The sequence below is a fragment of the Parasediminibacterium schistidii genome (genome assembly GCF_046546515.1).
GTDB lineage: Bacteria > Bacteroidota > Bacteroidia > Chitinophagales > Chitinophagaceae > Parasediminibacterium.
In genome coordinates, this window is record NZ_JBKHKJ010000001.1 from 115,343 (window position 1) to 173,013 (window position 57,671).

The window sequence follows — 57,671 nt, forward strand, 5'->3', positions numbered from 1 at the left end:
GAAAATGCTTTTTCCGGCACTGTAAAGGTCAATTCAATAGCACGGCAGGTGTTATACAATTGTGGTAAAAGTTTACATCATTCACACTTAGCATATAAGTGCCAGCACATGCCTATTCTGGTTGGTGTTTGAAAGCAGTAGGCGTAATGCCTGTTATTTTTTTAAACTGGTTAGATAAATGTGCCACGCTGCTATAATTTAGCTGGTAGGATATATCGGTAAGGCTGCAATCGTCATGCGAGAGCAATTCTTTTACCCTTTCTATTTTTTGGATAACAATATAATGCGCAATAGTAATGCCTACGGCCTCTAAAAAAACAGTTGACATGTGCGTATAATCGCAGCCTAATTTTTGGCTAAAGTAATGCGAAAAATGCTTGGCAGGTGGTTCTTCATCCTCGTCATGCAGCATTTCACTAACAAGGGTCTTTATTTTTTCTATGAGTGTTGCATTTTTATCGTCCATTAGTTCCAGCCCAAAACCAGCTAAAGCTACTTTTACAGCGTTTCGTTGTTCCAAAGTAGAGTATTCTACCAGCTGTATTTCGCCTAAGCCCACATTGCTGTAATGAAGTTCCAACTTGTCCAAAGCAGCCTGTACAATAATAATACAACGCTGGCATACCATGTGTTTTATGTAGAGCTTCATTTGTTTTTTTGTATTAGCCACAAAAAGGCAGCCAATAATTAAATCATCCCACTAAGACGGAAAAACAGGTTTATTGATAGCTTTAGTAAATAAAGATGGGGCAATCCTGCCCCTTTTAAGCATCCTTTAACCTACCGTTTCATCAACAACAATTTTATTGTCCACCGTTAATATGCCGGGCGTGTTCCATGCTTCACGGTTAGCCTCTATTTTTTTATGCTCGCCTTGCACCGTTCCTGTAAGTATTGCATGGTTGCCAATAACTGCTACATGAATAGCATCGTTCCATGTAGCGGGATTGCGTTTTATTGAATGTTCAATAGCAGCTTGTAAAATGGGGTCGCTGTGTTCAAGGTTGTTTAGCATCTTCCTAGATATTTGAAACATGACAATTTTCACAAACTCCTAAATTTACCAAACCAAGTTTGCACATTCAGTTTTACAATACAATAAAAAGCGGGAGGCTGCCTCCCGCTTTTTATTCCTATCGCCTTATTCCATCAACGCATATTCATAATCAATAATCAATTCATTGTTTACCGACCATACGCCCGGTGCGTTCCATGCTATACGGCCAGCCTCGTCTTTTTGGTACAGCGAATTTACAGTGCCTGTCAATATTGCCTTATGGCCCGAAACACTAACCTCAATATCTTTACTAAATAAAGACCAGTTGCGTTTCAAAGCAGCTTCTATATCATTTTTCTCAATATCGTCCTGGATGTCGTATTTAATGGTGGTGTTATTAGAAACACCCTTTACGCCCAATAGGCTTTTTACTGCATTAAGTGCGGCTTCCTTCTGTGAGTAATACTGAAGCTCGCCTTCCAGTGTTACCCAGCCATCTTCTACTTTTATTTTTAGCTTGTCTTCTGGTACTTGCCAGTTCCATTTAAAGGCATTCAGCACCTCACGGGCTATTTCCCTGTCATCTGGCTTGCCCACTGTGCTGGTTAGCTTTACTTCAATTTCTTCTACCACGGCCCTTACGCCAGCAACGCTTTTAGCGGCATTTTCAGCCTCTATTTTTTTAAAATAGTTGTCAACCTGCCCAGTGAGGGTAACAATGCCTTCATCCACCGTAACGCCTACCTCTGCCGTGTCCAGCAATGGTTCCCATTTGATGGCTTCTTCTACGTCTCTTTGTATTTCCACGTCGTTTTTCATTGTAATTATTTTAGCACCGCAAGTAATTTATTGCGATAGCATAAAGGTCAATCCAATAAGATGGCAGGTGTTATACAATTGATAGAAAAGGTTACATCATTCACACAATGCTTATATTTGTTTAATCTGGCTCATGGTTATTGGTTGCCCATTAATCAATTCCCACCTGTCTTCTGATACTGCAAGGTCTTGGTAAGTATAATATTGCGGAGCCATCTTATTTTCTACCATAAAATGAACGGTTTATTACTGACATAAAAATAAGTTTATTTTAAACTAGCATCAGCGTGTAGTTCAGCAATTATTCAAATGGGATTTGAGTGTAAAATGCAATATTATTAACCAATATGCCATCCTGCAAGGGCGTCCCTAATTTTTAATTCCTAATTCCTAATTAATCAAGTCTGCCAACGTTTTTACCACTATTTTATTACCCAAATCATCAACAGGTTTCTCGGAGGTGATGGTAATGATTTTCTTTTCATTGGGCAATAAATCAAAATAGTTGTCGCTAAAATGCACTTGCCTACCTGGTATGTCCAATGCAGTGTATTTGGTAAACACGCTGCTGCTTACAGCAAAGCTATTGCTGCTAATAGGTTGTATTTGCACATACGATTTGGATAATTTTAGCGAATACGGCTTGCAAAACGTAAAATGATTTTCTGCTATTACTTTCTTGTTGCTGGTGAAAACCGCTTTGGCATATAAGCCGTTTGTTTCGGTGCGTTTGCTTATCCAGTCGCCTATTTCCACGATGGTAGTGGTTTGCTTGGCTGCTGTTAACGGCACATCAATATGTTCTATCTCCTTGCCTGAAAAATCATGCACAGAAAAGCGGATACTTCCTGGTATGCTTTTCAGCATATCGTTGGTAATATTAATTGTCCAGTTCTTCGCATCGGTCGAGTCTAGTGTTATCAGCACATCTGCATAGGCATCTTTTATGCCGTACATGGCTGCTTTCCAGTTGTTGTAACAATCAACGGTTGACCAGCTTGCCACGGGCCAGCAGTCGTTCAGTTGCCAGTAAAGCGTGCCCATGTTCGTAGGCATTTTGCTGCGGTGTATTTGTATGGCCGTATTGAAAACATAGTGCTGCATACATTGCGTAGCATATACATAATCAGCAAAATTCTTAACTGGCGGCATGTATTGGTTTAGGTACGATTGCAGCAAAGGGTAGCCCTTCGGGTGTTTTTGGTGCGTGCGCATCGTAGCAGAAGTAATATCATAATCTTCTGGCAAAGCATATTTCTGCACCGTTGCCATTTCAGGCATACTCTGCATACCGTATTCGCTGATGAACCGCCCGGTTTTCTCATGGAATATCTCTACTTCTTTTTCATAGCCCCATAGCCCCCAATAGTGCGAGTCGCCATTGGTAATGCTTTCCTTGTTTGTCCAGCCAAAAACTGGCGAGGATGAATGGTAAGCCCTGCTATTGTCATATTGGGCAATGGTTGTAGGTATGGTTTCTAGGAATAACTTTTTATACGCATTGTTTATCCTAGCCTCGTCTTGTGGGTGCTGTGCAAACTTTTGTTTCCAGCCCCAGTTTTTCCAACCTTCGTCTATTTCATTGTTGCCGCACCAAAGTGCCAAGGAAGGGTGGTTGCGTAGGCGGGTAATGTTGTCTGCCAGTTCTGCCTGTACATTTTTCAGGAAAGCGTCATCGTCGGGGTATATGGCGCAGGCAAACATCAAATCCTGCCAAATAAGTATGCCTTCCTCGTCGCACAGGTTATACAAGTCATCGCTTTCGTAAATGCCGCCGCCCCAAACCCGCAACATGTTCATGTTGGCTTCCTTGGCATTGGCAACCTGTTGCCTATATGTATCTTTGGTAATGCGTGGCAAAAAAGCATCACAGGGGATAAAATCCGCCCCTTTCATGTAAACGGGTATGCCATTTAGCTTAAAATAGAATGCTTCCCCTACTACGTCTTTTTCCCTAATTAATTGTATGGTTCGCAGGCCAAGTTTTTTATCGATGGAAACAGTTTCATTGGTTGATGAACTAATGGCAGAAGATGTATTGTACAAATAAGGTTTGCCCAGCTGGTATGTCCACCATTTTTTTGGGTTGATAATGCCAAAGTCAACAGTTACCTCATTGATACCCGTTTTTAAAACGGCTGTTTTAGCAACGCTAAAAGCAGGGATTGCCGCATTTTCTTTCAGGCGGATGGTAGCTGTGTTCGGGGCATTTGCTTCTATTTGGTAAACTGCTTTTACCAAAGCCTGCTTGTCAGTAAGTGAGGTGATGGTAAAATGCACATCGTTTACCCTGAAATTGTTCCAGGCGTTCAAGCTGATATTCTTCCAAACGCCGCAGGTGGTAAATTTCGGCCCCCAGTCCCACCCAAAACTATATTGTGCCTTGCGCACATACATACGGGGATAATCGATTGTAGGCCATACAAAAGGCGCATCTTTTTTGGCCATTTCTTCCACCCTGTTTTGGGCAGAATGAAACAGGATATAGAGTTTATTTTCTGCCTTTAGCCATTGCTTCACATCTACTTTCCATGTGCGGAACATATTGTTGGCTTCCAGTATCTTGGTATCGTTCAAATATACATCGGCATAAGTATCTAATCCTTCAAATACCAGTTCTACATGGTTGCTTTGCAAGGTGCTTGCCGATGCGGCAAAGCTGCTTTGATACTCCCAATCTTCCCTGTCCACCCATTGCACTTTGCTTTCATTGTCGCGGTAGTAGGGGTCTGGTATCTTGCCTAGCTGCATCAGGTCGGTATGCACTGTGCCAGGTACGGTGGCCGCCATCCAGCCGCCTGTGTCGCCCAGTTTGCGGAACTGCCAGTTGCTATTAATGATTTGTGATTGACTAAAAGCCATTGAACTAATAAATACAAGAAAAAGGAACCTAAGTTTATACATAAAGCCGACAGTATGATGAATGGAAATATAACGAAAAATAATGTTTAGTCGAAGGTAATTGTTTTGGGGTTACTATTAAGGTGCCATTCCTGAAAGGGGTGCATAAAAGATTTTCGCAGTTTTTAGTTAAACCTCACCCCAATCCAGACCTCACCCCCAACCCCACCCCAGCCCCTCTCCCGCCGGAGAGGGGCTGGGGTGGGGTCTCTTTAAAACAAATAGTATAACTTAAGTAAGTCTGCATACTTGTACCAAATTATATAGCAATAAAAGCCTTCAATATTGCCATGAGGTCAAAACACCTAATTCTATTTGGGTTAATTAAAGTATTGGAAATGGATACTACTAAGATGGATAAAAAGGAATGGAAAAGGCGTTAATAAGCTGGGTTACACTTTAAAGAGCGTTCTTAGCATAATCATAATCTTGATTTTATTTTGGAATGCCAATTAGTTGGCATGATAGTTTGTGAGGATATAAACCAAAGAATAACGATATAAATATATTTTTTTAAATTTATGTACCGTTAACCAATCAAGTTGTCTCACCTTAGCAAAAGCAGTAATAAACTTGCTAATTATCTCCAATTAAATATGTGGTGGCAGTATCTATTAGTTTTTGCAGGTGCTTTTTTGTTTGATGTTGTACCCATCCCTTTTCCTCCGGCTTTTTCTATAATGGTTCCATTACAGATAATGTTTGGCTTAAACACCTGGTGGGTAATCGTAATAGGGGTTGCAGGATCAATCATGGGAAGATATACGCTTACGCTCTACATCCCTTTGTTGGCTGATAAAATATTTAAAGCAAAAAAGAACAAAGAGGTTCAATTTCTCGGGGAAAAAATGAAAGAAAAAGGATGGAAAAGTCAATTGATAATAGTAACTTATTCCTTACTGCCCTTACCCACTACCCCATTATTTTTAGCAGGAGGAATGGCCAGGATAAAAGCAATTCAAATTATTCCTGCTTTTTTTATCGGTAAATTTATAAGCGATGCTATCGCAGTACATCTTGGCAAGTTCGCCTCCGAAAATTTTGAGGGCATGGTACAAGCAGCTTTATCATGGAAATCAATTGCCAGTTTGGTTCTCGGTATATTATTAATTAGTGCATTGCTTTTTATTGACTGGTTTTCCCTTCTTGAAAAGAAAAAGTTTAAATTGAATTTTAAAATTTGGAAGTGAAATAAGATATTAGCTTACTAAGCTTTTAATCGTCTATACTTTATATCTACATAGTCACTTAAGGGCTATTTGCTGCAACTAATTGTTTGTAGCCCATCTTCCACCATACTTATCCAGCACCTGTCCCGCTATCCGCTGCAAGTCCTCGTTTCGCTACGCTGCACTCCGGGCTTTCCGCTACTATCGGGGCTAGGTTCTCAGCTATAGAATCTTTATTGAGCAAATGGGAAAAATCAATTCAATCAATCAAATCACAAAAATCTAAGGTTCAGACAAACTTCCCTGCCCCACACCCCCCGCCACTTCAACCCCAGGAGAAGTCTCCCCGCATAAAGCCGTTAAGTAAAGCCCCCTTTTATCGGAGCGTTTCCCAATTCCCCTCTCGAGGGGTGGCCGTAGGCCGGGGTGGTTACTCGCCCCAATACCCTCACTCATACCTCCCCTTCACTCCCACCCAAGGAGAAGTCTCACCGTATATCTTACCTTACCATATAAATGCAATTTCTTAAGCCAAAATAAAATAAACAGTTTTAATTTGCAAGGCTAAAAAGTTGTACAATTGTATTTCCGTATTATAAAAAAAGAGGCGCATATTTTTTAGCTGCTTGAAAAAGAATGTTTTAAGAAAAATATACGCCTCTTTTTGAAAAGAAAAAAGTGCGTATATTAACTAGTTTCGTTGGCTGTAATATTATTTAACACACTATGATTGACAAAGATTTATTATTAAAAAGACTATCAGTTATCAAGTTGCTTTATAAAATTGGACTTGAACAATCTAAACAAACAGAGTCTATTTCCTTTTTTTCAATACTTTCATTTCACGACAGTATCGAAATGTTTTTAAAACTTGCAACTGAACATAAAAATATCAAGTCAGACAAGTTTTCTTTTATTGAATATTGGGACAATATGCCACATCTTACTTTAAAGGAAAGTATGCGAAACCTAAACGCAAGACGAGTAAACTTAAAGCACAAAGGACTTATTCCAGCAAAAATTGAGGTAGAAGCTTCAAGGGTAAATGCAACAGACTTTTTTGAACAAAATACAAAAGCAACTTTCGATATTGAGTTTTCAGAGATTTCATTATTTGAGCTTATTAAATTTTCTGAAACAAAGCGTTTATTAATTTTATCTCAAGACTTTTTAGATAAAAACGAAATTGAGAACTGTGTAGAAAATGTAACAATGGGCTTTTACGAATTACTTGTTGAATATAAAGAAAACAAAAAAGATTGGGGTAACAGGACACACTTCAACTTTACAGAAAAAATTCGTTTTAACAGTTACAACTCAATGAATCAAAGAAATGACGGCTCTGAAAAACGACTTGAAGATGTTTTTGAGAAAGTCAATACCAACTTTGAACAGATTGAAAAGGCATTAGAAGTTATTTCTTTGGGGTTTGACTATCGCAAATATTCAAAATTCAAAATGTTGACACCTATTACATATAGAATGTCAAGTGGAAATTATCATATGGAAATAATGAGAAAAAAAAATTGGAGCAATGAGAACTGCCAATTCTTAATAGACTTTGTTCTTGATTGTGCTTTAAAATTGCAAGAATTTGACTTTGACAACGAAAATTTAGAGCCGACAGAACCATTTATTTTGGAAGTTGAGTAACAAACAAATACTATTGCCAAAATTCCGTTTGGCATTATTGGGGCTTGACGAATATTGCCCCACCATTTGTTCTTTATTGTACTTTAGCTCGGGCTCGAAGTTATATATTTGGCTATGGAAAAAACATCGACAATATTGCAATCATTGTGCTTCTTCTATGGGCTGACGGAATAATAATTCCTCAAAAAACGCTAAGCCTTTTTCGTTAGCAACTATTATACATGACAACATTCGAGCTTACAAATAATCAAAGGGAATATTTTGGTCTTGACCCAATTCAAAGCAATTGGGAAAAAGTTTTATTGAAGGGTGACAAGTATAGACCCGAAAGCATCCTTTATTTTGAAGGGGAGAAAATTAAAAGACATATAGTTTCTAACGATAAAGAATATTCCGAAACGCATTATGACGAGTTGACAAAGGATAGAACTATCCTTCTTCCCAAAACTGACAAAGGGAAAGAAAAGAAATTAACAGCTTCTGTTTTAGAGCAAAGGTCGCCAATGGGAATTTATTTAAGCATAAGTAAACAAGATTTGACAATTGGAAACTACAATACTCAAACAACCTTTTACTCTAGTCGTTGGGGAAAACACTTAAAATTAGAACAAGAAACGATTCCACAAATTATCAATAAATTTATTGATAGTTCACCTGAAAATCATTTTACAGAAATAAGCGAATACAAAAACGCGAAAAGGAAAAATATAAAGTTTAAGTCAGGTGATTACTTCTGTTTTAAGCTTGACAGAATAAACTTTGGCTTTGGGAAATTGCTTCTCGATGTAGGCAAGATTATAAAAAAACAGTTAATCACAAACTATCACGGGTTAGGTTTTTTTATGGGGCAACCATTAATAGTTCAATTATTTGCATATAAATCTACAACAAAGAATGTTGACATTTCTATTCTTGACTGCAGACCAAAACTACCATCGGACGTAATGTTTGATAATTTGCTTTTGTATGGTGAATATGAAATCATAGGACACAGAAAAATAGAAGAAGAAGAATTTGATTTTCCTATCTCATATGGTAAAAGCATTGACCAACGACGAATTGTTTTTCTTCAATGGGGATTAATACACAAAGAACTTCCTAAAGAAAAATTTTACAAATATGTAGTTGGTGATAAAGGAGAATTTGACAATAACCCATACGGTTATTATTCATTAGGGTTTAGACCCCATTACGACACTATTGAAATTGCAAAAGCGATTGACAATAACGGGGTTTATGATTTTTCAAATTCGTGGCATTATAAAGCAAAATGGGACTTGAGAAATCCAAGAAATCAACACATTAAAGAAGAAATATTTAAAGAGTTTGGTCTCGACCCAACAAAAAGTTATGTTGACAACTGTAAAATCACAGGGACACAACTAACGACAGATTTGATAAAACAAATAGACGGGAAATAACAGTTGCTAACCTTAGTGTTTAGGAAAGGGCTTACAGACGGAAGTAATTCAGCAATAGTACTTTCCCCACTAGCGCAGGCCTCCCGGCCTGTGTTTGCTTGTTACTTGATTTTAACAATTAGATATTATAAAGAGCGTGATAAGGTGGGAATGCACATTATAAATAGACAATGGCATTTCACAAATAAGTAACGGTTACGAACAGGACAGAGTCCTGCCCGAGTTAGGAACAAGGAAATACATCCCTCCCCTTCATCTTTTCACCCACTTTGCCCCTCCTTTCCCTTAATAGCTTTAATGTCTTCCAGCTAAATCATTCATTTTTTTTGCTTATCACATATCCTTTTAGCCCAAACTACAACATTCAGAAAGTTTCATTTTGTCCGAGGTTGGCTCCCCTCTCCCGCCGGAGAGGGGTTGGGGGTGAGGTCTCTTTTTGCCTAACAACTAAAATCCTATATGGGGGAAATATGCCCCCATGAGCGTCCAAAAATGCCCCCATATAGGATTGTACTTTTTTTATTCCCGAATATGCTAGCCAATTTTACACAGTTAAGCCCATCCTCCAGCTAGCAACCCGCGGTGATAGGCAATTATGTGTAAATTAATTCCAGCAGAAATGAAAAAAGAACGTCTATTGGCAGCATCGCTTTACATCAATTCCACTCTTACGCAAGAAGAAGTAGCAGGTATCATAAACGTGCCTGTAAAAACCATCGCCCGTTGGGCATTGGCCGACAAATGGAAGTTGCAGCGTATAGCTAGGCAAGTTACCGCCGATAAAATTATTGCCAACTATTATACAATCATAGCCGATATACAAGCACAAGCTTTAGATGAAAACCGGCAGCTCACGCCAATGGAGGTAAACAACCTGCACAAGATGGCGGCTAGCATTGATAAACTCAATAGTAAACTTAGCATCGGCAATTATTACAAAATACTCAACGAGTTCGCAAGCGAGCTAATGCAATACGACATAGAAGCCGCAAAAATCTTGGGTAAACACATGATGGAATTTCTGAATAGAAAAGGGAAGCAACTAGAGCCTTAGTTCGTTCAGTCAACCCCACCGCACACAGGCTTCCAAGCCCCGAAGGGGTGTCATATAATAGCGATGGGTGTAGCCCATCGAACACTAATAAAAAACCACTCACAAATCACTCATAAATCACTCACTTTTCACTCACAAATCACTCACGTTTCACTCAAAAAACACTCACTTTTCACTCACGAATCACTCACTATATTTCAAGCTAAATCATTGATTATCATGCTACTAGCAAATAAAAAAGACGCAATTTCATTTTCAGCCACCATCGATGCCATTCACAACAGCACCAAAAACCATGTTTTAGAAACCACCGCTGCAAAAGCAAGGCGCATTAAAACACTCCTTGCCAACTACGAGACTTTCTGCCACTACTATTTCCCCGAGTACTGCTATGCCCCTTTTGCCGCTTTCCACAAGCAAATACAGCAAAACATAGCCGAGCGGCCCAACCATATTTTTCTGGAGCAATGGAGCAGGGGCTTTGCCAAATCTACCCATCTCGGCTTGTTCCTACCCCTGTACCTGAAATGCAAGGGCAAGCTGAACGGGATGATAGTAGGCAGCCTGAACGAAGATATGGCTGGCACAAAGCTGGACGACTTGCAGGCAAACCTACAGGCCAACCAACGCCTGATAAACGATTTTGGCGAGCAGTACCGCTATGGCTCTTGGGAAGATGGCGAGTTTGTAACCAAAGACGGCGTGCCTTTTTATGCCTTCGGCAAAATGCAAACACCACGGGGCTTTCGGTTTAAATGGAAACGCCCCAACTATGGCTTGGTAGACGACCTGAACGATGCACGCCAGCTAAAAAACCAAGCCATTGCCCAAGAAGACAAACGCTGGGTGATGGAGGAACTGAAACCCGCTTTGTGGACAAGGGAATGGTGGCTGGTGATAGCCCAAAACAAATTTCACGACCAAGCCGTAACCACCCTGCTGGAACTGGACGAGGAAATACAAACCACCACCCACCGTGTAAACATACTAGACGAAAACGGCGAAAGCAACTGGCCCGAGAATCCCGATTTTGCTAAGGCGGCAATAGCCAACATCAAGGCTAGCGAGGGGGCAGGCTTTATAAGGGAGCGGATGAACACGCCTTTTGAGGAAGGCACCACCTTTAAAGCCGAATGGCTAAACCACTGGGTGCAGCCCCTGCCTGCCGACAAATATGATGGGGTGTTGATACACTACCTAGATCCTTCGTATAAATCGACAGACAAAAGCGACTACAAGTTTTGGATATTGCTGGGCAAAAAGGAAATAAACTACGACATACTGGATGCCTGGGGCGAAAAAACAACTAGTAAAAACATGTGGGAACATGCCTATCAGATAAACGAGGAATACGACACGGCCAATATAAAACATTGCATAGAAGCCAGCTTTATACAAGACGAGCTGCACGGCCGGGAACTAGACAGGGTGGCGGCTGAAAAGGGCTATATGCTAAGGGTAAACTACGACAAACGCTCGAAAGGCGACAAGTTTCAACGGATAGAAACCTTGCAGCCACTGTTCCAGCGGGGGCTAATACGGTTCAACATCGAAAAGAAAGACACCACAGGCATGAAGCTGCTGCGTGCACAGTTGCTAGCCATAGAAAAAGGCAGCCGCTTAAACGACGACGGCCCCGACGCCCTGGAAGGCGCAATATGGATGGCCGACAAAAACAACAGCCGTGCCACCCACGGCACCCGCAGCGGACAGTACCACAAACCCACCATAAGGGCAATGTAACACCATAGAAGCCCCCCTTTAGGAGACCTAGAGTATATACACAAATCTCATTGAAGCAAATGTTGCCCTGTAACATGTAAACCTCACCCCCCAACCCCCTCTCCAAAGGCGAGGGGGAGCCACCGCTTGACAAAATGCAACAGATTTTATGATAAATTTCCATTGCAACTATCTATTTGGTTTAAACTAAAAGGGCTAAAAAGATGTGTATATACTCTAGCTTAGGGGACGGGGGTTCACAACAATCTTCGCTTCCATGCCCCTTTAGGGGATGGTGGTTAACTCATAACTTATAATTCATAACTAAAATGCAACTAAACATCCTTGGTTTTCCCATCCAACTCGGCAAAAAGAAAGCAAATGCACCCTCGAAAGGGGGTTCAAGTCGGTCAAAGGTGAACGGTGAACGGTCTGCCATCAAAGGTCAACGGTCAGCCAAACGTGCTTCCCAAATCATCGTCAAACAATACCGCCGCGAAGTGTCCTTCCAGCTAGATGACATACGCACCGCATTGGTACTGGTAGACAACCCGCTGAACCCAGACCGCAAAAAGCTTTTGGAAATATACCGCTACATCATGCGGGACGGCCACCTGAGCTCGCAAATAAAAGTAGCCAAGCTAAAAGTACTCGGCGAGCCATGGATGCTGTACAAGAACGGCATGCCAGACGAAGCCACCAGCATGTTGTTCCGCAAGCGGTGGTTCAAAAAAAATAATTGAATATGCCCTAGAGGCAGAGTTCTGGGGCTTTTCACTGGTAGAAACAGACTGCATCAACACGGATAATACCAATATTGGGGAAGTGTCGTTGATAGAACGCTTTTATGTGTCACCCGAAAAACAATGGATACTGATAGATGGCACCATCAATGGTTCGTACCTGCCATACGGCGACATAAAAAACGAACTGAACCTGCTGGAATTTGGCGATACCGACAACTTGGGCTGCCTGTTGGAATGTGCCTATAACGTATTATGGAAATACTATAGCCGCAGCGACTGGAGCCGTTTTTCGGAAAAGTTTGGTATGCCTATCCTTAGCATTGAGGCCGACACCAACGATGCCACCGAGCTAGACAAGCTGGAGCAGCAAGCCGCCAACTTTGGGGCAGACGGCTATATTGTAACCCAAAAAGGCGACCAGTCTAGGATACTGGAACGCTCCGGGCTAAACGCACACTATATATACAAAGACAATATTGGCCTTTGCAATGACGAGCTTAGCAAAATTATTAATGGGCAATCTGCCACAAGCGACCCAAAAAGCTATGTGGGCGCAGCACAAGTGCAGGAACGTACCATGGACGATTTTACAACCGCCCGCCTGCAGGCTATAGTGGATGAAGTAACCGAGAACGTAATGCCCTACCTTATCCACAAAGGCTTTCCGCTAGAAGGCTACACTTTCGACTACCCATCGCTCCGCCGTGCAAAGGATGCGATTATTAAAGGGTTGGTTGTGGAAAGTGTTGTTGGGTAGTGGGGGCTGGCATATTTTATAATACAAAAACATCCCTGTCGCATATAGGCAGGGGATGTTTTTCCAACTTCTTTTTTCGTTTTTCAATTGTACCCTTTTTAGCCTTTGTGCCTTTGTGGCAAAAAAAACTATGGCTTCTCCAAATGCCTTTTCACCGTTTTCACGTCTGGCACATTCACTTTCCTACTGCTTTTAATAATTCTGCCCACCGTGGTGGTGGTTAGGAACATCTCGTCAGCTACTTCTTGCATCACGGCTACAATAGTCCACTTTGGGTTTTTCTTTTTGTGGTAGCGGAACCTGTCCACTACTTTTTCATTGCGTTTTTCTATTAAATTGGGGTTGTGCGGCATAAAATAATTAGGAATTAAGAATTAGGAATTAAAGCGGACAGCTAGGGTTGCCTTTTACTACAAGGAAGAAAAATTAAGGTTAATCGACTCAAATTCGCCATGCCCATTTTTTACCCATACCCTGAAATAGGTTTTGGAGGTGGGGCGGTGTATGCTTTTGTCTATTAGCTGCATGGCTTCGTCCCAGCGGTTGTCGGTTATTTTACTGGTGTATTTTTTTAGGCCCAGCACAGAGTTTGGGTTTAGCTGCCCATCCTTTTTCTGGAATGCCTCCAGCACTATGTCTTTCACAAATGCCATCTGCGGTTTTATGGCTTCGCCAATGAACGATTCTAGCTGCTGCCTGGCTTTTTCTATCAACAAGCTGTCAAAATCAATCCGCTCGTTTATCTGTACTTCTACTTTTATGGTGGCGTTGAAGTTGTAAAAAGTAAAGCCCCCTTTGCCGGGCTTGGCATCTTTCATTACTGCATCGTAAATGCACTGGCACTCCTGCCGTATCTTGGCTTTAAAATCTTCCAGTTTTTTGTTGATGGCTATTGCTTCCTTGGCCAACCCGAAGGATGTTTTCTCTTTCACCCTTTCTATGTCTGTAAGGCGTACATAGGGCACAAATGTGCCATTTTCATCCCTCCAAAAGCGGTCGTTTTTTGTTTGCTGTGCAATCCTTGCTTCCATGTTATTATTGTTTTAGTGATAAATAATGTTTAGTATTTCTTAGTACTTCTTTGAGCTTTCGTGCCGTTGTGGCGATATTACACCTAGTTGTCTACCAGTTTTTTATGCACGGTTCTTGCAATCCTGCTCAGCCCATGCCCTAGGAAACTGTTTGCATCGCTTACATAAAAGGTGTAGTACACCCTTAGTGCCATTGCCTGCACGGGGGTTAGGTTTACTGAAAACTTGTGCTTGTCTGCCCCAAGCCGCTTGCCAAGCACTGTGCTTACTTCTGCCAAGGCGGCAACCAGCAGCCTGTCATCGTCAGTAGGCGCATGGCCAAGGGCTATCGTGTCGTCTAGGGTGTGCATGAGCGTGTCTGCAAAGTCGCGAGGCATTTCAATCTTGATTCGTTTGTTTGTTGCTACCATGGTTGTTTGTTTTAAATTTTGAGTTTTACGTTTTAAATTAATGTATGCTGTTTACCATTACCGTTTGACCGTTAACTGTGGACCGTTGACCGACTGGCAACTGACTACTCATGTTACTATCTCCATTTTTATTGAACATTTTATCCACTTTACTCGAAATACCGAATTTTACATAGTACAATTTCAATATTTTCGTAACACAGATTGCTAAATTATGTAGCAAATATAAAGCGGTTTTATTGGAACATCCAATTTAATCGGATTTAATTTATAAAAATCATATTTATGGGTACAAAATATTTTCCAACAAACCTGAAATTCCTTAGGAAGAATATAGGCATAAGCCAAGCTGATATTGCATTGCAGCTTGATAAGCGTAGCACGGCTATTAGTAGTTGGGAGAATGGCTTGTCGGAGCCAGGTATAGCTGATTTGTATAAAATATCCAATATATTTGGTATCTATGTTGGCGATTTAATCGGCAAGGATTTGAGTAGTGTGCTAGTTCACACTGCTGTTGTGGCTAAAGAGGAGAGCATAGTGCAGCCGGTTGAAAAATTATACCCTGTATATAATGAGGATAATAACAAGCTAAGCATGGCTAGCGACTACGAAACCAAATATGAGCGTACACCTTTTGGTTCTTCTTATGTGCCTAAAGTAGTAACTGTAGATAGCAATGGGCAGGAAAACATGGTGTTTGTGCCAGTGAAGGCTAGGGCGGGTTATTTGTCGGGCTATGGCGACCAGGAGTTTATCCAGAACCTCCCGGCTTACCGCCTGCCTGGCTATAGCAATGGCACTTTCCGCATGTTTGAAGTGGCTGGCCTGAGCATGTACCCTACTTTTAATGACAGGGACATTATCATTGCCAAATTTGTGGAATCGCTCGACAGTATCCGGGACGACAGGGTTTATACCGTTGTTACCAAGGAGGGCGGTATTGTTGTAAAAAGGGTATTGAACCGTATTGCCACAGACAAGAAGCTCATTTTAAAAAGCGACAATGTAAAAGACAAGGCCGAGTACCCAAATATGGTGGTGGATCCTTCCGATATATTGGAATTGTGGTATTGTGTTGCTTATATTAGCCGTGTAATGCGCAACCCATCGGAGATGTACACCCGTGTGATAGACTTGGAAGGCAGGCTTACGCTAATGGAGGAAAGGATGAAAAAGCAGTATTAGTTAGCCACTAAGGCGCAAAAACACGAAGCAGCACTAAGAAAAGGGAAGTGGTTTCTTTCTAAAATTGCACATAATAAGTAACCTCTTCCTAAATTTCCTTTAGTTGCACTGAAGTAGATGTTATTTTCAACTCATGTACTACCCCCACTTTCAACGCATAATTGTTGGTTTGGTGCCCTACTGGGAAGTCGAAGCAAAGAGGGTATTGATAGCTAGTAAGGTGATGGTTGATAATGGCATAAATATCTTCACCAAAAGGTATGGTGGTGTCTTTCATATCTGTAAAACCGCCTACTACCAAAGCTGCTAGGTTATCTAGCATACCGTTTCTTTTTAGTTGGATAAACAGCCTGTCTATATGGTATAGGTATTCGCCCACGTCTTCTAAAAACAAGATTTTGCCAGCGGTATCATAGCTTGATTTCGTGCCTATCAAGTGGGCTACGATGCTTAGGTTGCCGCCTATTAGCTGGCCTTGGGCAGTACCTATTTTGTTGAGGGTGTGAGAAGGGCAGAAATAACTATACTTATCCCCAGCAATAGCGGCTTTTACCGATTGCACATATTCATTTTTAAAGCCATCATCATTAAAAGCGGCTGCCATTGGTGCATGTAGTGTGGCTATTTTCAACTGCTGGTGTATATGTGCGTGCAGCACTGTAATGTCGCTAAAGCCAATGATCCATTTAGGGTTTTGCTTGAATTTTGTAAAATCTATATCGTCAATTATCCGGCTAAGGCCGTAGCCGCCCCTGCCGCACAGAATGGCTTTTACATTGCGATCGTCTAGCATTTCCTGAAAGTCTGCTTTACGCTCGGCATCGGTGCCTGAAAAATAGTGGTGCTGCCCTCCAACCGTCTTGCCTGTTTTTACTGTATAGCCCCATTGCTGCAGGGTTTCAATGCACGCAACCACCTTGTCGGCCTGCATATAGCCTGAGGGGCAAACAATGCCAATGGTATCGCCTTTTGTAAGGTATGGGGGTGTTAATATCATTTAGAAAAATAGTAGCTACTCGGATATTATTTCATATGTGCCACTTTGTGTTTTTGCGCCTTTGTGCCTACAAATTAAACTAAACATTCCTTTTAATAATCGAATACAATTCATTGGGGTTAAACGGCTTGGTAATAAAGCCATTCATACCCACTTCAGATGCTTTTTCCTGGATGTCTATTGACAATGAAGCCGTTAACGCAATAATAGGGGTAGTTGTATTAAATTTCCTTATTTCCTCCGTGGCGGTATAGCCATCCATCACAGGCATTTGAATATCCATCAGTATCAAGTCGTACTTGTTATTCTGCACTTTTACGATGGCTGCTGCGCCGTTCTCGGCCTTGTCAACCCTGGCATTCCAGTTTTTCAGCATCATCTCGGCAACAAATATGTTGAACTCCACGTCTTCTACTAGTAGAATATGTATATCGTTTAGGTCTGACCGGCCACTAGCAAGCTTTGGTCCTTCTGCTACTATTGCATCGCTGGTTTTAAAACGAAGGGTAAAGAAAAATTTCGACCCTTTGCCAGCAGTGCTAGTTAAATGAATTTCGCTGCCTTGCAGCAACAAAAGCCTTTTAATAATGGTTAGCCCTAGGCCAGAGCCGCCATATTCGCGAGTAATATTGTTATTTGCTTGTGTAAACCGTTCAAAAATAAGTTTTTGCTTGTCTTCCGGTATGCCAATGCCAGTATCGGCAACTTCAAAAAATAAATCGACATATTCTGTAGTTTTCCTTTCCAGCGTAGCGGTAATGGTAATAGTGCCATTTTTGGTAAACTTTACCGCATTGGAAATGAGGTTATTTAGTATTTGCCCAAGCCGAAGGTCATCACCTTTTACAAAGTCGGGTATTTCATCATCAAGCATTACCTTTATGCTGTTCCCTTTTTCTTCTGCCCTTACCCTGTTGGCCAGTTTCAGGTTTTTCAGGAAGGTTTTTATTTCTACATCCCGTTCGGCAAAATTTATCTTGCCTTCCTCCATTTTGCTAAAATCTAGCACATCGTTTATAAGGCTCAACAGGTTTTCGGAAGAAATTTCCATTACCCTAAGTAGTTCTTTTTTTACAGCGTCTAGGTCGTTATGGTATTTCAATAGCTCAATCGTGCCAATAATAGCATTCAATGGCGTGCGAATTTCGTGGCTCATTACGCTCAAAAATTCGCTTTTGGCCAATGCTGCTTTCTCGGCAACTTCTTTTGCCCTTATCAAATCTAGCTCTAGCGCTTTTGACTTTTTAATTAAGTCGGCAAGAAAAGAAATAATATTAATAATATTATCATCACCATCGGCAAAAGCATTGGCTGTGCTTGGGTCTAGGTCTATGATGGCATCTTTAAGCTTCTCAACTGATTTTTTGGTTATTTCACCCTGTTCTTTTAAATGCTCTGTTACATTTACATACTCTTTCTCGCTAATGGTAAATGCATGTTCCGTAATTTTCTTGTCTCGCTCAAAAGTTGTGTAATGGCTACTGATGGTAGCCAGTAACTTAGTGAAATTTTCATCTTCTGCATTATACCCATCTGGGTAAAATTTGCTTAAAAGGCTGTCTATAATCTTGTGAAATGCCATATACATATTGGGTTATATCTCCTATTCTGTTTCTGCAAAAGTGGTAATAGTCATCGTCTGGTTGTGCAACTCGCAATTTGTATTGGGGTTGAAAGGAGAAATTTCCCCATAAGAATAAAATCCAGTTATAGTAGTACCATTGCCAAAAATATTTTTTGCAGCTTCTACTTCTTCAACTGTCCGCTCCTGCAACACCAGTTTGCGGCCAACGCAGCTAATTAACAACGCCAATTCTGCCCTATTGTTTACATCCGCCATTGCCTCTTTTGCTGCAAGGGTAGATGCGTCTATCAATTTGTTGAAATTTGCTTTCATCAGCCTTACTTTACTGCCAACGGGCAGGTTACCAGCAAATGTCATGCTTTTTTCAGCTTCATTTATGGTAAGTATGGTACGCACAAGGTTGGTAGTATCGGTGCCTATCCTGATAGAAAGCGGGAACAACAATGCCGAGCCCGGCAATTCATCTACATAGGGACCCAGATATTCTTTGTACAAATCCAGTGCGCTTTCATTGTCTAGTTCATACAACACATTTTTATCGCTTTTGGTTACAATACGTTCCCTGCCAAACTCGTCCCAGCCGCCAAAAGAACTATGGCCTATGTTTATATTGCTGCCATAAAAGCCGATGGCAACAATTTTCCCATCGGCAGCGGTTTCGTTTAGCCCAACCAATGTTTGCTGGAACCGTGCAGCATCGCCAGCCAAGCCGCCTGTAACAGATACTTGTGGTGGCTTGTTTTGGTTTAACCCGCTAACCAGTTCGCTGCCATTGATAGAACTGCCGTCTGAAATAACCAGCACAGCCGTTAAATCATCTGCCAGCAATTTATCCATTAGGTATTTGCCTACTTCAAAGCTGTTGGTGTGGCTTTTGAAATCGGTATCTACACATTGTATTTTTGTTTTTTCAAATTCTATTGCGGTAACAACAACAGTATCGTCGTACAATCCATCCCCTAATATTTCCCCGGAGGTAGATGCAGACACAATATTTGCACTTGGGAATATTGCTTTTATATGCTCATAAATAGATGGTTTGCCTACTAAGTCAGTTGCACCAAAAGCAAGAACTAATTGTGGGTTTAAATCTTTAGGTTCAATAGCATTTGTAATGTGTTTCCATTTGCCGTTAATATAATGTAATTGGGTATTTTTCATAAAAGCATTTATTTAAAGGGTTGAAGCTATGTGCTTTCTAGCAAATTAGCAATTTTTTTTGCTGGATAGATTTACTCATTTATTCTAGGATAAAATGCTGTAAAGCACAAACTTTTTTTCCTCTTCAAATTTTGGTAAATGCTAGCCACAAAGGCACAAATACACAAAAAGGAATAAAGAAAAAAAGGTTATTCTAAATTTAGTGTGAGGATTATTCAGGCTATATTTAATAATTTGTATGAAAATTATTGATTATCAATAGAATATTAGCATTATGCTTGGAATTCTATCCTTAAAAACCTATATATCAATCCTTTTCTCACACTAAATTTAGAATAACCGAAAAAAAAGGAAAAGAAGAAAGGAAAAATCATCTGCTTTTCTTTCTTCTTTTCCTTTAAAGCTTAGTGCTGCTTTGAGCCTTAGTGCTGCTTTGAGCCTTAGTGCCTTTGTGGCAACCTAAAAAACAACTGTTTGTTTGGGTTACCTCCAATGGCCTGGCCTCCACACCCAGCCGTGCCTCGTATTTTTCCAATGCCCGGGTATATACATGGCTCCTGGGCGTATTGGGGCAGACCAATAGCCGCCATGGAAAACATAAGTGCCGCCTTGTGGCACCCATTCTTCCTCTACCCATACATGGCGAGGCGAAGGCGCCACAGGCCTAGCTACTACTACCCTTGGCCTTTCGGGGCGAATATTTACAATAATTTGTGCATAAGACCTTGGACCCGCAAAAGCCATCAACATGACGGCAATAAACATTTTTCCTATCTGTTTCATGATTTTATGTTTTTGATTCATACATAAAACAGCTATTAATGCACCAAGTTTAATAAGGCCGTGTTTGTTTAACGTTATTTTAGGGGATGACCGTTAACGGTTGACTACTGACCACTGACAACTCACTGCATCTTGACCCTATCCGCATTCTTAGCAATGAATTCATCCCATCCTTTCAAGCCTTTAGAAGCTACCTTACCCAATACAGAGCTTGATTGGTAATGATGGCACAATGCCACCGCAAGCGCATCCGTAGCATCAAAATACTGTGGCTTTTCCTCTATATGTAGCACTTGCTTCAGCATCATCCATACTTGCTCCTTATCTGCATTCCCATTCCCAGTAATAGACTGTTTTACCTTTTTGGGGCTGTATTCCGTAATGGGCAACCCCGCCTGCATGGCAGCGGCTATGGCTACGCCCTGCGCCCTGCCCAGTTTCAGCATACTTTGCACGTTTTTGCCAAAAAACGGGGCTTCAATGGCAAAACTGCTAGGCTTATACAGTTTTACTAATTCTACTACTTTGGTATGTATTTTTTCCAACCGCTCGTAAATGTCTTTGTAGCTGGTTAGCTTCAGCGTGTCCATCAACAGCACCTGTGGCTGCTTGCCATCTGTTTTCAGCAATGCGTAGCCCATTAGCTGCGTACCCGGGTCTATGCCTAATATTATATTCGTTTCCTGCATCAATTGTAAAATTGCATTTTAAACCGCAAAGCCCAGCTAAGTTTTTCTCAAAGGCAGCAAAGTAAACTTTTTGGCCTTTTAACAGCCATATAGTTTCATAAGGGTGCATAAAAAAATTTTTAGCTTTTTTAACCCGGATTTTGCAGTTGAAATCTATTGCAAGCCCCAACTACTTCAAACACAAGCATTTGCTTGAGTTTTTGGCGTTGCCATAGTACACTATGTTTTCGACCAAAAATTCGGCTCAAATACTTGTCTTTATTGCATTTAAGCCTTTCATAACGAAGTCAACTGCAAGATCCGGGTTTAATTAAAAATCAACCTTGCCCAACCTCACCCCTCGAAAGACCCGGACAGGTTACCTATAGGAAAAGGTAGCAGGAACAGGGCAAGGAGACAATATTTGCATATTTTTAATAATATCGATATTTCCTAGTGTTTTATTAATATAGTTTCAGTTTTGCGATTTTTATGGAATTTTTACGTTGTTTCTTTTTTCAAAAATCGTTTCCGGTGTTTTAAATCATTGATTATCAACAACATCGGCAAATTTTTATGCGTGATTTGTGCGTGTTTTGTGCGTACTTTTTGAGTGATTAGTGCGTGCTTTATGAGTGATTTGTGAGAAAAAGTGAGTGATTTTATGCCCATAAAACAAAACCCTATTTTGGCACTACAACTATTTTAATATTAGTAAAAAAAGAGCTACGATTGGGATGCCACGACACTAGTTTTGTAAGTAGTTTGTATCAAGTGCATTTCTAGCACAAAGGTAAGCTTTTTATAGATTTGGGGGGTATGAGGACAAAGCGAAAAAGTTTTATGCCCCCTTTCATATTATGGCTAGGGCAAACGCATCTAAATTATTTTATGGTTAGTTTCCTTTTTTCTCCTAAAATGTCGCATATAAAATCCTTTTGCCTCATAGCCGGCTGGCTTCGTCCTGGTACCACCACTGCATTTTATCCTGTGAAAAAAATTTCATGCGGATTTTTTTCACTTTTGGCCTTGCCAAAACCGGATAAAACGAGGTGGCTAATACCAGGACTGGTGTAAATCGCGAAGTTTCGGAAAAATAAAATTTAGATGCGTTTGCCCTGATAATATGGCCTATAATTCATAATTTAAATTTATAAATCATAATTTAAAACTGCTTTACACCTTTCTTTGCAAAAGACTATAAAATATATTGCCTGAATAAACAACTTAAAATATTGCTCAATTATTTTGTTGGCCCCTTGCTTTTTGTATGGCTTTCCTACAGCATATACCAACAAGTAATGCAGCAAAAAGACCTGCACCAATCTTGGCAAATCATTGTTGATACTTTTAAGGGGCCAGGCAAATGGAGGGTATATTTTGCTTGCCTGCTCATGATATTCAACTGGGGGTTGGAAGCCAAAAAATGGCAATTGCTAATGCGGCCTATACAGCACTTAACTTTCACTAGGGCATTCAGGGCTGTGTTTAGCGGCCAGGCATTGGCACTAGGCACCCCAAACAGGGTTGGCGAATATGTAGGCCGTATTGTGTACCTAAACGATGGCAACAGGCTGCGTGCCTTGTCGTTATCGGCCGTGGGCAGCATGGCACAAATTTTAGTTACGTTTATCATGGGTTTGCTGGGCATGGTATATGTTTATTCACTTATAGAAACCCATGCTGCGGCCATGCCATCCCTGTCTGCTTTTTGGCTTCAGGGACTGCTAAGTGTTATTTTTTTTGGAACAATTTTGCTATTATTGCTGTATTACAAGTTGGCATGGGTAACCATGGTGCTGGAACGCATACCTATTATAAAAAAATACCGTTTTTTTATACAAAAACTGGAAAGGCTCCACAACAAAGAATTAACGAAAATATTATTCTTGTCTTTTGTCCGTTACCTTGTTTATGTTTTACAATATTTACTCATTTATCAGTTTTTTGGCATTGGTATCGATTGGTGGCAGGTTATTTGCCTAGTATGCGTGCAGCTATTGGTAATGACCATTATCCCTAGCATTGCCTTGGCAGAACTAGGGATCCGTGGCAAAGTAAGCATTGCATTGTTTGGCTTGCTTACGAACAACACGCTAGGAATTATAGCCACGGCTGCAAGCATTTGGCTCATTAACCTGATAATACCAGCATTGGCAGGCAGTTTGCTAATATTAGGGTTAAGGATTGTAAGAAAATAAGTCTTACTACTCAGGTGCAAGTTTGGTCAATCTGCCACGAAGGCATGAAGTCACAAAGATGCACAAAGTTTTAAGGGAGGAAGAAGAAACGAAAAATGACGTATTGTGATACCTTTTAACCTTATTTTTCTTTATGTTTTTGTGCCTTTGTGGCTAAAAAAGCATATTCGATGTGGCCAGTAGTAACAAATAAGTAATTGCTATGTGGTGAAAAGCAACTAAAATAAAAATATGAAGGCACTTTATATAATAGCGTTATTATGGTTTATAACTGTAAGTTTTATTGCCGACAATGAATTTTGCGGCATACGCAATACTGCATTCCAGCAAGGGGAAACCATTAACTATACCGTTTACTATTCTGTAATAGGCATTTACATCAATGCTGGCACCGCCACTTTTGCAGCAGGGCTAGAAAACTTTGCAGGCAAACCTGTTTACCATGTAGTTGGTACCGGCAGCAGCAACCCAAGCTACGATTGGATTTTTAAAGTGCGCGACAAATACGAAAGCTATATAGACACAGGCAACTTGCAGCCACAAAAATTTATCAGGAACATAGACGAAGGCGGCTTTAAACAAACCGAGAACGTAACTTTTATCAATGCCAATAATACGGCTATTACTGCTAAAGGCTCATTTCCTGTACCCAATTGCGTGCAGGATGTATTAAGTGCTATTTACTATGCCCGCAATATTGACTTTAACAAATACAAGCCCAACGACAAAATACCTTTCAATATGTTTTTGGACAATGAAGTATATGGGCTGTATGTGAAATACTTGGGCAAGGAAACAATTAAAACAAAATATGGCAAGTTCAACGCAATCAAATTTAAGCCATTGCTTGTAAAAGGCACTATTTTCCAAGGCGGGGAAAAAATGGATGTATGGGTAACAGACGATGCCAACCATATACCCATCCGCATAGAAAGCCCTATAACTGTTGGCTCTGTAAAGGTAGATATGATGGGCTATGGCAACCTAAGGCACCCTATGACTTCGCTGATAAGTAAAAATTAATTGACAATTGATTATTGATTATTCATAATTGACAATTGATAGGCCTCATTTCTAATTTGTAAGCATTGTCAATTATTAATTATCAATTCCTAAATCTCCCCCAGTTTAAAAATATCTTTTACCCTTATGCCCTTTTCGGTTTGTTGCAATGTGCAACATTCATTTTCGGGGTCATGCTCAAAGTAAAGGATATAGTTGTTGTCCAAAGCTTCTTGCAAAAAACTTTTCTTTTCATCCAGTGTCAATAAGGGGAACATATCATACGCCATTACATAAGGCAAGGGTATGTGAGCAACAGAGGGCAGCAGGTCGGCCATGTACACAATGGTCCTGCCCTTGTATAAGATTTGGGGCAGCATCATTGCCTTGGTATGCCCATTGGTAATGCGGAATGATATGTTGTTACTAATTTCAGAAGGCACATTTGCCAGCAAGCTATTTTCCATTTCCCCATGTTCAAACTCCACCATTTGCAGCATACCGCTAGATGCTATGGGTAATATGTTCTCTTTTAAAAAAGATGCTTTTTCCCTTGCGTTGGGGTACAATGCCCATTGCCAATGATGTTGGTTGCTCCAGTAAGTTGCATTTGGGAAAGCAGGCATTAGTTTTTCATCCTCCTCTATAATAGCTCCACCACAATGATCAAAATGCAGGTGGGTCAATATTACATCAGTAATATCTTCCGGGGCAAAACCCAGTATTGCAAGCGAGCCTTCCAGCGTATCGTCTTCCTCAGGGATATGATAGTGAGAAAAAAACTTAGCATCCTGCTTATTGCCCATGCCCGTATCTATCAAAACCAGCTTTCCTTCATCTTCTATCAGCAAGCACCGCAATGCCCAGGTACACATATTGTTTTCATCAGCAGGATTCAGCTTGTTCCATATACTTTTTGGCACCACGCCAAACATGGCACCGCCATCTAGTTTAAAATAACCTGCGTTGATGGTATATAATTTCATAGTACCGTAATCTACGTTTTTTATAACAAAAAATTGCTTTTTTAAGAATATTGGGTGCATGTTTTTTTTCAGGCAGATTATAGGTGCAATTATAATTTGATCCTGTGGTTCTTTATAATAAATCCTAAAAGGGAATGAAGCGAAGCTAACACGCCAAGGTCTTGGGCCAGCAGTGAGGAGTAAGGCAAAGAGGCGACCTCACCCCACAGTCCCTCTCTTGGGGGAGAGGGGAACTAAACTCCGACAAAATGCGCCTGCGGAATGCTTTGGTTGGGCTAAAATAGATACGTATATCGTGAAAAGAAATTTAAGTGTAAAAATCATTCTATAAGAACCCTTTTGTATCCACTACTTCAATCATTAAACCCTTGCAAATCATTTAGTTATGGGTATTTAACAGGGAAAAATGCTTGGAAAAGCAAAATCCTATATGGGGGAAATATGCCCCCATGAGCATCCCAAAATGCCCCCATATAGGATTGCAGATTTTATAGGGGTTGAAAATGGTTGCAGTTTTACAGGGAAAATGAGGGGGAAGTGGTGAGTGGTGAGTAGTCAGTAATCAGTAGTAAGTAATAACGAAGGCCTTCATTTAAAATTCAAAATTTATCATTTAAAATAACAAGAAAAATGGCTTTTAAAAAAACATTCGTATTGAGCGACGAGGGCGTAAACAGTTATGGGTTTGTGGTGCAAACAGATGGCATAGGGCTGGGCAATGCTATGAGCAATATGCCTTGCTTTTACGACCATAGAACCTGGGAAATACCACTTGGGCACTGGGAAAACCTACGAAAGGAAGACGGCAAGCTATTGGGCGACCTAGTGATTAATGGCGACAATGAGCGGGAGAAAACCTACATAAACAAAATACAGAACGGCGATATAAAAGGGGCGAGCATTGGTGCAGAGCCGATAAACTGGTGCAGCGACACCCAACTGCTGAAACCTGGGCAAACTAAGCCCACATTAACAGACTGCACACTGTTTGAAGCGTCTATCACGCCACTGCCTGCTAATAGCGCAGCCCTTGCGCTGAAACATGAGGGAAACCTTGTGACACTAAGCAAAGACAACAGCGGCCACATCATCCCATTTTTAACCAAACATTCAGATATGAAAGCAATTGCTTTGAAACTAGGCCTGCCCGAAGCGGCAGGCGAAAATGAAATTTTGGCTGCCATCAGCAGCATACAAGAGAACCCCAAGCCCAGCCCCCTGCCCCTAAAGGGGAGTAGCGAAGCCAAGCTGGTGAAGGATGTGCGGGTGAGCCAGTTGATAAAGATGGGAAGGGTTGGCTCCTCCCCTGCTGGCAATGCCAATACGGACAGTTTCGACTACCTACAAAAGCACAATCGGGCAGCGTTGGCAAGGATTCAAAGGGATGAACCGGCTACTTTCAGGGAATTGGTTGAAGGGTATGGGGCTGGGGTGAGGTATAAGGCGTAAGTAGTAAGGGGTAAGGCATAAGTCGTAAGTAACATCTCCGAAATAACTTTCCCATTTAGGTTGATTTCAAAAAAAAATTTAACCAAAAAGAACACAAAGATTTTACACAAAGAAGCACAAAGAGAACCCTTCTTTAAGGTAAAACGTTTCACTTTAAGGACACAAAGAACAGTTCAAATAGGCTGATAAAATGAAAAAACCTTATTCGGAAATGGGGAAAGTTATTTTGAAACCATTACTAAGGCGTAAGGCAAGGATTAACATCAAACATAACAAAACTTCGTATTCAAAACTTCAATTTTTAAATTAAACAAAAACAAAACAAGATGAACAAGAAACAGTTTGTGGGTGCTTTTTTATTCAATGCCTTGGTGGGTTCAGTGGTTGCTGCAATGGTGGGTTTTAGCCCGGTTGTGGGCGTGTTATTGATCAATATGCTGGGCTATGTGCTGCATTTAGTGCGGAGGGCGAATAGTGGCATGGTGTTTTTTGATGGGTTGGCGCAGGAGATATGGCTGAGCGAGGTGAAGGAAGATTTTTACCCTGACAATAGCTTTTTGAGCGCAGCTACCGACATGAGCAGCATGGTGAACAACGATGCCATCAACCTGGCAGAAGCGGGCGCAGACCCGGATGTGTTGGTGGACAACACGGCATACCCAATTGCCCGTGCCGATGCAGGCGACACGCCACTAAGGCTATTACTAAAAACCTATGACACTACCAGCACCGTGGTGCGCAATGCCGTGGCATTGGAACTGGCCTACGACCAACGAGCCTTATACATCCGCAAGCACCAAAAAGCTTTGCTGAAAAGGTTTGGCAAGGATGCTTTGTTTAACTATGCGCCACAAGCAGACAGCACCCATACACCTGTGATGAACATTGCAGGAACAAGTGCTTCTTTTTTAGACACAATCATAGACATGCAGAATGCATTTGCAGCCTTGGACGATAACAGCGGCAACCTGAACCTAGTGCTGAACCCGGCACATGCGGCAGCAATAGCCAAAGAAGACAGGCTGCTGTACAAGAACTTTGAGGCACAGCCCGGCAGCACTTTGTTTGGCTTTAGGATATGGATGCACAGCCAATGCCCATTCTATGTAAAAAACACCAGCGCAAAGGCAGCTTACAATGCAACATTCGACCCCACTGTACATGCTTATGCCAGTATTATTTTCGACGGAAACGAGGTAATGAAGGCACAAGGCAGCTTTGAATTTTTCTACAAACTACGGGACCCAGACGAAAAGGGCGATGTATTCAACTTCCAGATGCGTGGGCTAGCATTGCCCATCAGAAACAAATACTTGGGGGCGATAATAAAGTAATTATAGATGAAACACGAAGAAAACCTATTGGCATTCATCACTGGCATCTTTGCCGGGGGCATCCGTTTCCTTTTGAACGGGAACCCCAACTACCCAGCTAGTTTGCTGCAGGCGGCTACCACGGCATTGGTTTGCGGGGCGGCAGGGTATGTGGGAAAAGAGATAGTAGTATGGATAAAGAAATTGTGGAGGAAGTAACCCCCATCCCCTAAAGGGGGGCAGTGGACCTCAAGTAAATGCGCTAACCCCCCTTCTTATTTTTTAGAAATAACCAAATATTATTTATTAACCTCCCCAGCTAACACACCCTTTTAGGGTTGGGGCAAAACAAACAACAAAATGAAAAAGAACAAATTGTTTTTGGGTGCAATGGCACTAATAGCCATGGCTGCACCAGTAGCAATGTATGCGCAAGATACAGCCGCAACCACCACTAACCACACAGACGTAGTGAACCTAATAGCCACCGCTGCCGCCACCAAATGGCCGGCAGTGAGTGCCGTGGGAACGGGGTTGTTTATCGTGAGCGAAGTACTGGGCGGCATACCCAAAGTGAGAGCCAACAGCGTGTACCAATTGGTATTCGGGTTTTTGAAAAGAGCGTTTGGTAGCCGTTGACCGTGAACCGTTGAGCGTGAACCGTTAACCGTGAACCGTGAACCGATGCCGTTGGATATTGGAACGCTGCTCATATTCTTATCGTCCCCATTCGGTGAACGGTGAACTGTCAACGGTTAACCTTCCTCTGTAAACCATCATTAATTATCAATTATTAATTGTCAATTATCAATTACCTACCATGAACATTTTAATAGAACGGACTTATTTTGCCAATGGCACCAATGGAGATTTGCATGTGGATGGCAAGCCTCGCTGCCACAGCATAGAACTGCCTTGGCACAACAATGTGGCAGGCACAAGCTGCATACCAGAAGGCACTTACAACCTACAAAAACACATCAGCCAGCATTTGGGCAACTGCCTAGAGGTGATGGATGTACCAGGCCGTAGTGCCATTTTGGTACACCCTGCCAACAATGCCCTGCTGGAACTTAGGGGCTGCATTGCCCCCGTAACTACCCTTACCGGGCCCGGCATGGGCGACAACAGCAAAGTGCAGGTAAACGCACTGGTGCATGAAGCCTATGCTACCTTGGAAAGAGGGGAAGATGTAGTGCTGGTGGTAAGGAAAAAATAGGGGGGGGATTAAAAAGGGTGAGGGAAAAAATTCCTCGCCCTTTTTACTACTTTTTAAATTCCTTCTTTTTAATTCCCAATTCCTAATTCCTTCTGCATTGCTTTAATATCGGGTGCGTGGCCCCGGAAGTTTTTGAACATGGTGTTGTAGTCCTCTGTGTTGCCACGGCTTAGTATCATGTTCCGGAAACGCTGCCCGTTTGCCCTGCTTAGCCCATCGTGTTCTTGAAACCAAGAGAATGCATCCTCCTCTAGCATTTTTGTCCATTGATAGGCATAGTAGCCTGCGGCATAGCCATTGGCCCATATATGCAGGAAATAGGTGGAGCGGTAGCGGGGCGGCACTTGTGGCAGGTCTAGCCCTGTGGTGTGCAAAGCAGTTTTTTCAAACTCGCTAGCATCTGTTACCACGGTGGTGGCAGTCAGTTTGTGCCATTGCATGTCTAGGCAGGCAGCCGCAATGGCTTCGGTTAGTATATATCCATTGTTAAATGTGCCTGCCTTTTTTATTTTATCTATCAGGGATTGTGGTATAGGCTGCCCGGTTTGGTAGTGCAGCGCATAGTTTTTTAATACCTTAGGATCCAATGCCCAATGCTCGTTGAATTGCGATGGGAACTCGACATAGTCCCTTGCCACGCTGGTGCCTGAAAGCGAGGGGTATTGCTGGCTGGCAAACAACCCGTGCAGGGCATGGCCAAACTCGTGAAACATGGTGTTTACATCGTCAAAGCTAATAAACGCTGGCTGGCCGGGGGCAGGCTTGCTGAAATTGCAGATATTGTAGATGACCGGCTTTGTACCCAACAGGGTAGATTGGCCAACAAGGTTGCTCATCCATGCGCCGCCATTTTTATTGTCCCTTTTAAAATAGTCGCAGTAAAAAAGGGCAAAGGGCTTGCCGTTTTCATCCATCACGTCAAACACTTTCACGTCTGCTTGGTAAACAGGTATATCGTGGCGTTCCTTGAAGGTCAGCCCATACAATTGGTTGGCAGCGTAGAAAACGCCTTTTTCCAATACTTTTTCCAATTGGAAATAAGGCTTTATCTCGCTTTCGTCCAAATTGTATTTTGCTTTACGGACTTGCTCGCTGTAAAAATCCCAGTCATAGGGTTGAAGCGTAAAGCCACCCATCTGGCCATTAATCAATTGTTGAATATCTGTGGCTTCCTGTTTTGCTTTTGCAGTAACAGCAGGCACTAATTTGGCAAAAAACTGGTCAACGGCTTCTGGTGTTTGTGCCATTTGGTCTTGCAGTTTCCACGCTGCATAGCTAGGGAAGCCAACCAATTGTGCTTTTTGCGCACGGATAGCTGCAATGCGGATGATGATAGAGCGTGTATCGTTTGAGTCGCTTTTTTCATTCCTGCTCAATGATGCTTCAAATAGTTTCTGCCGGGTAGTGCGTATCGAAATCGATTGAAGGGCAGGTTGTTGGGTAGTATTTTTTAAGGGTAGCAGCCATTTGCCGGGCTGGCCTTTGGCTTTTGCATTTTCTGCATATACTTTTAGGTCGGTTTGCGACAGGCCTTTCAAATCGTTGGAGTCGCTTACCAGCAAAGCCCCAGCTTTTGCGCCAGCCAATAATTGATTAGAGAACTTGGCACTTAGCGATGCTTCTTCTTCGTTCAATTTCTTCATTTTCTCTTTGTCGGCATCAGAAAGTTTTGCCCCAGCCAATAAAAACTGTTGGTTATAGTATTCAAGTAGTTTTTTCGATTCTGCATCTAGGTTCAGCTTTGCCTTGCTGGCATAAATGGCTTGCACACGCTTGTACAGCTTGGTATTGAGGTAAATAGCATCCTGCAAAGCAGTGAGCTTGGGTGCAATGTCTTCCTGCAATTGTTGCAGCACAGGGTTGGTATTTGCACCTGTAACTAAGTTAAAAGCATTGTTTACACGGGCAAGCAATTGGCCGCTTTTTTCCAAGGCCACCAATGTGTTGGCAAATGTGGGGGCAGCAGGGTTGCTGGCAATTTGCCCAATTTCTTTTAGCTGCTGTTTAATGCCTTCTTCCAATGCTGGCTGGTAGTCGGAATCTTTTATCTTGCTGAAATCAGGTACTTGGTATGGCAGCTTGCTAGCCGTACTGAACGGGTTTGAAAGCGGCAAGGCTTTATTTTGCGCAAAGGCTGAACTGCTTATAATAGACATGACTAAGAAACTTAATACAAATTGTTTCATCGGAGGCTGTTTAAATTTAAAGCTATGAAAAATTTATGTGAGCAGCAGCAAGAAAAAAATTAATGGGCGCAAAAAATGCTACTTCAAAATTTATTGTGTATTTTTTACACAATAAATATGATATTTGCCCTATTAAAAACAATTGTTATGCTATTGAAAAAATTGGGTATTGCCGCTTTGGCGGCTTTTCTATTTGCCTCTTTGTCTTTTACCGTACAGGCGCAAACTACTGGAGCCGCAAAACCTACTACTATTAATGGTCATCCTGCATGGATAATGCAAGGCAATATTTACGAAGTAAATGTGCGCCAATATACGCCGGAAGGTACTTTTAAGGCTTTTGCAAAGAGCCTGCCGAGGCTGAAGGCAATGGGTGTGCAAACCTTGTGGTTTATGCCCATTAACCCTATTAGCAAACTGGACAGGAAGGGCGTGTTGGGGAGTTATTACGCCATAGCGAATTATACCGCCATCAACCCGGAATATGGTACATTGGCCGATTGGCAATCGCTAGTGAAACAATGCCATGAAATGGGTTTTAAGGTAATTGTTGACTGGGTGGCGAACCATACGGGGGCTGATCATTACTGGTTAAACACGCACCCTGACTTTTATGTACAGGACAGCGTTACCCACAAAGCACTTTCTCCGTTTGACTGGACAGATGCTAGGAAATTGAATTATAACAAACCTGCCTTGTGCGACAGCATGATTGCCAGCATGGAGTTTTGGCTGAACAAAAGCCATATTGATGGCTACCGCTGCGATGTTGCCAGTGAAGTGCCAGCGGCTTTCTGGTCGAAATGTATTGCTAAACTGCGCAAGCATGGCAATATCTTTATGTTGGGCGAAGCGGATGTGGCTTGGTTGCACAAGGCTGGTTTTGATGCCACTTATACGTGGACTGATTTTGCCATGATGAAGCAAGTGGCTAAGGGCGAAAGAAAAGCTAGTGCATTGGACACTACGTTTAACCGTTTGGATACTTCTTTTCCAAAGAATGCATTACGCATGTTCTTCACCAGTAACCACGATGAGAATACGTGGAACAAAGCAGATTATGGCACCATGCCAGGTAAGAGTCATGCACCTTTTGCCGTGTTGACTCAAACCGTAAAGCATTCAGTACCATTGATTTATAGCGGTCAGGAAGAGCCCTTTTTAGATAGCCTTAGCTTTTTCTATAAAGATACCATCACTTTTGGCAAATATGCCAGGGCTGGTTTCTACAGCAAGCTATTGGCATTAAGGAAAAGCAATGAAGCATTATCTGCCGAGGCAAGCATGATTCGCCTAAAAAGTTCTTCAGATGATCAAGTATTTGCTTACTTAAGGGAAATGAATGGTAAGAAAGTATTGGTGGTGCTAAACCTGAGCAAAGAGCCTGCAAAAGCTACTTTGTCTAATGCATCCATCACAGGTAAGGCTATAGAGTTGTTTAGTAATGCCTCTGTTGACTTGAAAGCTAGTCAAAGCTTTAGCCTGCCAGCTTGGGGGTATAAGGTGTATAGTTATTAAGCGTTATTTGTTCTTATAAGTTAGAAAGGGTGGAAAGCACTAAATTGTTTAGTTGCTTCCCACCCTTTTTTTATAAGTAGTAAAATGTTATTTGCTTTTTTCAAAAGCCTGCTTTACAGTATCCAAGTGCTTAATGAATTTTTCTACGTCGGAATCGTAGCCATATTTTACATCGCTTAATGGGTTGCCTTTAAGGTCAAGAAACATATATAGGGGCTGGGCGTTAAAGCCAAATTTTGTAATTTCATAATCCAAGTTTTTCTCGCCTACGGTAACTATTTTGTCACCTTTGGCGTTGGAGTATTGTTCTGCTGTGGACAGTTCTGTGCTTTCATCCACATACAAACTCACCAATACAAAATTGTCTTTTATCCTGCTTAGCACTGCTTGGTTTTTCCAAACCTGCTCTTCCATTTTGCGGCAGTTGGCACAGGAGTGGCCAGTAAAGTCAATCATTACAGGCTTGTTTAGGGTTTTGGCGGCAGCCATGCCCTCTTCCAAATCGAAATATGCCTTCAGGCCGAAAGGCACATGCAATTTGTCAATATGCTTTTTAGGTGGCAATGCACTGCTGCTGGAGGTTGCTGGTGCAGCATTGTTGTTCCCAATACTATATTTTAAATCGTCCAAGTTAAAATCCTGCGTGGTAGCTGGGGGTATAAAGCCACTTAATGCTTTTAATGGTGCGCCCCACAAACCGGGTATCATATACAAGGAGAATGAAAATGCGGCAATAGCAAAAAATAAGCGTGGCACAGAAACAAACGGCAATGGGCTATCGTGCGAGAAAGTAAGTTTACCTAAGAGGTAAAAACCAAGCATGGCAAAAATAACAATCCATAATACAAGGAACACATCCCTGTCTAATAAGTGCCAATGGTAAATAAGATCCACGCTCGACAAGAATTTCATGGCCAAGGCAAGTTCTATAAACCCAAAGCACACTTTTACGGAATTGAGCCAGCCACCACTTTTCGGCAAAGCCTTTAGCATGGTAGGGAAAAAGGCAAACAAAGAAAAAGGCAATGCCAACCCCAAGCCAAACCCAAACATGCCAATAATAGGTGCAATACTCACGCCCTGGCTGCTTGTTTGCCCTAGCAATGTACCCACAATAGGGCCTGTGCAAGAGAAAGAAACAATGGCCAGCGTTAATGCCATAAAAAAGATGCCCGAATAGCCGCCCTTGCCTGCTTTTTCATCTGCTTTGTTTGCCCAGCTATTGGGGAGGCTTAGCTCAAAAGCACCAAAAAACGAAATAGCAAAAACGATGAAAATGGCAAAAAACAACAGGTTAGATATAGGCGAAGTAGCTATGGTATATAAAATGGTATCCCCAAAAATAAAGGTAAGCAGCAAAGTGGGGATGGTATAAATGCTGATGATGGACAAAGAATATACCAACGCATTTTTAAGCCCCGCTTTGTGGGAGCCACTGCGCTTTAAAAAGAAACTAACCGTAACTGGTATTAAGGGGAAGACACAAGGGGTAAGCATAGCCAGCAGGCCTGTAAGGAAAGTAAGCAGGAAAATGTTCCAGACAGATTTCATTGCAAACTCATCCTTGGGGGCTGATAAGCTAGTTTTTGCGGTTGACTGTTTAATTGAAACGGTAAACTTTTCTTCCCCTGCAGGGTATTCATCTTCTTTTTTCCCCAGCCAAGCAAAAGAGCCTTTTAGGGAAGTTGAACTGCTTCCGTTTACATGAAGCTGATAGATAAACTGAACTGAATCGGCAAACAAGCGGTACTCGCTGCCATCTGGTTGTTTGAGTAGTTGCAATGCCCCTTTTTCTACAACGGAATTTGCTAATACAATGCACTTCGCACTTGAATCTAGTTGCAAGGTAGAAATAAATGCATCTGCACCGATGCTCTTTTTTACCGAAAACAATTGTACTCCCTTTGGGATAACAGCATATACGATAAGGGTTTCCAAAGAATCGTTTACAGTCTGCGTACTAAAACGGAACTGCACAGGTGCTTGTGCCTGTGCAGTAGGTAAGTTTGCTATTGCAAGGCCTGCCAAAAGCAGTACTAGGAATATTTTATTCATAGTTTGTCGACTTCTTATACCCCTTTAGGGGATAGGGGTTTTTACAACTTAATGTCAAATGTTTTTTTAGTAGGCGGCAGGCATTGCTCGTCATCACAAACCATGTATTCTACCGTCCCTGTAATATTGGTTTTAACGCCTGCTTTTACTTTTATTTCCTGCGTAAACACAAGGCTATTTGAGTAAAACAAAACTTCTGTGTTGAAACTTTTATCAAATACCTTTTCCAGCTTGCCTGTTTCTTTGGTAATGCCCTCTATGGTTACCAAGGGGTTTTTGTTAAACGTTATTTTAGTTGGTATAGGCCCGCCTTTGCCTGTGTTTTGCGAATATATATGCCAAGGCTTTTGCACGGTGGCAGTTATTACTACTTGGCAAGCAGCCCCTTTCTTTTTGGCTTCGTATTTCCACTCTACTGGGTTTTTAATTTGTGCAAAGCCTTTTGCAGCAGCCAATAAAAACACAACAGCAATTAAAAAACTTTTTTTCATCGATTTATTTTATTTCAAAAAAAATAGAGCTACTAACCTTTATTCCTGATACACAATAATTTAATCTTTCTATATGTAAAGAGATGCTTTTTTTATTAACACTAATGCCCAGGGAAATATGTATTAACTCAATATAAACAGCTTTTAATGATGGTTTAACTTAAACCCAACATATTAAACACTGTTTTGCCATCTGTATTTCCTAGCAATGAGCTGGTAGCTCTTTCTGGGTGTGGCATCATTCCAAACACATTCCCTGCTTTGTTACGGATGCCAGCAATATTCCTTACAGCCCCATTCGGGTTTGCAGTATCATCTACTCTCCCATCTTCATTGCAATACCTAAACAATATCTGGTTGTTGGCTTCCAACTCGTCTAAAATAGTGTCGTTTGCAAAATAGCGGCCTTCGCCATGGGCGATAGGCACTTTTAATGCCAGGGCATTTTCGTTGCTTAGATATACGTTCTTGCAAATGAATTTCTGGTTGGCATTTTGTAGTAATACACCAGGCAGCAAGCCGCTTTCGCACAAAATCTGGAAGCCATTGCATACCCCCAAAACCTTGCCACCTTTGTTGGCAAAGTCTATCACGCTCTGCATCATGGGGCTAAAACGAGCAATAGCGCCGCAACGCAGGTAATCGCCATAGCTAAACCCGCCTGGCAATACGATGCAATCCTCGGTACTAAACATGCTCAAGTCTTTTTCTTTGTGCCAAAGCATGATTACTTCTTTGCCTAAATCCTGCTGCAAAGCATCCTGCATGTCCCTATCGCAGTTGGACCCAGGAAAAACAACGACACCAAATTTCATAAGTACTATTTTTTTAAAGCGAATTACACTAATTAAAATAACTTAAAACTTAAAATAAAAAACTTAAAACAATTCCTAATTACCTACTCCCATTACCCAGTTTGTATGTATAACCAAAACAATACAAAGCCAAAACATTATATTGGGCAATAGCATTTTTTTTGGATACAGGTAAGCATTGCCAATAAACGATGCCAAAGGTACTAAACATAAGATAGCGGAATCTAAACCTACCCCTTTAAAAATAAAAGGGATGGGCAATATAATTACCAGCATTACCAGCATGGCCGACCAGTTTTTTCTTATTTGTATTACCATCCTGTTGTTTTGCACGCTCCAGTACTGCAAGCCAACAAATAACATTAATACCATAGTCATTAGCTTTACCCAAACCCAAACATCGGTATGGCCCACTGGCAAGTGCAGTGATAAATGGGGAAGCATAGTAACGAAAATTGGCATATTGTCGTTTAAAAACAGCAGCGACAGGAACACATAAATGGGCATCAAAATGCCCAACAGCAGCACAAACCATTCGCTTAATATAAATGGCCTTACTACAGCCAAGGCAAACAATACTACCGCTATAAGGATAGCAGTTGGGTGGTAGCATAAAAAAGAAATACCTACTACCAAGCCCGTATTAAACAACAAGGAACGGGGGTTGGGGTTGTTGTACAACCTGCTGAGGAAAATAAATATCCAAATTACAAATGAGTTGGCAATTAATGCAGGGCTAATATAGGACCATTGGGGTAGGATGGCGGTAAGGAGCACATAAGTCAATGCTGTTGTAAAACCAGCGGTGCTATACATCCTTAAGTCGTTCAGCAGCAGGTTTAGGCGTATGGCTTGTATCAAAACAATGGCTATGTACAAGCATGTTGCCAGCGAAGGAAATGCGTTGGTGAAATAGTGTTCTAACGTATAGGATATAATGCCACTGTCTTCCGTTATTGCAATAACAGGGGGGTGGATAAACAAATGGGCATGAACTGCACAGCAAAGCGCAACCAAGAAAAAAATACTGCCTATAGATTTATCTTTAAATAAAAAAACCACTGAATATGTTTGGTGAATTAAAAATCAATTTTTGCAAAGCAAATGTAGCCCCTAAACTGGCAAGGCACAATAATTTGCCTTATGCCTGTTTGTTTGCCGTGCCGGGGCATGAAATCGTACCCCTTGTCAAGCCCCCTGATGATGGCGCTACGCGTAATTTGTCCTTCGGGGGTAATACTTTGATCTGAAAAAACACTTTGTCTTTTTTCCTGTAAATTGAAAAGGAAATGTACTTTATCGCCTGTGTTTAAAATGCCATAGCTAATAAAATTGTCTGTGTTCTCGTCCTGCTGGGCTTTCCTGATAATATTGCTCCACTCCATTTTTCCGGTAACGTCAATAGAAAGTACAATAATATTGTCGGCAAAGTAACGGGTTACTGTATTATAGTTCCTATAAAAAGGATTGCCATACAAGCCGCCTGCGCCGTACACGGAATAATTATTGAACCCACTGTAAGGGGAGCCAAAGCCATCCCAGCGGTTGTAAAGGTCGCTGCCATTAGATGCGGTATAGGCAGATTCTGCCGCAAGCAAAACCCCACCATCTTTTTTAATGACAATATTCCTGAGGAAATAATCGTTCAATGCCGTTTTTAAAGAGCCTTCATTTTTTGCGTCCGCCCTAAAATCATCCGAAAACTCTATCCTTGTGTTCAGTATTGCTTTTTGTGCTGCCTTGTCCCACAAATAGCAAAAAAAGCCATCCGTGTTGCCCCGCCTTTGCTTGGCGAAAAAAGACGTGATTAGGTAATGCTTGTTGTAATTATCTACTTTCAGGCGTATGTCGTCTAAAAAAATCCCGCCTATGTTTACTTCAGTAAAGCCTAACGTGTCTTCCTTGGCTGGCTTAGTTACAAGGGTTAGTTTGTTTACAATGTCACTTTGCCCACTTCCAAAAGCCTTGAGAAAAGCTAGATCACCCGTGTTGTCTATTTGAAATTCCGACAAGGTTGCATACCGTTCCTTCATTTGCAAAGTCATGGATGTTTTTTTCACCAATTGCAGTTGCTTATCGAGCAATACGGTGGTTACCTGGTTTATTTTTTCGTCGGGCCTGTTTATTTTCACCAGCATCAGCTTTTGTTTGTCTTCGCTATTGATGATGGTATAAATTTTATTGCTGGTACTAAATGAAAGGCTGGTGGTGTCTAGCAATATTGGTTCCCCTACTTTTTCTGCATTGTTGTCAAACTTTATGGCCATGCAGTACACCACAGATTTCTTTTGGTACTGGTAAAAAAGGTAGTAAAAATCGGGATATTGCAAAAAATCTACGTTTATTACTTTTTCGGGCATAAATGCTAAATTTTTTTTGGCTACCTGATGCATATTAATATCATACAAATTTATATAATTATAATCCCTATAGCTTTTGTAAATATGGATATTGCCATTTAGTTTGCCAATTACCTCAAAAGTTAAATCTTTTGCATCTTCTTTGTCTGGGTCCGAATAAGTTACCAATTGCGATTTTGCACTATTTAGCAGCAGCAACAGCAACAAAATGAGGTATAAAGTATTTTTTTTCATATAAAAATGTGTTCTTAATATATTTTAAACAAATGCAAAAAAATCTACTTTTAAGCCTGAATAGAACAAAATTCTACTTTTGTAATCATTAAAAGTGTTAACATTTAGCAAACGGCATTCGATTAGCATATACATTTGTTGTGTAAAATATTTTGTAAGTAAACCCTCTACTGTGAACAAGCATATTAACAAAGTAACAACTGCTGGACTTTTGATTGCATTAGGAATTATTTACGGCGATATTGGCACTTCGCCATTGTATGTTTTAAACGCCATTGTGAAAGGAAGGGTTGTATCAGAAGAATTGATACTCGGCTCGCTATCCTGCATTTTCTGGACACTTACACTGCAAACTACTATAAAATATGTAATACTTACACTACAGGCCGACAATAAGGGTGAAGGCGGCATATTTAGCTTGTATGCCTTGGTGCGGCGAAGAAAAAAATGGCTGGTTATCCCTGCTATGATTGGAGGGGCAGCATTGCTGGCAGATGGCATTATCACCCCACCTATTTCCGTTACCTCTGCTATCGAAGGGCTTCAACAATTGCCCGTTTTCCACGACATAACCACGAAGACTATTGTTATTATTGTTATCTCCGTTATCTCCTTCCTCTTTCTTTTGCAACAATTTGGCACTGCTTCTATTGGTAAAATGTTTGGGCCTATCATGGGGGTATGGTTTACCATGCTTGCTGCACTAGGTGTATCGCACTTGGCTGATGATTTTAGCATATTAAAAGCACTAAGCCCCCACTATGCTATTGAGTTGCTAACGCTTTACCCTAAAGGGTTTTGGATTTTAGGTGCCGTTTTCTTGTGTACTACGGGTGCCGAGGCTTTATATAGCGACTTGGGGCATTGTGGCAAAGACAATATCCGTTATTCGTGGGTGTTTGTCAAAATTTGCCTTATACTCAATTACCTTGGCCAAGGCGCATGGCTGTTGGCTCATTTTCAAGATAAAATGATACCACTGGCTGAATTTGACAATGGTTTTAACCCTTTCTATGGCATTATGCCAATATGGTTTAAGCTAGTGGGTATCGTGATTGCAACTGTTGCTGCTATTATTGCCAGCCAGGCATTGATATCTGGTTCTTTTACGCTGATAGCCGAAGCCATGCGGCTGAACCTGTGGCCCAAAATGAAAATTGTGTACCCAACAGAAGAAAAAGGGCAACTGTACATACCTGGCATTAGCTTGCTGCTTTTTGTGGGTTGTATAGGTGTGGTATTATTCTTTCAAAGGTCGGCAAATATGGAAGCTGCTTATGGTTTGGCTATTACCATGTGCATGATTAGCACATCCATTTTATTTGCCAACTTTTTGGTAAGCCACAGGGTGGCGCCTGTTTGGATTTATGTTTATTTAAGTGTATATTTTACCATCGAAATTTCATTCCTGATAGCCAATTTAGAAAAGTTCCCGCATGGTGGCTATGTAACGCTATTGGTAGGCGGCGGTCTATTCCTTGTTATGTATGTTTGGTACAGGAGCCGAAAAATTAAAAACCGATATGTAGAATTTGTACGCTTGCAGCACTATATACCCATGATAAAAGAGTTGAGCGAAGATGTTAGCATCCCTACTTATGCTACACATTTGGTATATATGACTAGTGCTAACAACCCTAAAGAAATTGAACATAAAATCATTTACTCAATACTGAACCGAAAGCCCAAAAGAGCCAATGTGTATTGGTTTGTGCATGTAGATGTATTGGACGACCCTTATACCTGCGAATATACTGTGGATCATGTGGTGCCAGATGAAGTAATCCGTATTGAATTTAGGCTAGGCTTTAGGGTACAGCAACGCATAACCTTGATGCTGAAACAAGTAGTCCAAGACTTAGTTATGAACAAGGAAGTAAACATTACCAGCCGCTATGTAAGCTTGGAAAGGAACAATGTGGTGGGGGATTTCAGGATTATAGTTATGGAAAAATTCTTGAGCCAAGATAATGAGCTGCCTTTTATAGAAAGGATTATCATGAAGCTTTATTTCTTCCTTAAAGACATTAGCCTTAGCGAGGAGAGGGGTTTTGGCTTGGACCCAAGCAATGTAACTGTAGAAAAATTTCCGCTGATTGTTTCGCCTTATACCAAGCTAAGGCTGAAACGTATTATTAATCCCAATGCGGTTGTGCCTAATATAGGTCATTAAGCTTTTATAAAAAAGACACAAAGGCTAAAAGACTCAAAGAAGCACAAAGAAAAAAATTCTTTCTCACCACATAGGCACATAGCATACATAGGCAAGAAAAGAAGAAACTATGTGTATTATATGCTTATGTGGTGAGAAAATACCTAAATAGCAACAAAACTTATATAGGAATAATATTCCCCTTTGTGTTGTTTTTTACCTTTTCAGGTATGGAAGCAATAATGGCTGTCCGCAAAGCCTCTACCAACCTGCGTTTGGCAAAATCACGATGGGTAATAATACTCACCTCTCTTACAGGTGCAGGTGCCTGAAAATGGCGGATGCTTTTCTGTTGTTCCGTGCTTAAATCTGTTGTAGCCAATTCGGGTAAAATAGTAATACCATCATTCACTTCTACCATTCGCCTCAAGGTTTCCAAACTGCCTGCTTCATATTCAAAATGGCTACCTTCTTTGCTGCTTTTACGTAATTCGCACAGGTTTATAATTTGGCTGCGGAAACAATGTCCTTCTTCCAATAACCATAACTTCTCAGGGTCAATATCGGTAGCCAATACATAGTTTTTTTTATAGGCTTCATTTTTGTTGCTGATATAGGCCACCATTTCTTCATAAAAAAGCACATCCTCCTGTATACCTTTTTCGTTCAAGGGGGTAACCAGCAAACCCACATCTATCCTGCCTTCCCTTAGGCGGGCAATCAAAATATCTGTGGTCAATTCATTTACCACCAACCTTACCAATGGGAACTTAGCTGCGAAAGCTTGAATAAACAAAGGGAGCAAGTAAGGGGCAAGCGTAGGTATCACGCCAATTTTCAATTCCCCAGTTAGTATATTCTTTTTAGAATCTACCATTTCGGTAAAACTGGCACATTCGGCTATTATCTTTCGGGCTTGTTCTATTAGTTGAAGGCCAGGTTCTGTAGGTAGAACAGGTTGCTTAGTACGGTCAAAAATCTTTACGCCCAATTCTTCTTCCAGCTTCTGTATTTGTGCACTCAACGAAGGCTGCGTAACAAAACAATGCTCCGCAGCCTTCGCAAAATGCCGGTAGGTATCTACTGCAACAATATATTCTAGTTGTACTAAAGTCATTTTTGGGATTTTGCCTAAGCATGTTCAATCAAAAAGGAAGCATCAATATGCAGTTTTTGATATGCTGCTTTCAGGAAAGCTATATCAGGGGATTTTTTCCCATCTAGTATTCTAGCAAGTTTTATTTCAGTAAGCCCCAACAGGTCAGCCAATTCGTTGCGCTTCAATTTCATTTCGTACATCTTTAACTCCAACATACCCTGTAATGTTTTTGGAGTAGGGATGTTGTAAATGCTATTTTCATAAGATTGGATGGCCAACCCTAACTGGCGAATTTGCTTTGCTTCGGTGGCTGTTAAGTTTGCCTCTCCCTTATTCATTAAAGCCAATACTTTTTCCAAAGCCTTTTCATGATCTTTTTCTGTGATAATTTTCATTATTTACTTTTTAAAAAGAACATTTTGTGCATTTATCTTGTCGTATTCTTTATGCGTACCTACAAATGCAATATAAACTGTCCTGGTATTAAAATGACTAATCGCAATTAACCTAAATTGATTGCCTTTTATATTGAATACGTATCTATCATTTCCAACAGAATCCACAGAATTAAACGTTTCTTTAACCTGATAGAAATTAGACCAATTAGATTGTTCCGTAATAAGATACCAATTATTTAGTGCATCAGTTGCCATTGGATGCTCTATACAAAAATTCCTGATTGTTTTATAACTAAATACTACCATAAAGCTACTATTTATTCACTTTGGTCCACGTATCTTTCAATGTAACAGTCCGATTAAAGACCAATTTGTCGGTCGTACTATCCTTATCTAAACAGAAGTACCCTTTGCGGATAAATTGATACCTTTTGGTAATAAAATACTCTGAATCATCTACAGTAGGGATTTTATTACGAAGTGACCTTATTTTTAACCGAACTAACTCATTGCCAGCCTCTTTTATCAGCTCGGGTTCTGCATACGCCGTTTCAATCGTCTGCAAAGAATCAGGATTAATATAGCTTTTAAAGTCGCCTTCTGCCGCAGCTACATTTTCTTCAGTAAACAAACGGTCATACAAGCGTATTTCTATTGGAAGTGCATCTGCTACGCTTACCCAATGCAACGTGCCTTTTACATTGATGCCGCTTGTGTCGCTTCCACTTTTGCTTTCGGGTATATAAGAGCAGTTTAGGTGAGTAATATTGCCTTCTTCATCTTTTACTACCTCATCACATTTAATAATATAAGCACTTTTTAGCCTTACCATTTGCCCCGGTGCCAAACGGAAATACTTCTTAGGTGCTACTTCCATAAAGTCTTCTTTTTCTATATAGATTTCTTTACTGAAAGGTACTGGCCTCTCGCCGCCATTTTCATCTTCGGGGTTGTTTTCGCTTTGCAAGGTTTCCCCGCCGGCTTCGTAATTGGTAATCACTATTTTCAACGGGTCAAAAACTACCATCCTGCGTTGAGCTATTTTGTTCAGGTGTTCCCGCACACAAAATTCCAATAGGCTAAAATCAATCAAGTTTTCCCTTCTTGCTACGCCAATTTTTTCGCAGAACTCACGGATGCTTTCTGGTGTAAAGCCCCTTCGCCTCATGCCGCTAAGCGTACTCATACGTGGGTCGTCCCATCCATTTACATGGTTTTCATTCACCAGTTGCAGCAATTTGCGTTTGCTCATCACCGTATAAGTCATGTTCAACCGTGCAAACTCATATTGTTTGGATGGGTAAATGCCCAGTTTCTCAATGCACCAATCGTACATCGGCCTGTGTGGTACAAACTCCAACGTACATATCGAATGGGTAATGTTTTCAATAGAATCACTTTGCCCATGCGCAAAATCGTACATAGGGTAAATGCACCAAGTATCGCCTGTACGGTGGTGGTGGGCATGTTTTATACGATAGATAATAGGGTCACGCAACAGCATATTGGTGCTTTCCATATCTATTTTGGCACGCAGTACTTTTTCACCATCCTTGTATTTACCCTGTTTCATTGCGGTAAATAATTTAAGGTTTTCGTCTATTGTCCTATCCCTGTATTGATTATTTACGCCTGGTTGTGTAGGTGTGCCTTTTTGTACTGCAATTTCCTCGCTGGTACTGTCATCTACATAAGCAAAGCCTTTATAAATTAATGCCAACGCAAATTGGTACAATTGCTCAAAATAATCAGAAGCATACAACTCCGAAGCCCAGTTAAAACCTAGCCATTGCACATCTTCTTTAATACTATCTACATACTCTGTGTCTTCTGTTACGGGGTTGGTATCGTCGAAACGGAGGTTGGTAGCCCCCCCATATTTTTTTGCTAACCCAAAGTTGAGGCAGATGCTTTTGGCATGGCCAATATGCAAGTAGCCATTGGGCTCCGGCGGAAAACGGGTCAATATTTTCTTATGCTTGCCGCTGGCTAAGTCTGCTTCTACTATTTCCTCCAAAAAATTCAGGCTTTTTTCCTCGCTCATAATAATGCTAGTGGGTGATCTTGTGTTCATTACCCATTCTTGCAAATGTAAGCGTTGCAAAAATGCTATGGGCAAGGTTGGGGAAATGGGGCATAAATGTTTTTCGCTTTTTTTGAAAAATCAATCCAGCTAAACTCACTATTCCCGAAAGACCGGGATAAGTTCTACAAAGGGAGGGGAGCAGGTGAGAGGGCAAGAAGAAAATATTTGCACATTTTTAATAATATCAATGTCATCTATTTTTTTATTAAACTAGTTTCAGTTTTGTTGATTTTGGGCTTTTTTTGTTGTTGGAGTGTTTTTTAAAAATCGTTCCCATCTTTGTAAGCCATTGATTATCAATAATATTGAAAATTTTTATGAAGGTTTTGTGATAAATTTGTGCGTGCTTTATGAGTATTTACTAGCATAGAGTGCATGCTTTTATGCCAATAAAACAAGTTTATATTTTGCGACTAAAATTATTTTAATATTAGTAAAAAAAGAACTACAATATGGCTGCTTGCACGCTAGCTTTGTAAATACGCTGTATCAACTGCATTTGTGGTACAAAATATGAGCTATTGCTTTTCCAACTTGCACGTCATCCATCTTTTTTTTAGTAGGCTAATAATGGCAATATCCTCCTGTGTAATAACATTGTCAGCGATAGGCTGACCCATACTTGCGCTGCAATTTTCCTTTTTTCTTTTTGGGGAAATGCTAAAAATACCTTTATATCAACATTCATGGAATAAAATTTTAATAAAATCAAGTATTTGGATGGGAAAATAGGCAAAAAGTATGGAAGAATAGAAGCGTTTGTTTTTGCTACCTGCTGCAACGGCAAATGGCTTTTAGGCTACAAGCCTAGAAAAGCATGGAAAGTTATTTATTCACGCTTTTCAAGTGAATTTTATTCTATGCTCTGTTGAGTTTAAAAAATGTTTTGAAAGAATTGTAATTTATGCTTTTCTTTGAAACTTTACTATAACCTATTTATTTAATACAACATTTAGCTCATTAAAACTGGTTTATTCTACATATACTATTATAAATAACCATAAACCTGTAATACACTTATGATATTCAATTCAATAGCTTTTGCAATTTTTTATGTTGTAGTTACGGCTTTATATTTTATCCTCCCGCACAAATATCGGTGGTTGCTCCTTTTAATAGCTAGTTGCTATTTTTATATGGCTTTTGTGCCCATTTACATACTTATACTAGGTTTTACTATCGTTATAGACTATTATGCAGGGATATTTATTGAAAAGGAAACAGACAAGAAGAAACGAAAACTCCTATTGTTGTGTAGCCTTATAGCCAATATAGGAGTTTTGGTATTTTTTAAATATTATAATTTTATCAATACCAACATCTCTTTGTTGTTTAATAATTTTAATGCCAAAAACCCGCTTCCTTTTTTAAGCATATTATTGCCTATTGGTTTGTCTTTCCATACTTTCCAAGCAATGAGTTACACGATTGAAGTTTACCGGGGCAATCAAAAAGCTGAAAAGCATTTTGGTATTTACAGCCTTTATGTAATGTTTTATCCGCAATTGGTAGCAGGCCCTATTGAGCGGCCTCAAAACATACTTCATCAAATGCATGAGGAGCATAGTTTTAACTATGACAATATGGTACACGGCCTCAAACAAATGCTATGGGGCTTTTTTAAAAAACTAGTGGTAGCAGATCGTTTATCTATTTATGTAAATACTATTTTTAACAATGCAGAAGCCCACAATGGCACTTCAATAGCTATTGCTTGTTTTTTCTTTGCTATACAAATATATTGTGATTTTTCAGGCTATTCAGACATTGCTATTGGAAGTGCAAGAACAATGGGGTTTGATTTGATGGTCAATTTCAGACGCCCATACTTTGCAAAATCTATCAATGAGTTCTGGAGTAGGTGGCATATTTCTTTGTCAACTTGGTTTAGGGATTATTTATACATCCCTTTAGGTGGAAACAGAGTATCAAAATTTAAACTCTACCGAAATTTGCTTATTGTGTTTATGATAAGCGGTGTTTGGCATGGGGCAAATTATACTTTTATCATTTGGGGCGCATTACATGCATTTTATACCATTATCGGATTGTTGATAACTCCATATACAAAAGACATACATTTAAAACTACATATAAGCAAGCGCATTACAGATGTTGCACGCATATTTATTGTTTTTTTACTAGTTAGTTTTGCATGGATTTTTTTTAGGGCCAGTTCATTTGGCAATGCCATTACTATTATCCATAATCTCCGTTCTTTTGGGCAACCTGCCTTCCGCACATCTATTCTTAGCACATTTGGTGAATGCTTATTTGCTATTGCAATGCTGATGTTAATTGAATATAGAAAAGAATTTTTTCCAGAAAAGCTTAATTTTTTCTATCACCCCAACATTATTATACGTTGGGGCGCTTTGATGACGATGGTTTTAATAATACTATTGTTTGGTGTATTCAATGGTGGGCAATTTATCTATTTTCAATTTTAAACCTAGTTTGCATGTTTGCTTTTCTAAAAAAAATTTTTCTATTCATCCTTATTTTGGCAATATTCGATTATATGATAGGGCAATGTTTGCACTATATATATTTTAGCCAAAAAAGAGGGCAATTTGCTCAAACAACATATTCTTTAGACAGCAGTAACCAAGACATTCTTGTGTTTGGTAATTCAAGAGCTGCACGGCATTACTCTTCGGCTATTCTATCAGATTCACTACATAAAACTTGCTATAATTTGGGTATGGATGCCCAAGGCATTATATATGCTACAGCCTTGCAAGAGGTAATTTTTAATAGGCATAAGCCTAGCATGGTCATATTAAATATCAATGCTTGGGAATTTGATGAAAGCCCTGTTAAATATGAGCGGCTTTCTGTTTTCCTACCTTATTGCAAGGAACATCCCGAATTAATTAAATACATAAAACTTAGCAGCCCTGCAGCCAAATGGGAACTTTTGAGCAACGTTTATACTTATAACTCTACTTTTTTTACCACAATTAGTAACTTGTCTCAAGCCAATAATTTGCCAAAAATTCAAGGGGGGTATGACCCTATGATTAAAAAAATGAATGCCACTGAAATAGCATTTGTCAAAAAAAAGATTGTTCTTCAGGCAGAAGAAAATAGGCAAAAACCACCAAAAATTGATACTATAGCGTTTAGTTATTATAGTAATTTTTTAAAAAAGTGCGTAGATAATCACATACCAACTTATGTTATAATATCGCCAACACTTGTTCCAGAAGAACAAAGTAAGGGCAAAGAAAAATTAATAGAAATTACTCAATCATTTCCTACAATAAAATTCATGGATTTTAGTAGCGATCCTGACTATAATGGACACTTTGAAAAATTTGCTGACTTTTTACACCTTAACAAAGAAGGTGCAGAAGCGTTTACTAAAAAACTAGCTGCTGTGTTGAAGTAAAGGCTATAATTGTTTGTTTTTTCAGCTACTACAAGTTCAATATTCCAGATTACTTATACCTCCATTATCCTTTTCTTTTCAAGCGCGAGAAATTTAACTTAATGTAAATAGCCTATTTTATAGCAATTGCCACTATCAAAATAGAAAACCCAAATTTGGTCTTATAGTTTCCTATAGATGAGGTAATAGAAAGGCTTATGCTTGTTAATTGTGTGCAATTATGGCAAAAGTTTTAAGCATGTAACCACCTCCTAAATTTTTCAATCCTGTAAACCCCTACATTTGCAGCCATTAAAAAAATGGGTGAGGGGATTTAATGGGTTGTATCGGGCAGTAAATGCATAGAAAACATACTTGAGACTTCACTCAACAAAAAAATAAATACAAATAACAAATCGTTATGGCGGACTTAAAATTACAACGCAACTTTGGTATTGCTGCTCACATTGATGCGGGCAAAACCACTACTACCGAGCGTATCTTGCGCTACACCGGTATGATCCACAAAATTGGTGAGGTACACGATGGTGCCGCTACCACTGACTGGATGGAACAGGAAAAAGAAAGGGGTATCACTATCACTTCGGCTGCTGTTAGCTGCCAGTGGAAATTCCCGACTATTAAAGGGGTTGCTGATGCAAATACAAAAGATTACTATTTCAACATTATCGATACGCCGGGTCACGTGGATTTTACCATTGAGGTAGAACGTTCTATGCGTGTTTTGGATGGTTTGATTGCTTTGTTCAGTGCGGTTGATGGTGTAGAACCACAATCTGAAACTGTATGGCGCCAGGCAAACCGCTACAAAGTTCCACGTATTGGTTTCGTAAACAAAATGGATCGTTCTGGAGCTGACTTCTTGATGGTGGTTGCCCAAATTAAGGAAATGTTGGGTGCCAATGCGGTGCCTTTGCAATTGCCTATTGGTGCAGAAGACGATTTTATTGGTGTGGTAGATTTGATTACCATGAAGGGGGTGATATGGGATATGGAAACAGAAGGTATGACTTTCAAGGAAATTCCTGTACCTGCTGACATGGTGGATGAAGCCAACGAATGGAGGGCTAACCTAGTAGAAGCTGTTGCTGAATATGATGATTTGTTGATGGAGAAATTCTTTGATGATCCTAATACTATCACAGAAGAAGAAATGCATGAAGCTATCCGTAAAGCTTGTATCGATTTAAGTATCGTTCCAATGATGTGCGGTTCTTCATTCAAAAATAAAGGTGTACAAACTGCATTGGATGCCGTTTGTCGTTACCTCCCAAGCCCAGTTGATGTTGATGATATTTCTGGTATCAATCCAGATACTGGCGACATCGTTACACGTGCCCCTAATGCAAAAGAACCATTTGCGGCATTAGCTTTCAAAATCATGACCGATCCTTTCGTGGGTCGTTTGGCTTTCTTCCGTTGCTATTCTGGTCACTTGGATGCTGGTTCTTATGTATTGAACGTAAGGAGTGGTAAAAAAGAGCGTATCAGCCGTATCATGAAAATGTTTGCTAACAAGCAAAACCCTATAGATTTTATTGAAGCTGGTGATATTGCCGCTGCGGTAGGGTTTAAGGAAATTAAAACAGGTGATACTTTATGTGATGAAAAATTCCCTATTGCATTAGAGAATATGTTTATCCCAGAACCAGTTATCGCTATTGCTGTTGAGCCTAAAACGCAGGCAGACGTTGATAAAATGGGTATGGCTATCGCTAAATTAGTGGAAGAAGATCCTACATTGCGTGTAAACACCGATGAAGATACTGGTCAAACCATTTTGCGTGGTATGGGTGAGTTGCACCTTGAAATTATCATTGACCGTTTGCGTCGTGAGTTTAAGGTAGAAGTGAACCAAGGTGCGCCTCAGGTGGCTTACAAAGAGTGTTTTGGTATTACCGTTACACACCGTGAAATCTTGAAAAAACAATCTGGTGGTCGTGGTAAATTCGCCGATATTCAATTTGACCTTGGTCCTGCTGATGAAGAATGGATTAAGGAAAACGAAGGCAAGCACTTCCAATTTGTAAATGACATACATGGTGGTTCTGTTCCTAAGGAGTTCCATGCGGCCATTCAAAAAGGTTTTGAAACATCTATGCCTCAAGGTATATTAGCTGGTTACCCAGTTAATAACATGAAAGTAAGGATATTTGATGGTAGCTACCACGATGTGGATAGTGATGCGATGAGCTTTGAACTGTGTGCTAAAAGTGCATTCAGGGAAGCGGGACGCAAAGCAAAACCAACTTTATTGGAACCAATCATGAGGGTGGAAGTTTTAACACCAGATTTATACATGGGTGATGTAACGGGTGACCTTAACCGTCGTCGCGGTATGTTGGAAGGTATGGATAGCAGGGCTAACTTACAAGTTATCAAGGCTAAAGTGCCATTGAGCGAAATGTTTGGTTATGTAACCCAACTGCGTTCATTGTCTTCTGGCCGTGCATCTTCTACCATGGAGTTTTCGCACTATAACAATGCGCCAAACAATATTGCTGAAGAAGTAATAGCGAAGAGCAAAGGAAAAGCGAAAAGCGAAGATTAAGATTTTTTATATATTTTATATACTGGGCCCCCGATGTTTTCGGGGGCTTTTTTTGTGAGGTATTAAACCAATAAGGTAGATTGTTCAGACAAAGGGCTCTTTTCGGACAGTTTTCGTTCACTTTCCAATGGGTTTCAACCCATTGGAAAGTGAACGAAATGGTATAAGCCTATTCTGGACAGCCTCCATTAATATTTGTATAGTTGTAGCCCTTTTATGAAATGCGCCCAATACAAAAGCCACCTGTATAAAGGGTGGCTTTTGCGTATATTATTGTTTTGTGGCAAATACTTTAAGCTGGCACTACCAACCTAAAACCATTGCCATGGATATTTACAATCTCGATGTTTTCATCGTCCCTAAGGTATTTGCGCAGTTTTGCAATATATACGTCCATACTTCTGCCATTGAAGTAGGTGTCACTGCCCCAAATGCGTTTTAATGCCCTTTCGCGAGGCAATAAATCGTTTTTGTTTTCGGCTAGCATTTTCAACAAATCATTTTCCTTAGGGGAAAGTGTTTGTGTTTTGCCATCGTGACTTAGTTCCCTTAGCTTGGGGTTGAAGTGGTAAGACCCTAAATCAAACTCTGTGTTTTCGCTGATGCGTGTTTCTTCTTCATTGCGTTTTAGTATAGCTTTTATTTTCAAAAGCAGTACTTCACTGTCGAATGGCTTGGTAACATAGTCGTCTGCACCAAGTTTGTAGCCGTTGATAATATCGTCTTTCATTGTTTTCGCACTCAGGAAAAACAAAGGTATTTCCGGGTCAATATCCCTAATGTCTTCCGCCAAACTGAAACCGTCTACATGCGGCATCATTACATCAAGCAGGCATATATCAAATTTTTCCCTTTGAAAAGCAGCAAACCCCAAGCGACCGTCTCTTTCCAGTACTACTTCATAATCATTCAGTTCTAAATAGTTTTTCAATACCATACCTAGGTTGGTATCGTCTTCACATAATAGCACTCTATATTTCCTTCCTTCCATAAATTAAATTTATTTGTACACCATAAAGATATACAGTTAAAGTGAACACGCCACAAAGACCGTGCAAGGTTTTGTTAAAAGCGGTAGAGGGCTACTGGTGAGTGACGAGTGGTCGGTGGTGAGTTATCAGAATTAATAAACAAGATTGTGCCTAGTTACCACCTACTACTGACGGATAACCACTCACTATTCACCACTCACCACTAATTGTCTGTTTGGGGCTGTGTAGGTTTGTTGTTCCTGTCCATATCGCCGAAACCTTGGCGCATGGAGCGCAGGCGCTGGCGGTCTTGCAATTCTTTTTTTATAAACATGGCAAAATTCCTGTCAGACAAAAAAACCTTGTTTGCTCTTTCGTCCGATGCTAGTATCCTTTTAAAATCAATACTGTATTTTTTCTTTATCGCCAAAGCCCTTTCTTCAAAAGCTAGCACGTCTTCCTTGCTGTCCTTTTTTGTTTTTTTCAATTCATCTATATAGGTGTTGTAAACAGGCCAGAATTTTTGTGCTTCATCCGCTGTAAGATTTAAGTCTTTGGTAAGAAACGCCACTTTTAAAGCCTGTACGGTTGCCTGCCTTGCCGGGCTTTGTGCTTCCAGCAAAGTGGCTACTAATAATGGTATTAATATAATTATCTTGATTATTCTCATGATTTATATGGATATAGTACCAAATTTTAAATTCCTTTTTTTATTATCGGGGCCGATGTAGCCGCGTCCTGTAGATATTGATCCAAGTCCTCGTCAGGCACAGCTTCTACTTTTTGCTCTAGGTCTGGTGCTGCGCCGCCATCGTCAATAATTACCATGTCTGCATTGTAGGCCAGATAATCGTTGTTTAAATATTTGGTCAATTCATCATCGCTCAAATTATTGATATTGCTTTTAATAGTTGCATCTGTTGTTTTATAAGCAAGCACATCGGTCTGGCTGCCATTTTTGCCTGAAAAAAGTAATGCTCCAGCCGCTACAATGCAGGCAACAGAAGCTGCTGCCGCCAGCTTAGCCCAATACCTAGCACGGGAAATGGGTATTATTTTTCCCACTACAGGGGCAATTATAACTTCATGTATTGTCAAGTTTTCAAAATAATTATCTGGCACTTGATAAGGGTATTGCCTAGATAGGGTGCTTAAGAAAGGCGCAATGCTTGCCAGTTCTTCCTGCGTTTCACTTTTAGGCGAGGCAGTTATTACAGACATTGCAATTGTTTCTGCCAAATGGTTAAAGTAGCCATCTGGCATAGCAAAATTGGGTTGTGGCTTTTTTGCAACCAATTTTTCAGTAGCAAGCAAGCTATTGAAGATACTGGTTAAAAGCTGGTCGAAATAAAAAGCAGGTACAGAATAAGGCAATTTGATGCCTGGCTGTAAGCCTACTTTTATCCCTATTTGCCCGTTTACTATGTTGTTTACCTTTTCCATTTTTGTATTATTATGACTACATGAAAGCCCGTATGTTTAACTATTTAAAATATATTGCTCAATTTTCTTGGCAGCGTGGTGGTAGCTTGCTTTCAACGCACCCTCGCTGGTTTCTAAAATCTTGCTCATTTTTTCATACGGCATTTCATCGTAGTAACGCAGGTTAAAAACCAAGCGTTGCCTTTCCGGCAATTTTTGGATGGCTAGTTGCAGTTTCCATTCCAATTGGTTGCCATCAAAGTTTTTATCTGCTTTTATGGTGTTGCTCAGTCCATTTTCCTCATCGCCTAAGCTCAAGGTTGCTTTTCTTTTCTGTTGTTCTAAAAAAGTCAAGCATTCATTTGTAGCAATCCTGTAAAGCCATGTATATAGTTGACTATCTTCCCTAAAATTTTCCAGCCCCTTCCACACTTTGATAAACACATTCTGGAGCATATCATTAGTATCCTCATGGCTGATAACCATTTTCCGGATATGCCAATAAAGTTTTTCCTGGTACTTCTTGATAATGGCCGTAAAAGCCAATTCTTTTGTAGAGCCGTCTCTAAAAAGATCAAGTAGTTCCCTGTCATCTAAGTGCATGCAATCTTTTTTATGGAATATTCTAAAGATAGACAATCATTGGGTACGAAAGTTTAAAGTAGTTTAATCATGCAATTACATCGTTACTTTTTAATAATAATCTTTCGCTTATAAAACAAGAATTTTAAAAAGCAGTTATCCATTTCATTTTATAGTTGCAATATTTTATTTGCAATAATTATGATTATTACAAAATTTTTATTACAACATTGTAATAATTTTTTTGAAATATTCTAGTTTATTGCAAATATTTTATTACAGATAAAATGTGTTGTAGCAAGCATGTGTTTTGTAAATCGTTTTGAGGAAATGATGTTTAATCGGATCCCTCTAAAAAAAAATTTATAGTTTGTCCAAACAAGCAAAGCCCAATCGTTATTACAGTATTATTTCATTATAATTAAAAATAAATAACATGACAGCTCAAGAAAATGCACTCAATTGGTTTGAAATATCCGTAGCAGATATCAGCCGTGCAAAAACATTTTATGAAACCATTTTTGGCATTGAACTCCCACAACAGGAAATGATGGGAAGGCAAATGGCTTTTTTTCCTGCGGAAGACATGAACGGGAAAGTTTCTGGCAGTTTGGTAGAAAGCAATATGCATAAGCCGAGTGCGGATGGCGTGAAACTTTACCTGAATGGCAACCCAGATTTGGCCACTCCACTTTCTAAAATAGAAGCTGCGGGAGGCAAAGTGGTAATGCCCAAAACCAAAATAAGCGATGAAATAGGCTTTATGGCATTTTTTATAGATTCTGAAGGAAATGCAGTAGGCTTGCACTCCAATAAATAAATAATAATTACAAACGCTTATTTTGCCACAAAGTCACGAAGCCAAAAAGATGCACTGAGAAAAAATTTACATGTTTTGTCTTTTTTCTTCCTTCAAATCTTTGTGCCGCTTCGTGCTTTCGTGCCTTTGTGGCTAATTTCTTCAAATTGCGCTTAGTAAAAACCTAATTTTAAAAATAAAATAAAAAACCATGAAAGCGTTTTTATTGATATTCAGGAGGGATGCTGTTACTGTTAGTGAAGAAAAACGCTCGCCGGCAGAGATGGAACAGATGATGAAATATTGGATGGATTGGATTGGCGGTATTGCTGCGCAAGGCAAACTTTTAGACCCAGGCAATAGATTGGCTGTTGAAGGGAAAGTTTTAAAACCCAACAATATAATTGTTGATGGCCCTTATGTAGAAGTAAAAGAAAGTATTGGTGGCTACATAGCCGTAAAAGCAGATTCGCTGGAAGAAGCTTTGGAGCTATCGAAAGGCTGCCCTATTTTAAACGTTAATGGAAACGTAGAAATAAGGGAAATTATCAAAATGTAATTAGTAAAGACCTTATTGGGTTTAAAAGCTTGTCAGGTCTAAACTAACAATTGTGGGTGAATAAAAGTTTTTTGCTCTAGGGGTAGAATACTAAGTGTAGGGATGAAAATATGTGCTTGACACAACTGATGCCATCGGCATCAAACGTTTATAGAAAGCAATTGATTTACAAGCCACATGCGACCCCGAAGGGGTCGAAAGATAGCCGCTTTTCTATTGCTATAAACGTAAAATCCCGATGGGATTAGAAAATGCTCACGTCTAAAAGCGAAATGCTTTTATGCACCCCGCAATTGTAGGTATATTGGTTTTTATTTTTACCTTGCCCATCATAAAATTTATTCATGGCTTACAATCAAATTTTAGCCAACCGCATTCGCGAAGCACTGGAACATATTCCCGATGTGGAAGAAAAGAAAATGTTCCGTGGCGTTACGTTTATGGTGGACGGAAAAATGTGCATCAGCGTAAGTGGTGACGAATTGATGGTAAGGATTGACCCATTGCTTCATGACACAATTATAGAAAAATCCTATTGCCGTGAAATGATACACAGTGGCCGCACAATGAAAGGGTTTGTATATGTGCAGGAAGAAGGTATTGCTACAAAAGAAGATTTTGACAAGTGGATAAACATGGCTTTAGATTTCAATAAAAAAGCAAAAGCTGCCCCGAAAAAGAAAAAGAAGTAGCGATACCTACGTTTATATTGACAGAAAATAGTTTGCGAAAATCATTCTAATAAAAGTCTTCAAGCCAAGGGTTTCAATCATTAAAATCATGCAAATCATTTAATCAATGGTATATATTGCAGGCAAATGGCCAGTAAAATAATATATGCAAGACCCGGAAAAATTCTTGTTGCCCCATTTATTCAGGACTGAGTACCGGAAAATTGTTGCCGTACTCTCCAAACTATTTGGCATTCAACATATCGCCATTGCAGAAGATATTGTGAGCGATACTTTTTTGCTGGCTTCCGAATTATGGGGTTTAAAAGGGTTGCCGCAAAACCCTACGGCATGGTTGTACACCGTTGCCAAAAACAAAACGAAAGATTATTTAAAAAGGGATAACCTTTTCACCAGCAAAATTGCAGTAAACCTACAACAACAATTTACCGAAGGGCAGGAGATAGAGATAGATTTATCGAACCAAAACATCAACGACAGCCAATTGCAGATGATGTTTGCGATTTGCAACCCCGTAATACCTGTAGAAGCACAGATAGGTTTATCCTTAAATATCCTTTGCGGCTTTGGTGCCGAGGAGATAGCAGATGCTTTTCTCACCAACCGGGAAACGATTTATAAACGTCTGAAAAGAGGTAAAGAAAAACTGCGTACAGAAAATGTACCTATAGAATTGCCTTCCCCAACAGCCATCAATGAAAGGCTAGGTACGGTATTGACCACTCTGTATTTATTGTTCAACGAAGGCTATTATTCCACCACACAAAATACCACCTTACGGCAAGATTTATGTGTGGAAGCCATGCGGCTGGTTTATTTATTAATTGGGAATGAAGCCACCAACCAACCCGCAGCCAATGCATTGCTGTCGTTGATGTGTTTCCATGCGTCACGCTTTGAAGCTAGGACAAACGAAGCCGGGGAAATTATTTTATACGAAGACCAAGACAGCAATTTGTGGAACAAAGAATTAATTTCCAAAGGCGAATATTATTTAAACCAAGCATCCCAAGGCCGCCAGATTTCCAAATACCATTTAGAAGCTGCCATAGCTTACTGGCATACGCATAAAACAGATACACATGAAAAATGGGAAAGCATCCTACAATTGTATAATAAGCTATTGCAAATAGAATATTCACCCATCGCCGCCCTAAACAGGACCTATGCGCTAGCAAAAGCCAATGGAAAAGCCCAAGCCATCATTGAAGCAGAAAAACTACAACTAAGCGGCAATCAATTTTACCATTCCTTATTGGGGCATTTATATACTGACGTTGATAATGGAAAAGCACTTGCCCATTATCAAAAAGCATTGGGCTTAGCAAAAGCAGAAAGTGATAAAGGGGCTATTTTGAAGAGTATGAGGAGGTTGGGGTAATTTCAACCTTGGGTTGGTGCCTCAAAAAGAATTATACTCCGTATCCCCAAAATCGTGGTTCAGACATTACCCAAAATCTATCTCCGTATTGTCCCCAATATTCAAATTGCGGCTCAATCCTTTTACAGAAGCATCGCTGCCAATGAGGGAATTGTCTAAAACCACTTCAAACAGGTTTGTATAAGAACCTATAATGCTGTCCCTAACAATGGAATGCCTGATGCTGGTATTTGCCCCGATAGCCACATGCGGGCCAATGATAGAATGAGAAATTTCGCAGCCGTCGGCTATGCTTACTGGTGGGATAATGATGCAGTCTTTATAAGGATGGTCTGTGGGTACGTTTCCGCCCGATTTTTTCAGGAGCGTTGCATTGCTATACAGCAAGGTTTCTTTTTTGCCACAGTCAAACCAGTGTTTTACCTTGAACGATTTTATTTTAACGCCTTCTTTTACCATGCAGTCCAAGGCATCTGTAAGGTTGTAACCCGTATGTGTCGTTACATTTTTCAAAGCTAGCTTGCTTAAACACTCGTAAAGCAGGTCGGTTTCTTTTATTTTGTACAAGCCCACCAAAGCCATGTTGCTTTTAGGGATATTTGGCTTTTCCACGGCTTGCTCTATAAAACCTTCCTCGTCTATTGCTGCCACGCCAAAATCGCTGGGGTTATCTACTTTTTTTATGCCCAACATG

The 57,671-nt window shown here is 40.4% G+C and carries 52 protein-coding genes (1 of these 52 cut by a window edge); 24 read left to right on the forward strand and 28 right to left on the reverse strand.

Annotated features, from left to right (window positions below; genetic code table 11):
* Positions 1–112 precede the first annotated feature (112 nt).
* From ACHFIY_RS00370 to ACHFIY_RS00385, 4 genes are all read right to left on the reverse strand, one after another.
* Positions 113–649 carry a helix-turn-helix domain-containing protein gene (locus ACHFIY_RS00370; protein ID WP_410844049.1) on the reverse strand — a complete coding sequence of 179 codons (537 nt, stop codon included), beginning with the start codon at positions 647–649 and terminating at the stop codon, positions 113–115.
* A 126-nt stretch (positions 650–775) separates the two neighbouring features.
* The gene (locus tag ACHFIY_RS00375) at positions 776–1,015 is read right to left on the reverse strand and encodes a BON domain-containing protein (RefSeq protein ID WP_410844050.1); all 240 of its coding nucleotides are present in this window, start codon (positions 1,013–1,015) and stop codon (positions 776–778) included.
* Between the two features lie 126 nt (positions 1,016–1,141).
* On the reverse strand, positions 1,142–1,816 hold the full coding sequence (locus ACHFIY_RS00380) for a BON domain-containing protein (protein WP_410844051.1): 675 nt from the start codon (positions 1,814–1,816) through the stop codon (positions 1,142–1,144).
* A gap of 390 nt (positions 1,817–2,206) precedes the next feature.
* Positions 2,207–4,678: a beta-mannosidase gene (locus ACHFIY_RS00385; RefSeq protein ID WP_410844052.1), complete on the reverse strand. Its 2,472-nt coding sequence runs from the start codon at positions 4,676–4,678 to the stop codon at positions 2,207–2,209.
* A gap of 635 nt (positions 4,679–5,313) precedes the next feature.
* Between ACHFIY_RS00385 and ACHFIY_RS00390 the strand changes: the two genes are divergently transcribed.
* From ACHFIY_RS00390 to ACHFIY_RS00420, 7 genes are all read left to right on the forward strand, one after another.
* Complete coding sequence (locus ACHFIY_RS00390; protein WP_410844053.1) at positions 5,314–5,907, forward strand: hypothetical protein; 594 nt, start codon at positions 5,314–5,316, stop codon at positions 5,905–5,907.
* Between the two features lie 705 nt (positions 5,908–6,612).
* The gene (locus tag ACHFIY_RS00395; RefSeq protein WP_410844054.1) at positions 6,613–7,539 is read left to right on the forward strand and encodes a hypothetical protein; all 927 of its coding nucleotides are present in this window, start codon (positions 6,613–6,615) and stop codon (positions 7,537–7,539) included.
* A gap of 221 nt (positions 7,540–7,760) precedes the next feature.
* Complete coding sequence (locus tag ACHFIY_RS00400) at positions 7,761–8,960, forward strand: immunity 26/phosphotriesterase HocA family protein (RefSeq protein WP_410844055.1); 1,200 nt, start codon at positions 7,761–7,763, stop codon at positions 8,958–8,960.
* A 619-nt stretch (positions 8,961–9,579) separates the two neighbouring features.
* Complete coding sequence (locus tag ACHFIY_RS00405) at positions 9,580–10,014, forward strand: hypothetical protein (protein ID WP_410844056.1); 435 nt, start codon at positions 9,580–9,582, stop codon at positions 10,012–10,014.
* 219 nt (positions 10,015–10,233) lie between these two features.
* On the forward strand, positions 10,234–11,757 hold the full coding sequence (locus ACHFIY_RS00410; protein WP_410844057.1) for a hypothetical protein: 1,524 nt from the start codon (positions 10,234–10,236) through the stop codon (positions 11,755–11,757).
* Positions 11,758–12,152: 395 nt separating this feature from the next.
* The gene (locus tag ACHFIY_RS00415; RefSeq protein WP_410844058.1) at positions 12,153–12,479 is read left to right on the forward strand and encodes a phage portal protein family protein; all 327 of its coding nucleotides are present in this window, start codon (positions 12,153–12,155) and stop codon (positions 12,477–12,479) included.
* 34 nt (positions 12,480–12,513) lie between these two features.
* Complete coding sequence (locus tag ACHFIY_RS00420) at positions 12,514–13,239, forward strand: phage portal protein family protein (RefSeq protein WP_489685633.1); 726 nt, start codon at positions 12,514–12,516, stop codon at positions 13,237–13,239.
* A gap of 128 nt (positions 13,240–13,367) precedes the next feature.
* On the opposite strand, the gene ACHFIY_RS00425 is transcribed toward ACHFIY_RS00420, so the two are convergent.
* The 3 genes from ACHFIY_RS00425 to ACHFIY_RS00435 form a co-directional block, all read right to left on the reverse strand.
* Positions 13,368–13,592, reverse strand: a complete 225-nt coding sequence (locus ACHFIY_RS00425) for a hypothetical protein (protein WP_410844060.1) — start codon at positions 13,590–13,592, stop codon at positions 13,368–13,370.
* 57 nt (positions 13,593–13,649) lie between these two features.
* A complete protein-coding gene (locus ACHFIY_RS00430; RefSeq protein WP_410844061.1) occupies positions 13,650–14,270 on the reverse strand; it encodes a DUF3164 family protein in 621 nt (206 codons plus the stop codon).
* An 83-nt stretch (positions 14,271–14,353) separates the two neighbouring features.
* Positions 14,354–14,680, reverse strand: coding sequence for a hypothetical protein (locus ACHFIY_RS00435; RefSeq protein WP_410844062.1), 327 nt, complete (start codon positions 14,678–14,680; stop codon positions 14,354–14,356).
* A 285-nt stretch (positions 14,681–14,965) separates the two neighbouring features.
* Between ACHFIY_RS00435 and ACHFIY_RS00440 the strand changes: the two genes are divergently transcribed.
* Complete coding sequence (locus ACHFIY_RS00440; protein WP_410844063.1) at positions 14,966–15,868, forward strand: helix-turn-helix domain-containing protein; 903 nt, start codon at positions 14,966–14,968, stop codon at positions 15,866–15,868.
* An 88-nt stretch (positions 15,869–15,956) separates the two neighbouring features.
* Here the strand turns inward: ACHFIY_RS00440 and ACHFIY_RS00445 are convergent, their stop codons facing one another.
* From ACHFIY_RS00445 to ruvC, 5 genes are all read right to left on the reverse strand, one after another.
* Entirely contained in the window at positions 15,957–16,865 is a 909-nt protein-coding gene (locus ACHFIY_RS00445; RefSeq protein ID WP_410844064.1) for a S66 peptidase family protein, read from the reverse strand.
* A 79-nt stretch (positions 16,866–16,944) separates the two neighbouring features.
* Positions 16,945–18,447 (reverse strand): response regulator, encoded by a 1,503-nt coding sequence (locus ACHFIY_RS00450; protein ID WP_410844065.1) that lies wholly within the window; start codon positions 18,445–18,447, stop codon positions 16,945–16,947.
* Positions 18,448–18,468: 21 nt separating this feature from the next.
* Positions 18,469–19,611: an FIST signal transduction protein gene (locus tag ACHFIY_RS00455; protein ID WP_410844066.1), complete on the reverse strand. Its 1,143-nt coding sequence runs from the start codon at positions 19,609–19,611 to the stop codon at positions 18,469–18,471.
* A gap of 483 nt (positions 19,612–20,094) precedes the next feature.
* Entirely contained in the window at positions 20,095–20,394 is a 300-nt protein-coding gene (locus tag ACHFIY_RS00460) for a hypothetical protein (RefSeq protein WP_410844067.1), read from the reverse strand.
* 122 nt (positions 20,395–20,516) lie between these two features.
* A complete protein-coding gene (gene ruvC, locus ACHFIY_RS00465; protein WP_410844068.1) occupies positions 20,517–21,083 on the reverse strand; it encodes a crossover junction endodeoxyribonuclease RuvC in 567 nt (188 codons plus the stop codon).
* A gap of 1,214 nt (positions 21,084–22,297) precedes the next feature.
* On the opposite strand from ruvC, the gene ACHFIY_RS00470 reads away from it, so the two are divergent.
* On the forward strand, positions 22,298–23,263 hold the full coding sequence (locus tag ACHFIY_RS00470) for a lysylphosphatidylglycerol synthase domain-containing protein (protein ID WP_410844069.1): 966 nt from the start codon (positions 22,298–22,300) through the stop codon (positions 23,261–23,263).
* Positions 23,264–23,494: 231 nt separating this feature from the next.
* Complete coding sequence (locus tag ACHFIY_RS00475) at positions 23,495–24,286, forward strand: DUF3108 domain-containing protein (protein ID WP_410844070.1); 792 nt, start codon at positions 23,495–23,497, stop codon at positions 24,284–24,286.
* 89 nt (positions 24,287–24,375) lie between these two features.
* Here ACHFIY_RS00475 and ACHFIY_RS00480 read toward each other — a convergent pair whose 3' ends face one another.
* Positions 24,376–25,251, reverse strand: coding sequence for an MBL fold metallo-hydrolase (locus ACHFIY_RS00480; protein WP_410844071.1), 876 nt, complete (start codon positions 25,249–25,251; stop codon positions 24,376–24,378).
* Between the two features lie 630 nt (positions 25,252–25,881).
* Between ACHFIY_RS00480 and ACHFIY_RS00485 the strand changes: the two genes are divergently transcribed.
* The 5 genes from ACHFIY_RS00485 to ACHFIY_RS00505 all read left to right on the forward strand — a co-directional run bounded on the left by ACHFIY_RS00485 (position 25,882) and on the right by ACHFIY_RS00505 (position 29,232).
* Positions 25,882–26,700, forward strand: a complete 819-nt coding sequence (locus ACHFIY_RS00485; protein WP_410844072.1) for an HK97 family phage prohead protease — start codon at positions 25,882–25,884, stop codon at positions 26,698–26,700.
* A gap of 326 nt (positions 26,701–27,026) precedes the next feature.
* A complete protein-coding gene (locus ACHFIY_RS00490; protein ID WP_410844073.1) occupies positions 27,027–28,034 on the forward strand; it encodes a hypothetical protein in 1,008 nt (335 codons plus the stop codon).
* Positions 28,035–28,040: 6 nt separating this feature from the next.
* Positions 28,041–28,232 carry a hypothetical protein gene (locus tag ACHFIY_RS00495; RefSeq protein ID WP_410844074.1) on the forward strand — a complete coding sequence of 64 codons (192 nt, stop codon included), beginning with the start codon at positions 28,041–28,043 and terminating at the stop codon, positions 28,230–28,232.
* Positions 28,233–28,373: 141 nt separating this feature from the next.
* Entirely contained in the window at positions 28,374–28,652 is a 279-nt protein-coding gene (locus ACHFIY_RS00500) for a hypothetical protein (RefSeq protein ID WP_410844075.1), read from the forward strand.
* A gap of 181 nt (positions 28,653–28,833) precedes the next feature.
* Entirely contained in the window at positions 28,834–29,232 is a 399-nt protein-coding gene (locus tag ACHFIY_RS00505) for a DUF5675 family protein (RefSeq protein WP_410844076.1), read from the forward strand.
* Positions 29,233–29,300: 68 nt separating this feature from the next.
* Here the strand turns inward: ACHFIY_RS00505 and dcp are convergent, their stop codons facing one another.
* Entirely contained in the window at positions 29,301–31,418 is a 2,118-nt protein-coding gene (dcp, locus tag ACHFIY_RS00510; RefSeq protein WP_410844077.1) for a peptidyl-dipeptidase Dcp, read from the reverse strand.
* Positions 31,419–31,565: 147 nt separating this feature from the next.
* Here dcp and ACHFIY_RS00515 point away from each other — a divergent pair, with 147 nt between their 5' ends.
* On the forward strand, positions 31,566–32,936 hold the full coding sequence (locus ACHFIY_RS00515) for an alpha-amylase family glycosyl hydrolase (RefSeq protein WP_410844078.1): 1,371 nt from the start codon (positions 31,566–31,568) through the stop codon (positions 32,934–32,936).
* A gap of 87 nt (positions 32,937–33,023) precedes the next feature.
* Here ACHFIY_RS00515 and ACHFIY_RS00520 read toward each other — a convergent pair whose 3' ends face one another.
* From ACHFIY_RS00520 to ACHFIY_RS00540, 5 genes are all read right to left on the reverse strand, one after another.
* Entirely contained in the window at positions 33,024–34,991 is a 1,968-nt protein-coding gene (locus tag ACHFIY_RS00520) for a protein-disulfide reductase DsbD family protein (protein WP_410844079.1), read from the reverse strand.
* A gap of 41 nt (positions 34,992–35,032) precedes the next feature.
* On the reverse strand, positions 35,033–35,482 hold the full coding sequence (locus tag ACHFIY_RS00525) for a protein-disulfide reductase DsbD domain-containing protein (protein WP_410844080.1): 450 nt from the start codon (positions 35,480–35,482) through the stop codon (positions 35,033–35,035).
* 155 nt (positions 35,483–35,637) lie between these two features.
* Positions 35,638–36,297: a phosphoribosylformylglycinamidine synthase subunit PurQ gene (gene purQ, locus ACHFIY_RS00530; protein WP_410844081.1), complete on the reverse strand. Its 660-nt coding sequence runs from the start codon at positions 36,295–36,297 to the stop codon at positions 35,638–35,640.
* A gap of 75 nt (positions 36,298–36,372) precedes the next feature.
* The gene (locus ACHFIY_RS00535; protein WP_410844082.1) at positions 36,373–37,359 is read right to left on the reverse strand and encodes a hypothetical protein; all 987 of its coding nucleotides are present in this window, start codon (positions 37,357–37,359) and stop codon (positions 36,373–36,375) included.
* Positions 37,360–37,376: 17 nt separating this feature from the next.
* Entirely contained in the window at positions 37,377–38,891 is a 1,515-nt protein-coding gene (locus ACHFIY_RS00540; RefSeq protein WP_410844083.1) for a hypothetical protein, read from the reverse strand.
* 172 nt (positions 38,892–39,063) lie between these two features.
* On the opposite strand from ACHFIY_RS00540, the gene ACHFIY_RS00545 reads away from it, so the two are divergent.
* Positions 39,064–41,064 (forward strand): KUP/HAK/KT family potassium transporter, encoded by a 2,001-nt coding sequence (locus ACHFIY_RS00545; RefSeq protein ID WP_410844084.1) that lies wholly within the window; start codon positions 39,064–39,066, stop codon positions 41,062–41,064.
* A 160-nt stretch (positions 41,065–41,224) separates the two neighbouring features.
* Here the strand turns inward: ACHFIY_RS00545 and ACHFIY_RS00550 are convergent, their stop codons facing one another.
* Genes ACHFIY_RS00550 through ACHFIY_RS00565 form a run of 4 tightly spaced genes read right to left on the reverse strand, consistent with a single transcriptional unit; the run spans position 41,225 to position 44,614 of the window.
* Positions 41,225–42,160, reverse strand: coding sequence for a hydrogen peroxide-inducible genes activator (locus tag ACHFIY_RS00550; protein ID WP_410844085.1), 936 nt, complete (start codon positions 42,158–42,160; stop codon positions 41,225–41,227).
* 14 nt (positions 42,161–42,174) lie between these two features.
* Entirely contained in the window at positions 42,175–42,537 is a 363-nt protein-coding gene (locus ACHFIY_RS00555; RefSeq protein WP_410844086.1) for a hypothetical protein, read from the reverse strand.
* A 3-nt stretch (positions 42,538–42,540) separates the two neighbouring features.
* Positions 42,541–42,846, reverse strand: a complete 306-nt coding sequence (locus tag ACHFIY_RS00560; RefSeq protein WP_410844087.1) for a type II toxin-antitoxin system HigB family toxin — start codon at positions 42,844–42,846, stop codon at positions 42,541–42,543.
* A gap of 7 nt (positions 42,847–42,853) precedes the next feature.
* Positions 42,854–44,614: a glutamine--tRNA ligase/YqeY domain fusion protein gene (locus ACHFIY_RS00565; protein ID WP_410844088.1), complete on the reverse strand. Its 1,761-nt coding sequence runs from the start codon at positions 44,612–44,614 to the stop codon at positions 42,854–42,856.
* Positions 44,615–45,762: 1,148 nt separating this feature from the next.
* On the opposite strand from ACHFIY_RS00565, the gene ACHFIY_RS00570 reads away from it, so the two are divergent.
* The 3 genes from ACHFIY_RS00570 to fusA all read left to right on the forward strand — a co-directional run bounded on the left by ACHFIY_RS00570 (position 45,763) and on the right by fusA (position 50,571).
* Positions 45,763–47,076 (forward strand): MBOAT family O-acyltransferase, encoded by a 1,314-nt coding sequence (locus ACHFIY_RS00570; protein WP_410844246.1) that lies wholly within the window; start codon positions 45,763–45,765, stop codon positions 47,074–47,076.
* A gap of 11 nt (positions 47,077–47,087) precedes the next feature.
* The gene (locus ACHFIY_RS00575) at positions 47,088–48,020 is read left to right on the forward strand and encodes a hypothetical protein (protein ID WP_410844089.1); all 933 of its coding nucleotides are present in this window, start codon (positions 47,088–47,090) and stop codon (positions 48,018–48,020) included.
* Between the two features lie 400 nt (positions 48,021–48,420).
* Positions 48,421–50,571 (forward strand): elongation factor G, encoded by a 2,151-nt coding sequence (gene fusA, locus ACHFIY_RS00580; protein WP_410844090.1) that lies wholly within the window; start codon positions 48,421–48,423, stop codon positions 50,569–50,571.
* A gap of 292 nt (positions 50,572–50,863) precedes the next feature.
* Here fusA and ACHFIY_RS00585 read toward each other — a convergent pair whose 3' ends face one another.
* From ACHFIY_RS00585 to ACHFIY_RS00600, 4 genes are all read right to left on the reverse strand, one after another.
* Positions 50,864–51,562: a response regulator transcription factor gene (locus ACHFIY_RS00585; protein WP_410844091.1), complete on the reverse strand. Its 699-nt coding sequence runs from the start codon at positions 51,560–51,562 to the stop codon at positions 50,864–50,866.
* Positions 51,563–51,765: 203 nt separating this feature from the next.
* Positions 51,766–52,212, reverse strand: coding sequence for a hypothetical protein (locus tag ACHFIY_RS00590; protein ID WP_410844092.1), 447 nt, complete (start codon positions 52,210–52,212; stop codon positions 51,766–51,768).
* 26 nt (positions 52,213–52,238) lie between these two features.
* Positions 52,239–52,985, reverse strand: a complete 747-nt coding sequence (locus ACHFIY_RS00595; protein ID WP_410844093.1) for a hypothetical protein — start codon at positions 52,983–52,985, stop codon at positions 52,239–52,241.
* 36 nt (positions 52,986–53,021) lie between these two features.
* On the reverse strand, positions 53,022–53,567 hold the full coding sequence (locus ACHFIY_RS00600) for an RNA polymerase sigma factor (RefSeq protein ID WP_410844094.1): 546 nt from the start codon (positions 53,565–53,567) through the stop codon (positions 53,022–53,024).
* A 415-nt stretch (positions 53,568–53,982) separates the two neighbouring features.
* Between ACHFIY_RS00600 and ACHFIY_RS00605 the strand changes: the two genes are divergently transcribed.
* The 4 genes from ACHFIY_RS00605 to ACHFIY_RS00620 all read left to right on the forward strand — a co-directional run bounded on the left by ACHFIY_RS00605 (position 53,983) and on the right by ACHFIY_RS00620 (position 56,977).
* Positions 53,983–54,366: a VOC family protein gene (locus tag ACHFIY_RS00605; RefSeq protein ID WP_410844095.1), complete on the forward strand. Its 384-nt coding sequence runs from the start codon at positions 53,983–53,985 to the stop codon at positions 54,364–54,366.
* Between the two features lie 190 nt (positions 54,367–54,556).
* The gene (locus ACHFIY_RS00610) at positions 54,557–54,904 is read left to right on the forward strand and encodes a YciI family protein (protein WP_410844096.1); all 348 of its coding nucleotides are present in this window, start codon (positions 54,557–54,559) and stop codon (positions 54,902–54,904) included.
* A gap of 344 nt (positions 54,905–55,248) precedes the next feature.
* Positions 55,249–55,596, forward strand: coding sequence for a TfoX/Sxy family protein (locus ACHFIY_RS00615; protein WP_410844097.1), 348 nt, complete (start codon positions 55,249–55,251; stop codon positions 55,594–55,596).
* A 145-nt stretch (positions 55,597–55,741) separates the two neighbouring features.
* The gene (locus ACHFIY_RS00620; protein ID WP_410844098.1) at positions 55,742–56,977 is read left to right on the forward strand and encodes an RNA polymerase sigma factor; all 1,236 of its coding nucleotides are present in this window, start codon (positions 55,742–55,744) and stop codon (positions 56,975–56,977) included.
* A 66-nt stretch (positions 56,978–57,043) separates the two neighbouring features.
* Here ACHFIY_RS00620 and ACHFIY_RS00625 read toward each other — a convergent pair whose 3' ends face one another.
* Positions 57,044–57,671, reverse strand: partial view of a sugar phosphate nucleotidyltransferase gene (locus tag ACHFIY_RS00625; RefSeq protein ID WP_410844099.1) — the 3' portion only. Its footprint extends 365 nt past the window's final position; the window shows 628 of its 993 coding nt (coding positions 366–993); its start codon lies beyond the right edge, outside the window; it ends in the stop codon at positions 57,044–57,046.

Bases quoted from the DNA above. Each gene is read 5' to 3' on its own strand.
- ACHFIY_RS00560 (WP_410844087.1), bottom strand. From the start codon at position 42,846: ATGGTAGTATTTAGTTATAAAACAATCAGGAATTTTTGTATAGAGCAT.
- ACHFIY_RS00585 (WP_410844091.1), bottom strand. From the start codon at position 51,562: ATGGAAGGAAGGAAATATAGAGTGCTATTATGTGAAGACGATACCAAC.
- ACHFIY_RS00380 (WP_410844051.1), bottom strand. From the start codon at position 1,816: ATGAAAAACGACGTGGAAATACAAAGAGACGTAGAAGAAGCCATCAAA.
- ACHFIY_RS00620 (WP_410844098.1), top strand. From the start codon at position 55,742: ATGCAAGACCCGGAAAAATTCTTGTTGCCCCATTTATTCAGGACTGAG.
- ACHFIY_RS00595 (WP_410844093.1), bottom strand. From the start codon at position 52,985: ATGGAAAAGGTAAACAACATAGTAAACGGGCAAATAGGGATAAAAGTA.
- ACHFIY_RS00525 (WP_410844080.1), bottom strand. From the start codon at position 35,482: ATGAAAAAAAGTTTTTTAATTGCTGTTGTGTTTTTATTGGCTGCTGCA.
- ACHFIY_RS00440 (WP_410844063.1), top strand. From the start codon at position 14,966: ATGGGTACAAAATATTTTCCAACAAACCTGAAATTCCTTAGGAAGAAT.
- ACHFIY_RS00480 (WP_410844071.1), bottom strand. From the start codon at position 25,251: ATGAAATTATATACCATCAACGCAGGTTATTTTAAACTAGATGGCGGT.
- ACHFIY_RS00485 (WP_410844072.1), top strand. From the start codon at position 25,882: ATGGCTTTTAAAAAAACATTCGTATTGAGCGACGAGGGCGTAAACAGT.
- ACHFIY_RS00375 (WP_410844050.1), bottom strand. From the start codon at position 1,015: ATGCTAAACAACCTTGAACACAGCGACCCCATTTTACAAGCTGCTATT.
- ACHFIY_RS00490 (WP_410844073.1), top strand. From the start codon at position 27,027: ATGAACAAGAAACAGTTTGTGGGTGCTTTTTTATTCAATGCCTTGGTG.
- ACHFIY_RS00435 (WP_410844062.1), bottom strand. From the start codon at position 14,680: ATGGTAGCAACAAACAAACGAATCAAGATTGAAATGCCTCGCGACTTT.
- dcp (WP_410844077.1), bottom strand. From the start codon at position 31,418: ATGAAACAATTTGTATTAAGTTTCTTAGTCATGTCTATTATAAGCAGT.
- fusA (WP_410844090.1), top strand. From the start codon at position 48,421: ATGGCGGACTTAAAATTACAACGCAACTTTGGTATTGCTGCTCACATT.
- ACHFIY_RS00390 (WP_410844053.1), top strand. From the start codon at position 5,314: ATGTGGTGGCAGTATCTATTAGTTTTTGCAGGTGCTTTTTTGTTTGAT.
- ruvC (WP_410844068.1), bottom strand. From the start codon at position 21,083: ATGCAGGAAACGAATATAATATTAGGCATAGACCCGGGTACGCAGCTA.
- ACHFIY_RS00610 (WP_410844096.1), top strand. From the start codon at position 54,557: ATGAAAGCGTTTTTATTGATATTCAGGAGGGATGCTGTTACTGTTAGT.
- ACHFIY_RS00605 (WP_410844095.1), top strand. From the start codon at position 53,983: ATGACAGCTCAAGAAAATGCACTCAATTGGTTTGAAATATCCGTAGCA.
- ACHFIY_RS00570 (WP_410844246.1), top strand. From the start codon at position 45,763: ATGGCTTTTGTGCCCATTTACATACTTATACTAGGTTTTACTATCGTT.
- ACHFIY_RS00540 (WP_410844083.1), bottom strand. From the start codon at position 38,891: ATGAAAAAAAATACTTTATACCTCATTTTGTTGCTGTTGCTGCTGCTA.
- ACHFIY_RS00500 (WP_410844075.1), top strand. From the start codon at position 28,374: ATGAAAAAGAACAAATTGTTTTTGGGTGCAATGGCACTAATAGCCATG.
- ACHFIY_RS00505 (WP_410844076.1), top strand. From the start codon at position 28,834: ATGAACATTTTAATAGAACGGACTTATTTTGCCAATGGCACCAATGGA.
- ACHFIY_RS00410 (WP_410844057.1), top strand. From the start codon at position 10,234: ATGCTACTAGCAAATAAAAAAGACGCAATTTCATTTTCAGCCACCATC.
- ACHFIY_RS00575 (WP_410844089.1), top strand. From the start codon at position 47,088: ATGTTTGCTTTTCTAAAAAAAATTTTTCTATTCATCCTTATTTTGGCA.
- ACHFIY_RS00520 (WP_410844079.1), bottom strand. From the start codon at position 34,991: ATGAATAAAATATTCCTAGTACTGCTTTTGGCAGGCCTTGCAATAGCA.
- ACHFIY_RS00590 (WP_410844092.1), bottom strand. From the start codon at position 52,212: ATGAGAATAATCAAGATAATTATATTAATACCATTATTAGTAGCCACT.
- ACHFIY_RS00515 (WP_410844078.1), top strand. From the start codon at position 31,566: ATGCTATTGAAAAAATTGGGTATTGCCGCTTTGGCGGCTTTTCTATTT.
- ACHFIY_RS00455 (WP_410844066.1), bottom strand. From the start codon at position 19,611: ATGAAAAATACCCAATTACATTATATTAACGGCAAATGGAAACACATT.
- ACHFIY_RS00555 (WP_410844086.1), bottom strand. From the start codon at position 42,537: ATGAAAATTATCACAGAAAAAGATCATGAAAAGGCTTTGGAAAAAGTA.
- ACHFIY_RS00550 (WP_410844085.1), bottom strand. From the start codon at position 42,160: ATGACTTTAGTACAACTAGAATATATTGTTGCAGTAGATACCTACCGG.
- ACHFIY_RS00450 (WP_410844065.1), bottom strand. From the start codon at position 18,447: ATGGCATTTCACAAGATTATAGACAGCCTTTTAAGCAAATTTTACCCA.
- ACHFIY_RS00430 (WP_410844061.1), bottom strand. From the start codon at position 14,270: ATGGAAGCAAGGATTGCACAGCAAACAAAAAACGACCGCTTTTGGAGG.
- ACHFIY_RS00460 (WP_410844067.1), bottom strand. From the start codon at position 20,394: ATGAAACAGATAGGAAAAATGTTTATTGCCGTCATGTTGATGGCTTTT.
- ACHFIY_RS00600 (WP_410844094.1), bottom strand. From the start codon at position 53,567: ATGCACTTAGATGACAGGGAACTACTTGATCTTTTTAGAGACGGCTCT.
- ACHFIY_RS00385 (WP_410844052.1), bottom strand. From the start codon at position 4,678: ATGGCTTTTAGTCAATCACAAATCATTAATAGCAACTGGCAGTTCCGC.
- ACHFIY_RS00475 (WP_410844070.1), top strand. From the start codon at position 23,495: ATGAAGGCACTTTATATAATAGCGTTATTATGGTTTATAACTGTAAGT.
- ACHFIY_RS00425 (WP_410844060.1), bottom strand. From the start codon at position 13,592: ATGCCGCACAACCCCAATTTAATAGAAAAACGCAATGAAAAAGTAGTG.
- ACHFIY_RS00445 (WP_410844064.1), bottom strand. From the start codon at position 16,865: ATGATATTAACACCCCCATACCTTACAAAAGGCGATACCATTGGCATT.
- ACHFIY_RS00615 (WP_410844097.1), top strand. From the start codon at position 55,249: ATGGCTTACAATCAAATTTTAGCCAACCGCATTCGCGAAGCACTGGAA.
- ACHFIY_RS00495 (WP_410844074.1), top strand. From the start codon at position 28,041: ATGAAACACGAAGAAAACCTATTGGCATTCATCACTGGCATCTTTGCC.
- ACHFIY_RS00370 (WP_410844049.1), bottom strand. From the start codon at position 649: ATGAAGCTCTACATAAAACACATGGTATGCCAGCGTTGTATTATTATT.
- ACHFIY_RS00395 (WP_410844054.1), top strand. From the start codon at position 6,613: ATGATTGACAAAGATTTATTATTAAAAAGACTATCAGTTATCAAGTTG.
- ACHFIY_RS00405 (WP_410844056.1), top strand. From the start codon at position 9,580: ATGAAAAAAGAACGTCTATTGGCAGCATCGCTTTACATCAATTCCACT.
- ACHFIY_RS00400 (WP_410844055.1), top strand. From the start codon at position 7,761: ATGACAACATTCGAGCTTACAAATAATCAAAGGGAATATTTTGGTCTT.
- purQ (WP_410844081.1), bottom strand. From the start codon at position 36,297: ATGAAATTTGGTGTCGTTGTTTTTCCTGGGTCCAACTGCGATAGGGAC.
- ACHFIY_RS00565 (WP_410844088.1), bottom strand. From the start codon at position 44,614: ATGAACACAAGATCACCCACTAGCATTATTATGAGCGAGGAAAAAAGC.